Below are 55,107 nucleotides of genomic sequence, written 5' to 3'. Positions count from 1 at the left end.
ATCAGGTGCGACCGCGTGTGCGGCGCGGTGTCGAGGGGTGCGCTCACTCGATCCATTCTTGCGCGCTCCCGGCCGGCGCGACGACGAGCGGGCGGTGCCATGCTTGAGCGGTGACGATTCTCGACGATGCCCTGCTCGCCCGCATCCACGACCGGGCGGCCGGCTACGACCGCGACAACCGGTTCTTCTCCGAAGACCTCGACGAGCTCAGGGCCGCCGGCTACCTCGCCGCCCTCGTGCCGGTGGAGCTCGGCGGCGCGGGCCTCACGCTCGTCGAACTCGCCCACGAGCAGGCGAGGCTCGCGAAGGCCGCGCCCGCGACGGCGCTCGCCGTGAACATGCACCTGGTCTGGACGGGCATCGCGACGATGCTGCGCGATCGGGGGGACGACTCGCTCGAGTTCGTGCTCACCGAGGCAGCGGCGGGCGAGCTGTTCGCGTTCGCGATCAGCGAGGCGGGCAACGACCTCGTGCTCTTCGGGAGCACGACGGATGCCCGGCCGCTTCCGGGCGGAGGCTACGCCTTCACCGGCACCAAGATCTTCACGAGCCTCTCGCCGGCCTGGACGAGGCTGGGGCTCTTCGGTCTCGACACCGTCTCGGCTGACGCGCCGAAGCTCGTGCATGCCTTCGTGACCCGCGATGCGGCGGGCATCACGATCCTCGACGACTGGGACACCATCGGCATGCGGGCGAGCCAGAGCAACAGCACCAGGCTCGACGGGGTCGTCGCGGCCGCCGACCGCATCGTGCGACGGCTTCCTCCCGGCCCGAATGCGGATCCGCTCATCTTCGCCATCTTCGCCAACTTCGAGATCCTCGTCTCCGCCGTGTACCTCGGCATCGGCGAGCGTGCCCTCGAACTCGCCGTCTCCGCCGCCCGGTCGCGCGTCTCCGCCCGCAGCGGAACGACGAAGGACCGTGACCCGGCCACCCGGTGGAAGATCGCGGATGCCGCGCTCGCGCAGGACGCGCTCTGGCCGCAACTGGAGTCCCTGGCGGAGGACATCGACGCGCTCGTCGACCGCGGCGACCAGTGGTTCCGTGCGCTCGTCGGGCTCAAGTGGCGGGCCACCCGCAACGCCCGCTACGTCGTGGACCAGGCCGTCTCCGTCGCCGGCGGCGCCGCATTCTCGACGTCGAGCGAGCTGGGGCGGCTGTACCGCGACGTGCTCGCCGGCGGCTTCCACCCCAGCAACGACGACTCCGTGCACTCAACCGTCGCGAATGCGATTCTCGGGCCGGAGATCGACTAGCCCCATGCGCCGCCGGGAGGGCTGGTAACCACAGCAGCCGCCCCGACGACGCCCCAGCCATGCGGGATTCGGCCTGCGTCGGCGGCTGTTCGCCACCCCCGGCGGCCGCCGACGCATCCCCGTGGCCACTGATGGTTCGGGGCCCCGGCCGAATCGGTTTGCCCGAGGGGCACGCGGATCGCCCGAAGGCTCCGCCTAGGCTGTAGTCATGTCGTCCAGTCTCGCCATCGACCCGTCCGCCGTCGTCTGGTCGGTCGCCGAGGCGGAACGAGCGGAGGCGCTTGCGTCCCGGCCGCTGCTGGTGCTCCTCCACGGCCGAGGGTCGCACGAGAACGACCTGTTCGCCCTCGCGCCGCTCCTTCCGCCTCGCGCGGTGATCGCCTCGGTTCGCGCTCCCCTCGCCCTCGGCGACGGGTTCACCTGGTTCCCGGTCGGTGAACCCGGCCTCCCGAGCCTGGTCGCGGCGGACGCTGCGGTCTCCGCGTTGCTCGAATGGCTCGACACCGTGCTCGCGACCGGCCCGGTCGGCGTGCTCGGCTTCTCGCAGGGCGGGGCCATGGCCTTGCACCTGGCGCGGCACGCCCCCGAGCGGTTCGCCGCCTCCGTGAACCTCGCCGGTTTCGTCGTCCAGGGCGAGGCCCCGGCCGACGAGCGGCTCCAGGCGCTGCGACCGCCCGTTTTCTGGGGGCGGGATGCCGCAGACCCGGTCATCCCTCAGTCGGCGGTCGAGCGCACCGCCGCCTGGCTTCCGGCCCACTCGACTCTCACGACCCGGGTCTATTCGGGCATCGGGCACTCCATCTCGCGCGAAGAGCTCGACGACGTGAACGAGTTCCTCGCCGCGAATCTCATGCTCTGAGACCCTCATGCTCTGAGTCGGCCCACAGGGCGCTCATAGGAAGCGCTTAGGCGCCGGCTCGACACTCTCCTTATCGCGAGAAACGTGATGGAGAAGGAGCGGGAGTCATGAACGTACGAGAACTGGGCAAGCGTCGCACGCGGGCGCTCACCGCGGCGCTGACCGTCGCCGGCGTGATCGGCACGGCGGCGGTCGGCGGAGTCGTCTGGTCCGCGGGAACGGCGACGACCGCTTCGACCGCGGGCAGCACGACTTCGAGCGGCACGACGTCGAGCGGCTCGACCTCGAGTTCGGCGGTCGGCTCGAGCTCGGCAGGCAGCAGCCAGGCCCAGACGACCGGCTCCTGACGTGCCGGGCGATGCGGCCGACTGGCCGGTATGGAGCACGACGGCCCGCGTGGTCGTCACGGAGGTGCACCAGCTCGAGCGCGCGGTGGAGATCACGAGGCTGGTGCTCGACCAGGTCGACGCGGCGTGCAGCCGCTTTCGCCCCGACTCGGAGCTCGCCCGGCTTTCCCCGGAGTTGCCGAACGGCGTCGAGGTGAGCGGGATGCTCGCGGCGCTCGTGCGCGAGGCCCTTCGCGCCGCCGAGCTCACCGACGGCGACGTCGACCCGACGCTCGGCAACGAGCTCGCCTCGCTCGGCTACGACCGCGACATCGCCCTCGTCACCGACCGCGCGTTCGGCACCACCGTCACTCGAGTGGCGATAGTGCCTGGCTGGCGCAGGGTCGTGCTCGACGGACGCCGTCTGACGGTGCCGCCGGACCTCGCCCTCGACCTCGGCGCGACGGCGAAGGCGTTCGCCGCCGATCTCGCGGCCGCCCGCATCGCCGCAGAGCTGCCCACCGGGGTGCTCGTGAGCCTCGGCGGCGACATCGCGACCGCCGGACCGTCCCCGGACGGCGGCTGGGTCGTGCTCGTGCAGGACCTGCCGGCTGACCCCCGCGCCACCGTCACGCTCGCTGCGGGATTCGCCCTGGCGACGTCGAGCACGCAGAAGCGCCAGTGGACCCGCTCAGGCGAACGGATGCACCACATCCTCGATCCGCGGCTCGGACGACCTGCAGAGCCGGTCTGGCGGAGCGCCACCGTCTCGGCGCGCAGCTGCGTCGAGGCCAACACGGTGAGCACGGCGTGCATCGTCCGCGGACACCGCGCGCTCGATCTGGTGCGGGACCGCGGCCTGCCCGCCCGTCTCGTGGACCGCGAGGCGCGCGTCGTCACGCTCGGCGGGTGGCCGGCCGAGGAGCCGGGCACCGAGGGGGTCGCGCCGTGAACGAGGCACTCTGGGCGCTCGGTCGCGGGACCGGCGTCGTCGCGCTGCTGCTCTTGACGGTGTCGGTCGTGCTCGGAATCGTGACCCGCTCCGGGCACCCGCTCCTCGGGTTGCCGCGATTCTCGGTGACCCTCGTGCACCGCAACGCCTCGCTGCTGGCGAGCGTCTTTCTCCTGATCCACATCGTCTCCCTCTTCTTCGACTCGTACGCCCAGCTCAGAGTGGTGGATTTCTTCGTACCGTTTCTGGGCGCCGCCAAGCCGTTCTGGCTCGGTCTCGGCACCGTTGCGCTGGACCTGCTGCTCGCCATCATCGTCACGAGCCTGCTGAGGCGCTGGATCGGCCGACGCGTCTTCCGCGTTGTGCACTGGTTCACCTACGCGCTGTGGCCCGTTGCCCTCGCGCACTCGATCGGCAACGGCACGGACGGAACGTCCGTCTGGTTTCTCGCCCTCGCGCTCGCGAGCGTCGTGCTCGTGGCGGTCGCGGTCGCCTGGCGGGTCTCGGCGAACTTCATCGAATTCGGGAACACGCGGAAGGGAGAGGCACGATGACCGGAACAGTGGGCGAAGTACGACCGCCACAGGGGGCAGGGAGGCTCTTTGCCGCGCCGGCTCCCGACCTGGCGAGCCACCTCGCCACCTTCGGTCCCGTGCCGAACGGGCGACCGGCGTCGCACCTCATCGACGAACTCCAGACGTCTGGGCTCCAGGGCCGGGGAGGCGCGGCGTTCCCGGCCTGGCGCAAGTTCGCTGCGGCCGGAAGCGGCCAGGACCCGCGGTCGCGTGCCGGTGCGGCGGTGGTCGTCGCGAACGGGGCGGAGGGCGAGCCGAGGAGCGCCAAGGATGCCACCCTTCTTCGAGCCGCCCCACACCTGGTGATCGACGGCCTTCTTCTCGCCGGTCGCACCATCGGGGCGCGGGAGCTCTACCTTGTGACGACGGCGGCCAGCCTGCCGTACGTCGCGCGGGCCATCGCGGAGCGGACCGATGCCGCGGCCATCCGGCTCCGCGAGGTGCCTGAGGCGTTCCTCTCCGGTGAGGCGTCGGCCGTGATCCGCTCCCTGGAGGGTGGACCGGCGCTGCCCCGGGACAAGACGCACCGTTTGAGCAGCTCGGGACTCGGCGGCCGGCCCACCCTGCTCAACAACGTGGAGACTCTCGCGCAGGTGGCGCTCATCGCGCGTTTCGGGGCGGAATGGTTCCGACGGCTCGGCACAGAAGACGAACCGGGCACGAGGCTCGTCACGGTGAGCGGAAGCGCCCTCGCGCCGACCGTGCGCGAGGTTGCGGGCGGCATGACGATCGCGGGCCTCGTGCGGGCGGCCGGCGGAAGCACAGACAATCTCGCCGCGGTGCTCGTCGGCGGCTACCACGGCGCGTGGCTGCCGGCCGAGCGCCTGGACACGCCGCTCGCCCGGCACGACCTCGCCCCGTTCGGCGCGACGCCCGGAGCGGGAATCCTCGTTCTGCTCGACTCGGGATCCTGCGGCCTCAGGGTATCGGCGGCCATCGCCGGCTATCTCGCCGCGCAGTCGGCTCGGCAGTGTGGCCCGTGCGCGAACGGGTTGCCGAGGATGGCCGAGGTGCTCGAGAAGCTCGCCGGCGGAAGCCGCGATACCGGGCTCCCCGCCGAGATCCGTCGGCTGGCCGCGCTCGTGAGCGGCCGGGGGAGCTGCCACCATCCGGACGGCACCACCCGAATCGTGCTGAGCGCCCTCACGGTCTTCTCTGGGGAGGTCAAGGCGCACCTGGCCGGCGGATGCCTCGCCGACAGGCGGGCGCGCGCCGGGGTGGCGGCATGAGCCGGGAGCGCGGCCCGGCGGCCACCCTGCACATCGACTGGACGCTGTGCGACGGTCGGGGGTTGTGCACCGAACTGCTGCCGGAGCGCCTGGCGCGGGACGAATGGGGCTACCCTCTCGCCCGCGACGGCTCGGGCGGCGACGTCCCACTCGCCGCGTCCCAGCTCGAGGCGGCCAAGGACGCCGTCGCGCTCTGCCCGAGGCTGGCCCTCACGCTCCGGAGGAACTGAGACCGGCGCTATCCCACTGCCCCACACAGACTCGGCCCCACACAGACGCTGCCCCCGCACAGACGCTGCCCCCACAGACTCATCGCCCGGTGCGGCACACTGTGCGGCTCTTCCGGGCGACGAGTTGATCTGGTTCCACCCTGCCCCTCGGGCGCCGGGATTGCAAGTGTTTTCCGCCCGCCCGCGCTATCCCGCGCGTGTCGCCACCCCGTTCTGGGGAGTTCGCGAACGCCGGGCTGTCGCTACCGTGGAGGAACACGCACAACCGTTGGGGGACGGAATCATCATCGTCGAGGACTCGCCCGTTGGCCCGCCGCAAGGCGCGGACACGGGTTCGGTCGACTCGGGAGTCCCGGTGTTCGCGGCGGTGCGTGAGGTGGTCCGGCGGCAGTCCGAGGCGACTCCGCGTTCCGCGTTCGCCCGGTTCTTCGGCGTCGACCCGGTGGCGAGGGCGTCGGCGCGCTGGTATCGGGCCGCCATCGCCGAACTGCGCATCGCGGAGGCGCTCGCCGGTCTCGGTGACGACTGGCTGGTGGTGAGTTCGGTGCCGATCTCGCGGGAGCGGCCGCGGCTCGAGTACCTCCTCGTTGGACCACCCGGCCTCATCGCGGTCAGCATGGCCTATCCGGTCGGCCAACGCGTGTGGGTGGGGGAGCGGACCTTCCTCGTCGAAGACCAGCTGCGCTCGACCATCCCGGACGCCGAGGCGGATGCCCGGCTCGTCGCCGAACTGGTCGGCGCGTCGGCCGGCACCCCGGCGCCGGTGACGCCGGCCATCGTCGTGGTCGAACCGGCCGACCTCGAGATTCGCGCCCACCCTCGGGCGGCGGAGGCCATCCACTCGAGCGACTTCTCGCGCTGGCTGCGCGACCTTCCGCGCCTGCTCGCGCCATCGTCGGTGCGACTCTTCGCCGCCGCGGCGGCCGACCCGGCCACCTGGCCGCTCGGCGTCGAGCCGCCGACGGCGTTGCCGTCGCTGCTCGGCGAGTTCGAGACGCTGCGTCGGGCGGTCGTCAGGGCACGGCGTCGACGGCTGTCCTGGGTCGTGGTCGGGATCGCGCTCAGCTACGGACTGCTGTTCGTGCGTTTCGGCGGCCTCTCCGCGTTCGGCGTGCATCTCGCGTTCCCGGCGGACTTCCCGCTCTGAGAGGCGGATCCGACCCTACAGCTCCCGCAGTTCCCCCTTGGCGGCGAGTCGCTTCGGCAGGAGGCGTGCGAGAGCCACGACCAGCTTGTACCGCAGGGTGGGGATCGACACGGCCCTCCCGCGACGAACATCGGCGAGGGCCAGCCGCACGACCTGTTCGGCGTCAAGCCAGAGGAACCGCGGCACGGACGCGCCGCTCACCCTCATTCGCTCGTGGAACTCGGTGTGCACCAGGCCGGGGGCGACCGCGGTCACCGAGACGCCGCGCGAACGGTAGGCGATGTTCGCCCAGCGGCTGAAGCTCAGCAGCCATGCCTTGGCGGCGCCGTAGCTGCCCCGCGGGGCGTAGCCGGCCACGCTCGCGATGTTGACGATGGTGCCGGCGCCGTGCGGCAGCATCTGGGCGAGCGCCGCGTGGCTCAGCCGCATCGGCGCCGTGACGAGCACGTCGAGCAGACGCTGCTCGTCGTCGACGTCGCTCTCGTCGAAAGGCCTGCGCAGGCCGAACCCGGCATTGTTGACCAGCAGCGTGATGGGCCCGGCCGAATCGTCGGCCGGTTCGGCGACCGCCGCCCGCGCCTCGACCCTCGCCAGGGCGTCCGCCTGCCCGAGGTCGGCGACCAGCACCTCCACGCGCACGCCGAACTCGAGCCTCAGCTCGGCGGCCCTCTGATCGAGCCGCGCCTCGTTCCGGGCGACGAGCACGAGGTCATGGCCGTCGGCGGCGAGCTGCCGCGCGAATTCGGCGCCGATACCGGCCGTGGCGCCGGTGATGAGTGCTATCGGACGGCGCGCGGTGGGCTTCCCGTTCATCGGCCCACCGTATCCCAGGCCAGGCGGGGTCGTGACAGACTCGGACGATGACCGAAACGATCTCGCTCGACGGCGGAGCGTTCGAGGCCTATCTCGCCCGCCCCACCCTCGCCCCGGGCGGAAGGCCGACGGGCGCGATTGTGCTGATCCACGAGATCTGGGGCCTCGTCGGCCACATCACCGGGATCGCGGACCGCCTCGCCGCGGAGGGCTACCTCGTGATCGCCCCCGACATCCTCAGCCGGGTCGGCGTCCGTCCGCAGATCGGGCTCGAGCTCAATTCCATCATGACGAGTCCGGATGAGCGGGTGCGCACCGAGGGCCAGCCGCGGCTTCGCGACGCCTTCGCCCCGCTGCGCGCACCGGAATATGCCGAGTGGGCGATCGCCGCCCTCATCGACTGCGTCGACTTTCTCGCCGAACAGCCGGGGATCAACGGTCGCATCGGAGTCATGGGCTTCTGTTTCGGCGGCAGCTACAGCTTCGCCCTCGCGGCCGCCGACGCCCGCATCCGCGTGGCGGTGCCGTTCTACGGTTCGCCGCCCGACCTCTCGGTTGTGCCGAGGATCACGGGCACGGTGCGGGCCTTCTACGGGGAGAACGACCCGTCCCTGATGGAGTCGCTGCCCGAGGTGACCTCGGCGATGCAGTCGGCGGGCGTCGACTTCTCCTCCACGGTCTACGAGGGGGCCGGGCACGCCTTCTTCAACGACACCAACCCGCTCGCGTACCGCGAAGAGGCCGCGGCCGACGCGTGGACCAGCGTGCTCGCGATCCTCGACGAGAACCTCGCCGCGGACTAGAGCACTGCGCTCGGCCCAGGCTGTCGGGCCGTACCTGGAGTTCCTTCGCACTCCCGACCTGAAGACCGTGCGGACCCGTGTCCATCTCGACCTGAGGCCATACCCCGGTGACGACCAGGCGGCAGAGGCAGCCCGGTTGCGGGCTCTGGGCGCCACCGACGCCGACATCGGCCAGGGCGATGTGTCATGGAGGGTCCTCACCGACACGGAAGGCAACGAGTTCTGCGTCCTCACCCCGGGCTGACGCAGAGGATGTAGGCCCCGCGGGCGTCATCGTCGCTCTGGCCGAACAGATCGGCTGATCCACCGGACAGGCCCAGTGGCCGAGGCCGGAGCCCTGTTCCTGGCCCGAACGCGGAACTCAGCCGCGAGTGCAGTGCCCGGATGAGACGGCCGAGACGAGCGACGGCGCCTTCGCCACGACGGGTGTCAGGTCGCCCGTGGTCATGGCGAATCCGAGGCGATCGGTCGTCGCCGATTTCGCGAAGATGACGCCGGCGACCCGTCCGCCCGCGTCGATCACCGGCCCGCCGGAGTTGCCCTCCTGCACGTTGGCAGAGAGGTAGTACACCTCGCGCGGCGCGGGGTTCGACCCGTAGATGTCCGGCACCTGCACGGTGTTGACGCCTCGCACGGCGGCGGGCGCCGAGCTGAACGGCCCGCCGAGTGGATAGCCGTCGAACACCGCGGTGTCGCCCTGGCCGAGGTTCGCACCGAGCGGCAGCACCTTGGTGGTGAGCCCGTCGACCGCTATCACCGCGATGTCGTGCACCCCGTCGAAGAAGACGACGCGACCGGTGTACGACCCGCCGGACGGCGTTTGCACCACCGGCTCGGTCACCCCCGCCACGACGTGGGCGTTGGTGATGATGCGTCCCTTGGCGGCGACGTAACCGCTGCCGGACTGGTTCTGGCCGCACTGGTAGGCGTTGCCGACGATCTTCACCACCGACGCCGCCGCGGCCTGCTGCGCGGCGGTCCCGGCACCGACGGCCGGCACCGGGAGGTTCGAGTTGGAGCCGATGGCCTCGAACAGCCGGGGCAAGCCATCCTGGGCGACGAGCCCGCGCACCTGGGCCTCGAGGGCCTTCACCGGGTCCGGGGTCACCCGGTCGATCGTCTGCACGACCGCCGAGGAGGAGATCGCACTCGACACGAACGGCACGCCGAGGGAGCCGATGCCGAAGGCGAGCATCGACGTGACGACCGCCGCCACGACGAGGGTGACGCCGGCCCCGAAGACCCGGTCCAGCATGCGCAGTGGCGTCCTGTCCACGCCCCGGCGCAGGACCCTGCCGATCACGGTCCCGGCGGCCTGACCGAGGCCGATAAGAACGACGACGGCGAGCAGGATGAGCGGCAGACGCCACTGGGAGGAGGTGACCCACGAGGCGATGAGCGGAATCGCGAAGAAGCCCACGACGGCCCCGGCGATGAAGCCGGCGATTCCCGTGATGCTCAGCACGAAGCCGGCGCGGAAGCCGTGCACGGTGTATGCGACGAGCAGCAGTCCGAGAATCACGTCGAGCACGAGGGAGCCGGTCATGCGTGTTCCTCCGGGATCGAGAGTGGTGCCGTCGTTCGCGGCCATCCACAGTTTCGCACGGCAGGATGACGACTCCCTGCCGGTGCACCGAGTGCTGTCCCGCTCGGCGCGGCCCTTCCCAGCGGATTCATACCCTTCGCACGACCGGCTCCGATCCGGGCCATAGGGCACGCCGAGCGCGCGGGAGGAGTGTCCTACCAGAAGGCACACCGAGAAGGGCGCGAATGATGGACATCTTCGACACAGGCCAGACGAATACGGGCCAGGCGGCCGGCATCCCACCGGCCGGCATCCCACCGATCGGCATCCCACCGGCCGTCATCCCACCGATCTACCCACCGCCGACCGAGGGCACGCCGCCGCGCCGCCACCGCGGGCTGATCGTCGGGGCGGTGGCCGCGACGATTCTGCTCGCCGTGGGAGGAGGGGGAGTCGCCATCGTGGCCGCCGTCTCTTCCTCGACGGCGAAGTCAGCGAGCACCTCGGCCGGCCGGGCCGTCCTTCCCGACCAGCGCGTCGTTCCCGGCGACGGGCGTCAGGGATCGGATGTCGGCGGAACGACACAACGGGCGAGCGTTACGACCGGCGCTGTGACGGCCACCGCGGCCGAGAAGGTCGGCGTCGTGACGATCGTCGCCGTGCTCGACTTCGACCAGAACAGTCAGGCCGCCGGCACCGGCACCATCATGACCTCGAGTGGACTCATCCTCACCAACAACCACGTCATTGCGGGCGCCACGAGCATCGAGGTCACCGTCGAGTCGACCGGCGTCTCCTACCGGGCCGCGGTCGTCGGCACGGACGCGACCGACGACATCGCCGTGCTGAAGCTCGCCGGAGCGTCCGGGCTGCAGACGGCGACCTACGACGCCGGCCAGTCGGTCTCGGACGGAGACGCCATCTCCTCGGTCGGAAACGCCGAGGGCACGGGCAACCTCGTCACCGCCACCGGCACCGTGGCGGCGACCGGACAGTCGATCACCGTGCAGGACGAATCGGCCGACTCGTCGGAGAGCCTCACCAACCTGATCGAGGTGGACTCGGATGTCGTCTCCGGCGACTCGGGCGGCCCACTGCTCGACGCCCAGGGCGAGGTCATCGGTGTCGTTACCGCGGCATCCTCCGGCAGCCGGTCTGTCGTCGGCTACGCGATCCCCATCTCCTCGGCGCTCGGCATCGCACGCCAGATCGAGTCCGGCCGGGCCAGCGCGACCGTCACGATCGGCTACCCGGCGTTCCTCGGGGTGCAGCTCGCGCAGGGCTCGGTCACCGGGGCCACGGTCGGTGGCGTGCTCTCCGGAACGCCGGCTGCCACGCTCGGCCTCGTGGCGGGCGACACCATCACGGCCCTCGGTTCGACGCCGGTCGCCTCCGCATCGGATCTCAGTGCGGCGATCGCCGCCCATTCCCCGGGAGCCACCGTATCGATCGCCTGGACGGATGCCGCTGGGGCGAGCCACACCGCGAGCGTCACGCTCGCCGACGGCCCCGCCCTCTGACCACGCTGGCCCGCCCCTTGACTCACGCCGGCCCACGCCGGCGTCCGGGCGGCCTCCTGCCGAGGTCGCCCGAACGGCGTCCGGTCAGATGAGGCTCTTGATCGCCTGCTCCAGGGTCAGGCCGCGCGACGACGCCCTCGCCTCGAGCCGGCTGACCTCGTCGGGGCTCAGGCGAAGGATGAGAGTCGTGTCGTCGGCCTCGTCGGCCTCGGCGGGCTCGTCGAAGGCGAAGGCGAAGAGGGCCGGCGCGGGGAGGGCCGGTTCGGCGGTCGCCCGCCCGCCCGGGGTCCACGCCACGTCCTGGGCGCGGGCCGCGACGGCATCCCCGTCGCGCACCCACCCCGGTCCGCTCGGAATGGACCGGCCGCGCTGGAAGGCCTCGGACACCGCCCGCGCGCGGGAATCCGCCGCCTCGTTGAGCGGATGGTTGTCGTGCCCCTTCACCCATTCGAAGAGGTAGCGGCGGCCGACGAGCGCCTCGTCGATCTCCTTGAGCAGTTCGACGTTCATCACCGGCTTGCCGTCGGCCTTGCGCCAGCCCTTCTTCTTCCAGCCCGGCATCCACTTGGTGATGCAGTTGATCACGTACTGGCTGTCGCAGAGCACGAGAAGGTCGTCGTCGAGGTGCGCGGTCGCCCGGAACAGCTGGAGTGCGGCCATCAGCTCGGCCTGGTTGTTGGTGGCGTGCTTCCAGCCTCCTGCCGCCCAGCAGTCGTCGTCGACGTACCACGCCCAGCCGGCCGGCCCGGGGTTGCCTAGCGCCGAACCGTCTGCTGCTGCTCGAATCACGTGCTGCCTTTCGTTGCGGATACCGATTCAAGTGTGTACCAGCAATCCGCCTCCGCGCGACAGCAGTCGGCGGCCGCCTGGCGTTTCGGGCAGCCACGTTCTTCAGTGCCGAGCCGAGTGCCATGCTCGGCATCCTGGTCTTGCCGATGAGCCCCGTCTCCACCTACTTCGCGAGCGACCCCGGGCGCATCCGGGCGAGCCTCGCCGAAGCGGCGCCCTCCGGCTTCGACGTGCTGTTCGGCGACTACCTGCTGATGTACAGCGCCCTGCAGGGCCCGGCCGAGGCTGCGTCGGCCCTCGAGCAGAGCGCGAGCCTCAACGAGGACCGCATCGACGACGGAGACAGCCGCTCCTACCTGCTCGCCTGGATCATGTCGCGGCTGACGCGTTAGCGGCGCGCCCCTCGCGTGTCGCGGCCGTCGGGGGCAGGGTGGAGGCATGGACGCCGTCGACGCGATAGTGGTGGGCTCCGGGCCGAACGGGATGGCCGCGGCGGTGACGCTCGCGCGGGCCGGACTCTCGGTGCGGGTCTACGAGCGCGGCCCGACCATCGGAGGCGGTGCGCGGACGAGCGACTTGACGCTGCCCGGGTTCCACCATGACGTGTGCTCTGCCGTGCATCCGCTGGCCCTGGCCTCCGGATTCTTCCATCGGTTCGAACTGCGGGAACGGATCCGACTGGTCGTTCCGGAGATCTCCTACGCCCATCCGCTCGCCGACGGTCGAGCGGGCATCGCCTGGCGCGACCTCGACCGCACGGCGGATGGACTCGGGCGTGACGGCCCGGCGTGGAGGCGACTCTTCGGGCCCCTCGTGCGGCGCGCGAACGACGTGGCGCAGTTCAGCGGCTCGCCGGTGCTGCAGGTTCCCCGGCATCCGCTCACCGTCGCGCGGCTCGGACTCCGCGTGCTGGAGCAGGGCGGCCGCGGTTGGAATTCCCGCTTTCTGGATGACGTGGCGCCCGCCATGCTCACGGGCGTCTTCGCGCACGCCGTTCGGCCGATGCCGAGCCTCGCGACGGCGGCCGCCGGGCTCGTTCTCGGCACGACGGCCCACGCGCAGGGCTGGCCCATCCCGATCGGGGGCAGCCAGTCGATCATCGACGCGATGGCGGCCGACCTGGTCGCCCACGGCGGGCAGATCGTCACCGGCACCGAGATCGCACGCCTCGGGGATCTCCCGCCGGCACGGGTGGTGCTCTTCGACACGAGCGCGAGGGCTCTGGCGACCATCGCGGGGGAGCGGCTGCCCGAACGCTACCGGCGCGCGCTCGACCGCTATCGATATGGAAACGCGGTCGCCAAAGTCGACTTCGCCCTCTCCGGCCCCGTGCCGTGGCGCCATCCGGATCTCGCGGGCGCCGGCACTCTCCATCTCGGGGGGTCGAGGCAGGACATCGCCCGCTCGGAGGGCGAGGTCGCTGCCGGCCGCCACCCCGGCAATCCGTACGTGCTCGTCTCCCAGCCGACCCCGTTCGACGAGTCGCGGGCGCCGGCCGGCTCGCACGTGCTGTGGGCGTACACGCACGTGCCCCGTGGCTCCGCCGTGGACCGCACCGAGGCGATCACGGCCGCGATCGAGAGCCATGCCCCGGGGTTCCGGGATGTCGTGCTCGCGAGCGCGAGCAGCACCGCCGTGCAGGTGGAGGCCTACGACCCCAATTACGTGGGGGGAGACATTGCGAGCGGGGATGTGACCATCGCCCAGCTCGTGGCGCGTCCGGTGTTCTCGGCCACGCCGTGGCGCACCCCGGCGAGGGGAATCTATCTCTGTTCGTCATCCACCTCCCCGGGCCCCGGCGTGCACGGGCTCGCGGGCTACTACGCGGCGCTGACCGCCCTCCGGGACGAATTCGGCGCAACGTCGGCTCCCGCGCTGGCGAGGGACTGAGGCGGGAACCCGCGGCCCTAGGCGGTTGCCGACTCCCGCGCGCGCGGCAGGGTGAACAGGGTCGAGATGCTCACGATGATCAGCAGGATCGAGGCGATCGCCACGAACGCGCTGATCGCGAGGGCGGGCAGCACGAACATGATGATGCCGGCGATGATGGAGAGAATGCCGCTCAGCCAACCGAGCCACCGGGGATTGCCGGTGCCGCGCACCGCGCCGATGATGTCGACGGCGCCCTCCGCGATCCAGCCGACGCCGATCACGAAGGCGAGCACGATGAGGGAGCGGAAGGGATTGGCCAGGCAGATGACACCGGCGGCGACCACCAGGAGGCCCACGATGCCGGTGAACCAGCGCAGCCCGGTGCTCAACTGATCGGCCACGAAGGCCACCGTGATGCGGAAGATACCCGACGCGATCAGATAGATGCCGAAGAGGATGGCCACGGTGAACAGCGTCGCCTGGGGCCAGACCAGGCCGATTATTCCGAGGATGAGTCCGATCACGGCGACGGCCACAAGCTCGCCACGATGGATCTTGATCATGCCGACGGGGTAGCCGGCGAACGGGTCCGTCGGATTGTTCACCGAATTGGTCATTGCGTTCTCCTGTTCCGTGGTTACCCGGTTGTCATGCCGGTCGGTGCTGGTCAGTGCCGGTCGGTGCTGCCCGGTGCTGCCCGGTGCTGCCCGGTGCCGGTCGGGCCGAGGCGTCGGCCGGCGCGCTCGGCTGGGGCGTTACCACGATGTCGGTGCGGCTCGGGTCGCACAGGTGCACGACGAGCACGATGAGGCCGACGATCGGTAGCAGGATCCAGAATAGGTCTGCCCAGCCGTGGCCCGCATCCCTCAGCCTCCGCACCGTCACCGCGAGGCTCGGCAGGAAAGTGATGATTCCGAAGACTCCCGACATGCTCGCCCCGAGGTAGAGGGTGCCCTGGGGCGTGAACACGTTGAAGGCGTTCAGGGCGGCGTGGCCGATTGCGCTGAAGAGCACGAACCACCAGAACTCGGACCGCGAGGCTCGACCGGTGAACTCCGCGTACTTGCGAAAGACCGTTTGAACGGACTGGGTGAATGTCACGGTGTTCCTCCCTGGTGATGCGCGTTCGCTGTAGGCCCATCACACCGTTGACCCTCTGCGGGGTGAAGGGCCCAAGGTCCCGAATCCCCTCGGAGGCCGGCGGGCGGGCGTGCCGCGGCCCCTGGTGTGGGTTGGTTACACCAGGGGCCGCGTTTTGTGCCCGCCTGGCCGGATGTCGGTTGGGGCTACCACGATCTTCTCGGGTAGCAAAGGGTGGTGGCCCCAACCGCAGCCGAGCCTTATCCAGTCGGCGGGAACGACCAGGGGTCGAGGGGCAGGCTCGACGGCGCGCGCGTCGACGCGGACGACCGGGTGCTCTCCCCGCCGGGACGCTCGAGAGACGCTGAGCGAGACCCCGGTGTGAGGTAGTGGAGCGGCGTCATGACTACATCCTCTATTCAGGTTCGCAGTCAGGCGCCCCGTGCGATGATCTGGACACGTCGACTAACTGACACGGTAGTCCTCGGGCTCTCCGCGCAACAGTGCAAAAGTCCACTTTTCTGAGCCGATTCGATGGAACAAAGACACGCTGGTGCATCGGGAGCGCTCCCAGCAGCGGATGCCGTCAGCGCGGAGCGCCCCCGCCGCGTTTCCTGTCCCGTTCCGCGTCGGCCCGAGCGGCCTCCTGGGGGCTCGGGGCGGTGCCCCCGAGCGCCAGCGGCTGCCACCAGGCGCCGGCGCCGTCCACCGGGTACTCGGCCTGGAGGCGGTCGACGAGGCCCTGCATCGTCTGCCTCAGGCGCTCGGTCACCGCGCGCACGTCATCCGTTGCGTCGACCACGATCGGGCTACCCACGGCGCAGCTCACCGTAACGCCGAACCGGTCGCGCAGGCGGATCCGGCGATTCTTGGTGAGGAGCCGCTGCCCTCCCCAGACCGCGACCGGAATGACGGGCACGCCCGCCTCCGCCGCCAACCGCGCGGCTCCCGTCTTGAGCTCGCGGACCGTGAAGGAGGCACTCACACCGGCCTCGGGGAACACGCCGATGAGCTCCCCGTCGCGCAGGGCGGCCACGGCGCTCGCGTACGCGTCCGCGCCGGCCGACATGTCCACCGCGATGTGGTGCATCCCGCGCATCACGAATCCCAGGACTGGCCGCTCGAAGACGCTCTTCTTGGTGAGGAAGCGGATGCGGCGGCGGTTGTGCAGCCAGGTCACCCATTCGATGAGGGCGAATTCCAGGTAGCCGAAGTGCGTCATCGCAAGCACGGCACCTCCCGTTGCCGGAAGGTTGTCGAGGCCGGACTCGATTCGCCTCACGTGCAGCACCCTGAAGAGGGCGGTGCCGGCCACAATGGCTGTGCGATAGATGGGCTCGGCGCGTCGGGGGTTCACCCCGCCAACGGTATTCTCGGAGTCTGCACGCGCACCGAAGAGCCGAACAGCCCTCCTTTGGGGGCTTCCCCGGTGGGTGACGCTCGCTTAGGTTCGGGACAGGCCATTCTGGACAGGCCACTTGAGGGGGAGCGCATGACGAGTGTCACCTCGCGTGAAGGCGCAGAGTCGACAGTGGGCGCCTCACCGTCCGATCGTGGCTCACAACTCCTACGCGACGTGCTTCCCGCGTCGTGGGGACTCCTCCGCGGCACATCTGCTCGGCCCCGCGGCTGGCGCCGTCGTCCTCCCGTCGAGGTCGAGGTCGCTGCCCTTCTCGCCCAGCTCGGTGACGGCTGGACCATCCTGCGCGCATGGGACGCGCTCGCCGAGCTCGGCGCGGATTTCGTGGTCGTCGGCCCTCCCGGCGTCTTCACCATCACTGCAGCGCGCCCGACCGGCGGCAACGTGTGGGTGGACGAGAGGGTCCTGTGGATCAACGGGCGCCCGACCGATCACGTTCGAGTCGCGCGCCGGTGCGCGGACCGCGCGGAGACCATCATGTCCGACCTCGCCGGTGTCCCGGTCGCGGTGACGCCGGTCGTCGCCCTGCTCGACCCCGTCGACCTGAGATTCGGTGGCGACGCTGCACGACGAGTCCGGGTGTTGCCGGCCGACATCCTCGTTCGCTCGCTCGTCGAAAGCACGGTCGTGCATTCGACTCAGGCGGTCGACTACCTCTCGACGGTCGCCGAAGAGTGCTCAACCTGGAACGCCCTGCGCTGACTCACTGGGGCTGACTCACTGGGGTTGACGTGATCGCCCTCAATCGATCGCCCTCAATCGATCGCTGCGTGCTGGGGTCGTCCCCGGCACGCACTGCCCGGCACCGCCGCGAGCGTGCACGGTCGGCGGCCGGCCGCACCCGTTCTGGGGCTGCCGCCGTCTCGCGACGACGCCTATGGTCGATGTATCGGAGCTTGGGGGAGCGATGACAGACCTGGCAGAACGGGATCACGTGGAGTCCGTCGCGCCACCCGCCCCGGTTCGACCCGCGCCTGTTCAGTCAACGCCGGCCCGGCCGCTCCCGGACCAGCCGCCGCCGGTTGGGCCACCGCTGTCGCTCCGCTCGAGGGGACCGGCGTACTCCGTGATCCGCGAGTGCCTCGCTGTGCAGCAGAAGGCCGCGCCGCTCGGGACTCTCGCTCGTGTTCTCGGGCGAAGCCCACTCGATCCGGCCGCCAGGAGCTGGTACCACGGCGCCCTCGGCGAAATCGAGGTGGCGCGGGTGCTCTCGCAGCTCGGCGCCGGATGGACCGTGTTGCACGCCGTCCCGGTCGGCTCCGGTCGGGCGGACATCGACCACATCGTGCTCGGCCCGGCAGGCATCTTCACCGTGAGCACCAGGAACCACGCCGACCGCAGGGTCTTCGTCGCCGGCAGCACCTTCATAGTCGCCGGCCAGAAGCACGACCACCTGCGGGTGGCCCTGCACGAGGCCGAGCGGGCGTCCCAGCTCTTGAGCGGCGTGACGGGTCGGCCGGTGACCGTCACGCCGCTCGTCGTCGTCGTCAACCCGGCGTCGATCACGGTCGGACGCAAGCGCCCCACCGTCACGGTGCTGGCCTCCAGCCGACTGCGGCGCTGGCTCCTCGCTCGACCGAACATCCTGTCGGCGAGGGCCGTCGCGCATTTCTCGATGTTCGCCGAGGAGCCGACCACCTGGCACACGCAGCCCTTCGTGAACGACGAGAACGGACCGTACCTGCAGGGTTTCGAGGAACTGCGCCGGCAGGTGGATTCCGCGAAGACCCGATCGGTGATCTGGCTCCTGGGCGTCATCGCGACCTTCATCCTGACCTTCGACCTCCTGCTTCCTGGCATCCTCGACCTGCTCGCCGGACTGGTCCGTCTGATCTAGGTTCTCGCGTTGATCTGGGCCCGGCGAGTCCGTTCGGCCCCGAAGGGAGGGCCGAAGGTCCCTTCCCTCGGGCGGTCTGCCCCCGTAGCGTCGAACTGACGGCTCGAAGGGACATCATGAAGGCGCTCGTATACAAGGGGCCCGGCCAGAAATCGTGGGAAGACGTGCCGGATCCGGTGCTCAAGGAGCCCACCGACATCATCGTGAAGATGGTCACCACCACGATCTGCGGCACCGACCTGCACATCCTCAAGGGTGACGTGCCGGCGGTGACTCCCGGCCGGATCCTCGGCCACGAGGGCGTCGGCACGATCACCGAGGTCGGCTCGGCCGTGACCAGCCTCAAGGTCGGTGACCAGGTGATTCTCTCCTGCATCTCCGCGTGCGGGCACTGCGACTACTGCAAGCAGGGCGTCTTCTCGCACTGCCTTGGCGACGAGGGGCGCTCCGGCATCGGCTGGATCTTCGGCCACCTCATCGACGGCACCCAGGCTGAGTACGTGCGTGTGCCGTATGCGGAGACCTCGGTCTACCTCCTGCCTGCCGGCGTCACGCCGCAACAGGGCACCGTGCTCTCCGACATTCTGCCCACCGGCTACGAGATCGGCGTGAAGTACGGCCAGGTGAAGCCGGGCGACGTCGTCGCCGTCATCGGCGCCGGACCGGTCGGTCTCGCCGCGATCGCTACCGCGGGGCTCTACGGCCCGTCCCGGATCATCGCGATCGACGTCGACGCGAACCGCGTCGAACAGGCGAAGAAGTTCGGGGCGACGGATGGCGTGGTCTCGACCTCCGCCGACTGGAAGGAGCAGGTGCTCGCCCTCACCGACGGGCTCGGCGTCGACGTCGCGATCGAGGCCGTCGGAATCCCGCAGACGTTCACGATGTGTGTCGACATCGTGCGGCCGGCCGGCCACGTCGCCAATGTCGGGGTGCACGGCCATCCGGTGGAGCTCGCGCTGCAGGACCTCTGGATCTCCAACATCAACATCAGCATGGGCCTCGTGAACACCAACACGCTCGGCACCCTGCTCAAGCTCGTCGCGCAGAAGAAGATCGTGGCGGAGAACTTCGTGAGCCACACCTTCACGCTCGACAACATCCTCGAGGCGTATGACGTCTTCGGTCGCGCGGCTGAGACCAAGGCGCTCAAGGTGATCATCAACGCGTGACTGAGAGCGCGGCGGCCTGTCTCTTCGGGTGAGGCGGGTCGTCGCCCCTCCTTTTCCGGTAAGGGGATTGCCCAGTGGTGTGGCCTACAATCGCCGCTATGACCGAGCAGCAGGCGTATGAGGTGATCCGCCACTACGACGGCTTCGAGTTGCGCCACTATCCGGACTACGTTCTCGTGAGGTGAGTGCGCAGGGCGACTTCCTGCGCGCCGGCAACCTCGGTTTCCGCCCCCTGATCGGCTACATCAGCGGGCGAATCGCCTCCTCCGCGCGGATCCCCATGACGGCCCCAGTGCTCCAGGAGCCGATCGCCGAGAACGCACACACCGTGAGCTTCGTGCTGCCCGACGACACGGACATCGCGTCGGTGCCGGTGCCGACGGATGCCCAGGCGAGCACCAGGGGCGTGCCCGCTCACGATGTGGCCGCTCGCCGTTTCGGCGGGGGCTGGAGCGAGGCGAAGTTCGAGGAGAACGGGACGGCGCCGCTCGAGGCGGTGGAGCGCGCCGGACTGCACCCGGTGGGGGAGCCTGTACTTCGCCAGGTTCGACCCGCCCTGGAAGCCCGGATTCCTCAAGCACAACGAGGCGCTCGTCGCGATCGGGGGTTAGCCGTCTCGTTGACCGTGACTGGGCGCCGGGGAGCGGGGTGTCCCCGGGATGCTAAACTCGCAAGGTTGCCGTCGAACGGCCGCGGACAAAGAGAGCTCGCACATCCAGTGACGGGCACCGCGCAACGAGTGAGAGGGGCCATCTATGCCATTAGCACCAGATGCCAAGAAGACGATTATCGACGAGTACGCCACCCATCCAGGTGACACCGGTAGCCCCGAGGTGCAGGTCGCAATGCTGACCGCGCGCATCAAGGATCTCACCGAGCACTTGAAAGAGCACAAGCATGACCACCACTCGCGTCGTGGCCTGCTTCTGCTTGTTGGCCAGCGTCGTCGCCTGCTGGGCTACCTGCAGGACATCGACATCTCGCGTTACCGCACGCTCATCGAGCGTCTCGGCCTGCGCCGCTAGGTTTCGACCTGGTCGCACCGGATCGCGATCTGGCTCGAAGGCCCGCCCCTACCCGGGGCGGGCCTTTTCGCATCTCGCGCGAAGGAATCAAAAGCCCCCGTCAGACGTTGAATTGATCAGGTGATGACCGTGCGGAGATCGTGCGGTCGCACCTCGAACAGTGAAGGAGGTCCCAGTGGGAAGAGTGAATGAAGAAGTCGAAGACTCCACCGGGACGGTTGTGAAGTATCGGCGCCACGCCAACGGCAGCGGACTGGTTTCGCCCCGGGCGCGCGTGCAGCCGGGCGCATTCGTCTCGTCGACGGCCTATGTGGAGGCAGACGCGCGCGTCGGCGACGGTTCGTCGATCGGCGCCGGGAGTTGGATCGACCAGGGTGTAACGATAGGCGAGCGAGTGTTCGTCGGCCAGAACGTGCACGTAGGGCGCGACAGCCAGGTGGGCAGCGGCGCCAGACTGGGCAGCCACTCCCGGATCGGCAGCAACGTGCAGATCGCGAGCGGTGCCCGCATCGAGCCGGACGCCGTCGTCGCGGATGACGCGGTGATCGATGCCCCGGCCCGCACGGAGCACGCCCCCGGGCAGCTTCGTCGCCGCATGTACGGCGGCCGATCGAGCCGGTATTCGGCGGAAGAAGCCGCCTAGCCCGACGTGGTGGGCGGTGCGGCATCCGCCCGCCCCGCCCTTGCCGGACACCCGTCCCGTTCCGCCCACCCGTGGCCCATTCCGAAATCCATGCAATCCGTGTGGGCCTACGGCGTGTCGGGCGCGGCAAGCCGGCGTGTCGCGAGCGATGCATGGATTTCGGAACGGGCATCGGCCACAGGGTGGCCACGCGAGCGGGGCCAGTGGGCAGAGCGGCGGCCGGCAGTGGATAGCATCGTGACATGGCTTTCTGGAATCGCGACGAAGACACCTCCCTGCCCAAAGGTGATCGGGGGGCCGGATCGTTCAGCAGTTACAAGTACGACCTGATTCCCTCGAATGGCCGTGTCACCCTGCGCCTGGCGAACAGCAACCCGCACCAGGACGAGATCGCGAAGGTGCTGGAGAGCGGCGCAGAGGGCATCGAGACCGCCATCTCGCGGCGGAACCCAGAGGACGAGCGCACCGACGCGCCTCTCGTCATCCGGCTGTTCGCGGGCGGCCGGGTCACCGGCGTCGTCGGCACGGTTCCCCGCGGTCTCGAGTCGGTGGTGGATGAGGCCCTCAGTCGCCTGGAGAAGCGCGGCGTGAAGGCGCGGATTCCCGCGAAGGTCGTGAAGACCCGCGACGGCCTGCGGGTGGATCTTCTGATGGGCCAGACCCGGTGATGGAACAGACCCGCTAGGGCATTCCGGCTCCGCCACACGGGCCGGACGGTGGGAGAATTGCCAGATGGCACGGTCTCGCCGATGGGCCGCGACGCTGGCGCTTCTGGCCAGCGCTGTACTTCTCGCTGGGTGTGCCACCGCCTCCACCAGGGAGGTCGTCTCACCCAAGGACCGGCACCGGATCGGTGTCGAGATTCTCAACTCGAACTGGTCGACGGTGGCCGGCGAGTTCCCGGGCACCGAACAGCCCGTTGTCGTGATCACGCGAACGATCCCCGACGAGGCCTGGGCCGGCACGATGGTCGCCTGCCTCCGTGATCGGGGTTTCAACGCCATTGTGCTGCGCGACGGACTCACCTACACCGCCCCGCCTGACTTCTCGGCCACCCGGGTGGCGGTCTCCCGCTACGTGTGCGATTCGACCACCCCGACGGCGACCGAGGTGACGCGATACCTCAATCGCCCCCAGCTCGACGCCCTCTACCGCTACTACGTGGGGTCGGTGCGCCCGTGTCTGCTCGTGGCCGGGGCGCCGTCGAGCCCTCCGCCCGACTGGTTCGCGTTCGTCACGAGCGCCGTGAGCAAACCGATCTGGCACCCGTTCGACCTGGCCTGGCAGGCGCTGCCGGACCCGGTCGTCCATTACCTCGAGCAGCGCTGCCCTCCCGTGCCGCCGTGGCTCGACCTCGGGCGGTGACGGCGCCCCTGTTCGGCACGCCCGCCCCGAGACGATACTGAACCAATGCGAGACTGGAGCATGGTCTTTCGCGGCTGGTTCCCGCGCGGCGTGGCGCTCGCGGCATCCGTGCTGCTGCTCGCGGGGTGCGCAGGAGGGCCGGCGGGCTCGCCCATCAGCCAGGCGGAGCGGGAGAGCATTCGAACCGATATTCTGGATGCCCGCTGGCAGCCGGTGGCCGATCAGTACCCGGAGGCGCTGCGGCCGCGTGTCGTGATCGCCCCCACCGTGCCCGACCACGACTGGCCGGCGGCCGTGATCGGCTGCCTGCACCGGCTCGGGTTCGTCGCCGTCCAGTCGGTCGGCGGCGTCGAGTACCGCAACGGCCGCGGAAAGACGCCGCTGGAGTACGCGGTAGCGCTGTACAGCTGCGAGGGGAGCCATCCGGCGGAGTCCGCGGTCGCTGCGCGCCTGGGGCCGCGGCAGTCCGCGTCGCTTTACGGGTACTACCTCAACGTGGTGCGGCCGTGCCTCCTGCTCGCCGGTGCACCCTCGCCTGCCTCTCCCGATCGATCGGCGGTCGAGAGCCTCGCCGGGCTCGCGGGCTGGAATCCATACCAGGTGATCTGGACGAGCGGCATCCCGGCCAGCCGGCTCGACTACCTTGAGCAACGCTGCCCGCCGGTGCCCGTCTGGCTCAACCTGGGCAGCGGATGACCGGCCGGCGTCGTGCACCGCTCGGCGCGCTGTTGGTGGCTGCCGCGCTGGTGGCCGCCGCGCTCGCCGGCTGCGCCCCGGTGGCCGCGCGGTCGCCGGTGAGCGCGGGCGACCTGCATCGCGTGCGTCAGACCTATATCGACGCCGCCTGGGCGTCCGTGGCCCATGGCTACCCGGAGGCGCTGCGCCCCCGGGTGCGGGCGACGCGAGTCGTGAGCGACTGGAACTGGCTGCGATCCCGGGTGGGCTGCCTGCGCGCCGCCGGTTTCGAGGCCCGGTTGTCCGGTGACGGGTCCAGCTACAGCGTCAGCTCCACGTTCGGCCAGACCGCGCTCGAGGTGGCCATATCGAACTACACCTGCGCGGCGCAGTTCGCTCCGGTCAGCTCGTTCAGCTCGGGCCTGCCGCAGCACGACTACCGGGCGCTTCGCTCCTACTTCGTCGGCTTTGTGCGACCGTGCCTGCTCGCCTCCGGGCTGCCCTCTCCCGAGCCGCCCGGGCGCGCCGCTTTCATCTCCGGCGACAGCCAGGGTCGCTTCTGGAATCCGTACGAACAGGTGTGGCTCGGCGGCCTTCCGGATGCCACGATCGACTACTTCGAGCAACGCTGCCCGCCCGTGCCGTCGTGGCTGGCGACCACCCGCTGAGACTCAGCCAGCCCAGCGGTACTCGAGTTCCGGCCTGCCGGGGGTGCCGTATCGCGGGGAGCGGGTGACCTGGCCGGCCTCGGCGAGGTGCTCGAGATAGCGGCGAGCGGTCACCCTCGAGAGGTGGAGCGGCTCGGCCACCTCCGCGGCGGAGAGTGCCCGATCCGCACCCCGCACATGATCGAGCACCGCCTCGAGGGTTGCGCCGGCGAGCCCCTTGGGAATCGGGAGGTCGACCGGCGAGCGCAGGGACGCGATCATCCCGTCGACGTCAGACTGAGTGGCCGAGGAGGACGACGCCGCCTCGAGCCGCCGCCGATAGTCGAGGTAGGTTCCGAGCTTGGCGGCGAAGGTGGCGAAAGTGAACGGCTTGATCAGGTACTGCACGATGCCGACCGAGATGGCGGTGTGCACCACCTCGATGTCTCGCACCGCGGTGATCGCGATGATGTCCACGGCGACCCCCGCCGCGCGGAGCCGGCGGGCGAGGTCGATTCCGCGGCCGTCCGGCAGGTTCATGTCGAGCAGCACGAGATCGATCGGGCCGCCACCGGCGGTTCCCCTGATCGCCGCGAGTGCCTCGGTGAGGGAGGCGACGACGCCCGCCACCTCGAAGCCGTCGATGCGGCCGAGGTAGGCGGCATGGGCCTCGGCGGTGAGGGCGTCGTCCTCGACGACGAGGGTGCGGATCACGAGCCGACCGAATCGTCGTTCGGCCCTGGTGCGTTCGGCACAGCTGCGTTCGGCACCGCTGCGATCGGCCCGGGTGCGTTCGGCCGGGGTGCGTTCGGCCCGGGTGCGTTCGGCACCGCTGCGATCGGCCATCGGGCGCGGAACTCGGTGGTCGAGCCCGGCAGCAGCTCGATGCTGCCGCCGTGGATCTGCAGCACCTGCCGAACGACCGCGAGCCCGAAGCCCCGCCCGGTGGCACCGCCCGGTTTGGTGGAGAAACCGGGGGAGAAGATGCGCTCGCCGATGGCGTTCTCGACCCCGCGTCCGCTGTCGGTCACGGTGAGCTCCACGCAGCCGTGCTCGTGATTGGTGCCGAGGGCCACCCTCACCCACGGCGGCGCGGAGCCGGCGACCGCGGCATCCATCGCGTTGTCGACGAGGTTGCCGACCACCGAGACGAGATCCGCCGGGTCCATGGCCGAGGGGGCGAGGTCCTGCCCGATCTCGAGGCGCAGCTCGATGCCGCGTTCGCCGGCCTGGGCGGCCTTGCCGAGCAGCAGCGCGGCGAGGGCGGGCTCATTGACCGCGCCGACGACGTCATCCGCGAGCGACTGGCTGAGCTGCACCTGGTGGGCGATGAGGTCGATCGCGTCTCTCGTGCGGCCGAGCTCGAGCAGAGAGACGACCGTGTGCAGTCGATTGGCGTACTCGTGGGTCTGCGATCGGAGGGCGTCGCTCAGCGTGCGAACCGACTCGAGCTCGCCGGAGAGCCGCTGCACCTCGGTGCGGTCGCGCAGCGTCATCAGCGTGCCGACCGACGCGCGGGCCGAGCCGCCGGGCGGTGTCGCCGGCTCCTGGTTCACCACAAGCACCCGGTGGCCGGCGACGTGCGACTCCTCGACCGCCCGCCCGCCGCTCGCCACCAGGGCGGCGATCGTCGGAGGCAGGTCGAGCTCCGCCGCCGTCTGGGGCTGCAGGTCGTTCGTGGCCGGCGGGAGGTCGAGCAGCTCGGCGGCCTCGTCGTTGTAGAGCACCACCCGTCCGGTGGCATCGGCGAGGATGAGCCCCTCGCGCACCGAGTGAAGCACCGACTCGTAGTAGTCGACCATGCGCGACAGCTCGGAGGGCCGCATCGAGCCGGTCACGCGGCTCAGAAGCCGCCGGGCGACGAAGGCTCCGATGCTGCCGACGACCACGAGCAGCGCGGCCGCCCCGATCATGAACGGGATGCGCGGGGCGAGGGACGCCGCCACATTGGTGACGGTCTCGCCCGCCGACACGATCCCGATCACCGTGCCGTCGAGAAGCACGGGGACCACCGAGCGCACCGATGGGCCGAGGGTGCCCGTGTAGGTCTCGGTCAGCGGCTTGCCGTGCTGGGCGAGGGAGATCGTGCCGATGAACTTCTTGCCGATCTCGGCGGGGTTTGGATGCGTGAAGCGCGTGCCGGTGGGGTCCATGATCGTCACGAAGTCGACACCGGTCGATCGCATCACCCGCAGCGCGAAAGGCTGCAGTTCGGCGCTCGGATCGGCGGACCGCACGCCGGAAATCACCGTCGGGTCTGTCGCGAGGGTGGTCGCGACGGCGAGGGTCACCCGACCGGCGTTCTCGTCTGCCGAGTCGCGCAGGCTGAGCCACAGCACGAGGGTGAGGCAGCCGCTCAGCACGATCACGGCCGCGAGCTGCACGGCGAAGACGCGACTCGCAATGCTCCACCGATTCGCCAGTCGCACCATGCCCACCTCGCCGTGTTCGCCGGACCGTGTCGATCGATCCGTGCCGTGATCAGTATGACCACAAGTAGTACCGCGTCACCCGAGGGACAAGGCTAACGCCATCGCCACGAACCGTGGTCGGGCACAAAGACGTTCCGATTGAATAGGACAAGAACATGGCACAGAAGCTGGGCGCCCTTCGGCGCATGGACCGAAACCACTACCTCTACATCGCGGTGATCGTGGCCGTCGTTGCCGGCGCAATCGTCGGCCTCGCCGCCCCGGAGTTCGCCAAGACCCTCGACCCGGTCGGCAAGGGATTCGTCTTCCTCATCAAGATGATGATCGCCCCGGTGATCTTCTGCACGATCGTGATCGGCGTCGGGTCGATCGCCAAGGCGGCCACCGTCGGCAAGATCGGCGGGCTGGCGATCGGCTACTTCATGATCATGTCGACCTTCGCGCTCGGGATCGGGCTCGTCGTCGGCAACATCCTGCACCCCGGCGACGGTCTCAACATCGCCGCATCGAAATACACCGCGGTGGGGGAGCCGGTCACCACCACCGACTTCATCCTCGGCATCATCCCGACGACGCTCTTCTCGTCGTTCGTCTCCGGAAGCATCCTGCAGGTGCTGCTCGTCGCCCTGCTCGTCGGCTTCGCGCTCCAGGGTCTCGGCTCCCGCGGCACGCCGGTGCTCGCGGCGGTGAAGAGCATGCAGGCCGTGGTCTTCCGAGTTCTGGGCATGGTGCTCTGGCTGGCGCCGATCGGCGCATTCGGTGCCATCGCGGCGGTGGTCGGCAACACCGGCGCCGGCGCGCTCGTGAGCCTCGCGACCCTCATGGTCGGCTTCTACATCACCTGCACGATCTTCGTCGTGGTGATTCTCGGCGGCCTGCTGCGTCTCGTGACGGGCGTCAACATCTTCTCCCTCATGAAGTACCTCGGCAAGGAGTACCTGCTCATCGTCGGCACCTCGTCGTCCGAGGCGGCGTTGCCGAGGCTCATCGCCAAGATGGAGCACCTCGGCGTGTCGAAGTCGGTCGTGGGAATCACGGTTCCCACCGGCTACTCGTTCAACCTCGACGGCACCGCGATCTACCTCACGATGGCGTCGCTCTTCATCGCGAACGCGATGGGCACTCCGCTGGCCCTCGGCGAGCAGATCGGTCTGCTCGCGTTCATGATCATCGCCTCCAAGGGCGCTGCGGGAGTGACCGGGGCGGGACTCGCGACTCTCGCCGGCGGCCTGCAGACCTACCGACCGGACCTGGTCAACGGCGTCGGCGTGATCGTGGGCATCGACCGCTTCATGTCCGAGGCGCGCGCCGTGACCAACTTCACCGGGAACGCGGTGGCGACGGTGCTGATCGGCCGCTGGACCCGCCAGATCGACGCAGAGCAGGTTCGGCTCGTGCTCGCGGGCAAGCGACCGTTCGACGAGGCGTCGATGGTTGGCGGCGGACACGAGCCGGCGTCGACGACAGCGGAACTCGAGGCGATCGTTGACGCGAGCGCCGGCACGAAGGCCGTCGCCGACCGGACCGGTCGATGACCCTATCGCTCGGCGGCCCTGCGGGCACCACCGAAAGGGTGGTGCCCGCGCGGCTGGCGCGATCGTGGCAGCTCGTCTCGGCCCTGCGCCTGGACGAGGCGCGGGGAACGCTCGCGGATTCCGTTGTCATCGATCTCGAGGATGCGGTGCCGGCGGCGCAAAAGTCGGCGGCTCGGGAGGCCGCGGCTCGGTGGCTCGCCACCGGTTCGGCCTGGGTGCGCGTAAACGACGCCACCTCGGGCGAGTGGAGCGCGGACCTCGGCGCGGTCGGCGGGATCACCGGCCTCCGCGGGGTCATGCTCGCCAAGGTCGAGTCGGCGGAGCAGATCGAGGCGACTGCCGCCGGGCTGCCGACCGGCACGCGCATCGTCGCCCTGGTCGAGAGCGCGCGCGGCCTCGAGGCGGCGGCGGACATCGCTGCCTCGCCCGGCACCTTCCGGCTCGCGTTCGGTTCCGGCGACTTCCGCCGGGACACCGGCGTCGGGGACGACCCCCTCGCTCTCGCCTACGCGCGGTCGCGGCTCGTCGTGGCGAGCGCAGCCGCCGGCATCCCGGGTGCGATCGACGGTCCGACCATCACCGAATCGGCGGACGCCCTGACGACGGCCGCCCGGCACTCCCGCACCATGGGGCTCACCGGCAAGCTCACCCTGCGCGGCGACCACGCGGCGCTGATCAACGACGCGCTGAGCCCCTCGGCCGACGAGCGCGAGTGGGCTGCCGGGATGCTCGACCGCACGGCGAGCGGTGACGCGAGGGACGGCAGCTACCTGCCCATGCTCGCGCGGGCCAGATCGATCGTCGCCCTGGCCTCGGCATTCGGCCCGCTCGCGTCCTAAAATCGGCGTCTAGGTCGCGATTCGCGCCGCCGACGGGTGCCGGGAATAACCTTCCCCGGTACCCCGTTGAGTAGGCTATTCATGCAAATGCATGGAAAGCGGATGACCTCCGCGCGCGAGAACAGGACTGGACAGCAGCATGCAATTCGGAATCTTCACCGTCGGAGACCTCACGACGGATCCCACCAACGGTTCGACTCCCTCCGAGCACGAGCGCATCAAGAACATCCTGACCATCGCCCAGAAGATGGAAGAGGTCGGCCTGGACGTCTTCGCGCTCGGCGAGCACCACAACCCGCCGTTCGTGCCGTCGAGCCCGACCACCATGCTCGGCTACATCGCGGCCAAGACCGACCGCATCATCCTCTCCACCTCCACGACTCTCATCACGACCAACGACCCGGTGAAGATCGCCGAGGACTACGCGATGCTGCAGAACATCGCCGACGGCCGCGTCGACCTCATGATGGGTCGCGGCAACACCGGGCCGGTCTACCCGTGGTTCGGCAAGGACATCCGCGAGGGCATCCCGCTCGCGATCGAGAACTACGCCTTGCTGCATCGCCTGTGGCGGGAGGACTACGTCGACTGGCAGGGCAAGTTCCGCACGCCCCTCCAGGGCTTCCAGTCGACCCCGCGCCCGCTCGACGGCGTGCCGCCCTTCGTCTGGCACGGCTCCATCCGCAGCCCCGAGATCGCCGAGCAGGCCGCGTACTACGGCGACGGCTTCTTCGCCAACAACATCTTCTGGCCGAAGGAGCACTACATGCGCCTCATCGGCTACTACCGCGAGCGCTTCGAGCACTACGGGCACGGCACGGCGAGCGAGGCGATCGTCGGGCTCGGCGGGCAGGCGTTCATGCGCAAGAACTCGCAGGACGCCGTCAACGAGTTCCGGCCGTACTTCGACGAGGCGCCCGTCTATGGCCACGGCCCGTCGCTCGAGGAGTTCACCGAGCAGACGCCGCTCACCGTCGGGAGCCCACAGCAGGTGATTGACCGCTACGCCGGCATGCGCGAGCACTTCGGGGACTACCAGCGCCAGCTCTTCCTCATGGACCACGCCGGACTCCCGCTCAAGACAGTGCTCGAGCAGCTCGACATCCTCGGTGGAGAGGTCGTGCCGGCGCTCCGCAAGGAGTTCGCCACGAACCGCCCGGCGAACGTGCCTGACGGCCCGACGCACGAGGCGCTCGTCGCGGCCCGCGACGCTGCTGCTGCAACAGCCGCTTCTCCTGAGGCTTCCGCCCTTTCGACGAGTGAGGTGCGGTCATGACCGGGTTTGAGAGCAAGAGCTCCGGGGAAACGCGGGTCACGCGCCGCATCGCGGTGATCTCGGCGGGGCTGAGCCAGCCGTCGTCCACTCGACTGCTCGCCGACCGGATCGCGCAGGCGACCGTTCGGCGGCTCGCTGAGCAGGGCGTCGATGCGACGGTCGACGTCGTCGAGCTTCGCGACACGGCCCAGGATGTGACCAACAACATGCTCACGGGCTTCGCCAACCACAAGCTCGAGGCGGTCATCGAGTCGGTGACGACCGCCGACGGACTGATCGCCGTCACGCCCATCTTCACCACGAGCTATAGCGGGCTGTTCAAGTCGTTCATCGACGTGCTCGACCCGCAGTCGCTCGCCGACATGCCGGTGCTCATCGCGGCCACCGGGGGCAGCGAGCGTCATTCGCTCGCCCTCGATTACGCGATCCGGCCGCTGTTCAGTTACCTGCACGCGTCGACCGTTCCGACCGCTGTCTACGCGGCGTCGAGCGACTGGGGCACTGGGGCGGATGCCGCCACCAGTTCCCTTCCCGAGCGCATCGAGCGGGCGGCGGGCGAGCTCGCCGCCCAGGTTCGCGACTCCGACCGGTCGAGCCGGGTGCAGGATCCGTTCGCGCTGCCGGCCGGTTTCAGCCCGATCGGGGCGTACGGAGCGCAGTAGCGGATCGGGGGGTCAGCGCCAGCGGCTGTGGTCCACCTGGATGGCGACCACGTACAGGTGCTGGCCCAGCTCGATCTTCTCGACCTCGTAGACGCGGAGCGGAACGCGGACGCCCGCGTCGGCCGACCCGCCGATGCCGATGCCGAAGGTGAGCGTTCCCTCGAAGTCGCCCGCTGGGGCCCAGCGCGAGATGGCCTTGTGGCCGATGGCCGTCGGCGGTTTACTGACGACCGTCGACCGGCCGTTCTCGTCGTGAGCCTGAGCATCTCGGAAGACCACGCTCAGGATGGATCCCGCCCCGGGAAGGGGAACCGGGTCGCCGCTGCCGTCCATCGAGAGCTGGCTCACGTAGTCAATCGTGTAGCTGGGGAATCCGCCCGTGAAGCGAAAGCTCAGCTGGTCGTATGGCGGTGAGTCGTTCGGATGCGTGCCCTCGCCGATCGCGTACAGGTATGGAACGGGCGGCACGGGCGGTGAGGCGATGGGCGGCGTCACCGGGTGGCTCGCCGAGCACACGGCGGTCGGCGCTGGCACTCGCCAGTCGCAACCGATCGTCGACGCGATGACGTGGTCCCCGCTCCGGGGCTGGGCGGTCTCGTCGCTGTCCGGCGCCGATGAGCTCGACGGCGCAGGGCTCGGCCCCTGGGTCGCGCTGGCGCTCGGCGCGGGCGCCGGCTGCACGCAGCCGGCAAGCAGGAGCAGCAGCGGGGCGAGCAGCGCGACGGCGCCGGAGCGACCTCGACGATTCATCTCGTGCCCCTCTGCCTCGAGAGCGTGTGCCTCGGGAGCAAGTACCTCGAGAGCGCCTGTCTCGAGAGCGTATGGCGAGGCTAGGTCTCCGGCCGACTCGGCGGAGTGCCGAAGGTCCCCTCTCGTGACTGCCCGGCCACCTGGGCCTCGTCGCACCCCCGGTGGCAGAATTGACGCGTGGCCACGAAGGTGAGGTGCCTGCTCGCAATTGTCGTCACCGTTCTGCCTGCCGTGCTGTGCGGGTGCGCGAGCCCGGTGACGCCTCCCACTCCGCTGAGCTACCGGCAGCGGATGACCGAGATCCAGGGCCACTTCGACCTGAACTGGGCAATCGTCGCCCACCTGCATCCCGAGGCCGTGAGGCCGACAGCGAACATCGTGCACATCGCGAGCGGGGGCACCTGGGTGCGCCTGATGACGCGATGCCTGCAGTCTCGGGGACTGCTGGGCGTGAGAGCGTCGCCGGACGGTTCGATCGGAGTCGAGACGGACGGCCAGGACCGCGCGGCCATCGACGTGGCGGAGTACGCGTGCGACGTCGAGTACCCGCGTAAAGCGGTCTTCAACTCCCACCTCAGCCCCTCGCAACTCGGCGCGCTGTACGACTACTACGTGGGATTCCTGCAGCCGTGCCTGAGGGGGTTCGGCCTCGCCGTTCCCGAGACGCCGGCCCGCGCCGCCTTCATCTTCGGGTACTACCGCGGTAACCACTGGAGCCCGTACAACCGGGTCACCTATCGGGTGGGCCGCAGTGGGTCGAGCCCGGTGATCGAGCGGTGCCCGGCGCTGCCGCCCTGGATCGAGGAGTGAGGCGCTGTCGTTCAGGATCGCCGGGCATGATGGAGGGATGTTTCGCCGCCATCCGCTCCTGACCATGGTGACGCTCGCCTATCTCGCGTTCGTCGGCTGGGTGACGCTCGGCCCGCAGCCGATCGGGTCCAACAACGACGCGTGGCTGTGGCGGCTGCTGCGGTTTTTTTCCGGTCACGAGCTCACGAGCTGGCTCACCTACTCCCGGGTGGAGTTCCTCGCGAACGTCGCCATGTTCATCCCGATCGGGGTCTTCTTCCTGCTGCTATTCGGCCGACGGCTCTGGCCTCTCGGCGTGGGCGCCGGAGTCGTACTCACCCTCGCGATCGAGGGCGCGCAGCTCTTCATCCCGGGCCGGGTGTCAGACCTGCGCGACATCGCGGCCAACTCTCTCGGCACCCTCGTCGGCGTGCTTGCGGCGCTCGTGATCACCGTGCCTGCCGCGCGACGCGTCCGTCGGCAGCGTGCGTGACATCACCGAGCCCGATCAGCCCCGCTTGCGCACCATGTCGAGGGCGGCGCTCTCGAACCACGCTCCGGCCGCCGGTCCGCCGTTGCAGGTGCCATCGCTCGCGCCGGGGTGCTTGACCCAGAGCAGCGCGTCGAGCTTTCCGGTGCCGGAGACGACGCCCGGGCCCTGGCCGAGCGCCGCCCCAGGCGGGTTGCACCAGGTGCCGGTCCAGCCCGCGCCGTTGCGCGACGTGTCGATCACGAAGTGCTTCCAGCCGACCCGGGACGAGACGCGCCCGGCGTAGTCGCGTTCGGCCTGCTCCGGATTGAAGTTGGACACGTTCGTGTAGAACCCGTTCGCCCTCGCGATGCCGGCCTTGGTGAGCCAGCCCGCCTGCACAGCGGGGGAGAGCCAGCGCGAGTTTCCCCCGTCGAGATAGGCGGTGAGTCCCGCGCCGTTCAGAATGTCGACGGCCTGTCCGATGAGCGGCAGCCGCCTCGCGGCCTCCCCGTCGCACTTGGCGCTCGAGAGCATCGAGAGCGAATCGGGCTCGACGAGCACGACGGCCCTTGTCCCGGCGAGGGAGTCGGCGATCGTTCGATTCCAGTCGAGATACTGGCTCGCATCGAAGCCGCCTGCCGAATAGCCGCCGCAGTCCCGGTTGGGGATCGCGTAGGTGACGAACACGAGCGTCGTCCCCTGGTCCTTCGCGGCGGCGACATGACGGGCGATGACCCGCCTGAGCAGGTCGTCGCTGAACCAGTCGCCGAGCCAGACCGCGGTGGGTTGCGACGCGATGGCGTGCACGAGGTCGGCCGATTCCGTGTTGCCGGAGGCGCGGAGCCTGTCTTCCTCGATCGAGGCCTGGGTCTTCGCCTCGTGGTACAGGCCGCCCGGGAACACCGCCGGACCCGACGGGTCATCCGCCGACGCGGCGAGCGGGCTGCCGCAGACCGCCCCGATGAGTGCCGCGGCGATTGCCAGCGGCGCGATTCTGCTTCTGAAGTGCACGGTTCCCCCGATGAGTCGTCAATGACGTGTGATATCGGGTGTGCGGTCAGCTAAGCACGACGTGGCCGGCGCGTCTCGCCCCCGTTCGGGCGGCGTCTCGGGCGCCGAGCGACCGGATCAGCCGTTGCGAACAAGGTCGAGCGCGTACTGCTCCCACCACATGCCGGCGGCCGGCCCGCCGTTGCAGGTGCCATCGCTCACGCCAGGGTGCTTGACCCACAGCTCGGCGTCGAGGCGGCCGTCGTTGGGCGTGGCGTGCGGGTTCGGCCCGAGGCCGGCGCCCTTGGGGTTGCACCAGTCGCCCTTCCAGCCCTTGCCGCTGCGGGAGACGTCGACCACGTAGTGCTTGTCGCCGACGAGTCCGGAGAGCTTGCCCGCGTAGTCGCGCTCCTGCTGGACGGTGTTGAAGTTGGAGACGTTGGTGAAGAATCCGTGCGCGTGGTCGATCCCGGCCTCTTTGAGCACCTTCGCCTGGGTCTGGGAGGAGTGCCAGCGCGAATTCCCGCCGTCGAGGTAGGTGGTGAGTCCGGCGCCGGCGAGGATGTCGACGGCTTCGTTGATCAGCGGTATCCGCTTGATGGCCTCGGTTCCGCATTTCGCGCTCGAGAGCATGGATAGCGAGTCGGGCTCCACAAGCACGACGGACTTCGTGCCGGCGAGGGTGGTCGCGATCGTGCGATTCCAGTCCAGGTAGTTGTCGTAGCTGAGGCCGCCCCTCGAATACCCGCCGCAATCCCGATTGGGGATGGCGTAGGTAACGAACACGAGGGTGGTGCCCTCCGCCTTCGCCGCCGCAACGTGCTGTGCGAGCAGCTTGGTGAGGGCCGGCCCGGTGGTCCACTCGCCGAGCCAGATCGCGGTCGGCTGGGTCGAGATGCGGCTCACGAGCGCCGCCGCGCTCTTCTGCCCCTCCTGCACGAGCCGGTTGGCGGCGTCGTCGGCGTTCGTGCCGGCCTCGACGTAGAGCCCGCCGGGGAACACGTCGGAATCGGCGGACGGTGAGGGACTCGCCGTGGCGGGGGAGGCGCTCGTCGTGGGCGTCGGGCTCGGTGTGCGTGCCGCCGGAGTCTTCCCCGGCGAGGCGTGGGTGATCACCGCGAGCGCGATCCCCACGAGCACGAGGGCGCAGGCGATCCCCAGCAGCATCGATCTCGTACCGTATTGCTTCACTGTCCCCACCCTCACCTGTCAGCCATGCTTCCCAGACGGCTTTGTGTGACCAGCCCTTTCAGCCTAGGCAGAATGCGGTCGAATTGGCGAACCCTGGCGGCAATCGGGCGCAGACTCCCATGCTCGCCGGGCCCCATCCGCGCTCCACGCGCGCCTCTCGACATGCCTTTCTCCGGAGGTTTTTGCTCTGCAAGCCCGAATCGGGCGAAATTGACCACTTTCCGGTGGAATTTCGCGAAACCTCCGGAGAAACGCGTGTTGGGGACGGATGACGCGGGTGGGCCGGGTACGGACTCAGCGGGGAGGTGGCCCGTCACGCGCTCGAGGAAGAGGTGGGGGTCGAAGTCGTCGAAGATCGCGGACTGCAGGATGAAGCCCTGGCTCGCGGCCAGAAACAGTGGCGCCTGTTCGTGGGCGATCGCGTCGGCGGCCGCCGGGTCGAGTCCGTGTTCCCGTTGCTGCCGGAGGGAGCCGCCGGAGAGAGATGTAGACCCGGTAGGCCGAGACCAGCCGGTCGAAGACGCCGGCAGCGAGGGCGCGCAGTTGCGGATCCGTCACCGCCTCACCCCACAGTTGCACGAGAATCGCCGGGGAGCCCACCTCGCCCAGCATGCCCCTCATCAGCACACCGACCAGCTCGCCCGGCGGCGGCATGGGGGACGATTCGGCGAGCCTCGAGATGTCCTCGCCCACGCCGGGCGAGCGGCGACGCGCCCGCCCGGCCGGAAGCTAGGCCGCACGAAGGCGGCCTGATAGCATTGACGAGGTTGTCTGGTGTGTCGTTCGCTCTCAGGGACGGATGCCGGCAACCACGGAGCAGGCCGGCAAGAAGCTGGTCAGTAGTGGTGACGTTCTGAACTCGAGGTTCGAGTCTCGTCTGTTGAGGCCCGGGTTCAGCGCCTTTCTACTGTTGACCAGAGCTGTGTTCGCGAGTGAAGACTCCGGACACGCCGCCAAAGCGACAGCGGGCACCCATCGATCGATGATGTGGCCCGTGCGCCCCTTTCTGCTTATCTCCTGCTCCTTGACGAGTCGCCTCCCATACGGGGAGACGACGTAAAACAAAGGAGAAACCCCCCAATGGAGGGTCCAGAAATCAAATTCGCCGAAGCCGTTCTCGACAACGGTAAGTTCGGCACGCGCACCGTGCGCTTCGAAACCGGTCGTCTCGCCCAGCAGGCCCAGGGAGCAGTCGCTGCCTACCTCGACGAAGAGACCATGATCCTCAGCGCCACCAGCGCTGGCAAGCACCCGCGCGAGGGCTTCGACTTCTTCCCCCTCACGGTGGATGTCGAAGAGCGCAGCTACGCCGCCGGCAAGATCCCCGGCTCGTTCTTCCGTCGCGAGGGACGCCCGTCCACCGAGGCGATCCTCGTCTGCCGCCTGATCGACCGCCCGCTGCGCCCGACCTTCGTCGAAGGCCTGCGCAACGAGGTGCAGATCGTGATCACCGTCCTGGCCATCGCGCCGGACGAGTTCTATGACGCCCTCGCCATCAACGCGGCTTCGCTGAGCACGCAGATCTCCGGTCTGCCGTTCTACGGGCCCATCGGCGGCATCCGTCTCGCCCTCATCCCCGGATCCAACGGCGCAGATCAGTGGGTTGCATTCCCGAAGTACTCGCAGCTCGAAGAGGCCGTGTTCGACCTCACCGTCGCCGGCCGCCTCACCACCAACGACAACGGTGAAGAGGATGTCGCGATCATGATGGTCGAGGCCGAAGCCACCGAAGGCAGCTGGGACCTCATCAAGGCCGGCGCGACCAAGCCGGACGAGACCGTCGTCGCCCAGGGCCTCGAGGCGGCGAAGCCGTTCCTCAAGCAGCTCATCAAGGCCCAGCTCGAGGTCGCGGCCCAGGCCGCCAAGCCGATCCAGGACTTCCCGCTGTTCCCGCCGTACGCCCAGGCCACCTACGACTCCGTCGCCGGTCTCGCGTACGACGACCTCAAGGGCGTGTACCAGATCGCCGACAAGGTCGAGCGCCAGAACGCCGACGACGCCCTCAAGGATCGCGTCAAGGGACACATCGCCTCGGAGGTCGAGGCGGACCGCCTCCCGGCATCCGCTCTCTCCGAGGTCTCCGCGGCGTACAAGTCGGTCAGCAAGAAGGTCATGCGCACGCGCGTGCTCACCGAGGGCATCCGCATCGACGGCCGAGGACTCAGCGACATCCGCGCCCTCGACGCCGAGGTGCAGGTCATTCCTCGCGTTCACGGTTCGGCGATCTTCCAGCGCGGCGAGACCCAGATCCTGGGCGTCACCACGCTGAACATGCTCAAGATGGAGCAGCAGATCGACTCGCTCGCTCCGGTGAAGAAGAAGCGCTACCTGCACCACTACAACTTCCCGCCATACTCGACCGGTGAGACCGGCCGTGTCGGTTCGCCGAAGCGTCGCGAGATCGGGCACGGCTTCCTCGCCGAGCGCGCCCTCGTGCCGGTTCTGCCGCCGCGCGAGGAGTTCCCGTACGCGATCCGCCAGGTGTCGGAGGCTCTCGGCTCCAACGGCTCGACGTCGATGGGTTCCGTCTGCGCCTCCACCCTCTCGCTGCTCAACGCCGGTGTGCCGCTGCGCGCGCCGGTCGCGGGCATCGCGATGGGGCTCATCTCCGACGAGGTCGACGGAGTGACGCGCTACGCGGCGCTCACCGACATCCTCGGCGCGGAAGACGCCCTCGGCGACATGGACTTCAAGGTGGCCGGCACGTCGGAGTTCGTCACGGCGATCCAGCTCGACACGAAGCTCGCCGGCCTGCCGTCGTCGGTTCTCGATGGCGCGCTCAAGCAGGCGAAGGAGGCTCGCACCGCGATCCTCGCCGTGCTGAACGCCGCGATCGACTCCCCGGATGAGATGGCGCCGACCGCGCCTCGCGTGATCTCGGTGCAGATCCCGATCGACAAGATCGGCGAGCTGATCGGCCCGAAGGGCAAGACGATCAACCAGATCCAGGACGACACCGGAGCCGACATCTCGATCGAGGATGACGGAACCGTCTACATCGGCGCCGTCGATGGTCCGTCCGCCGAGGCGGCTCGCGCGGCGGTCAACGCCATCGCGAACCCGCTGAACCCCGAGGTCGGCGAGCGGTTCCTCGGAACCGTCGTCAAGATTGCGACTTTCGGCGCGTTCGTCTCGCTCACCCCCGGCAAGGACGGCCTGCTGCACATCAGCGAGGTCCGTAAGCTCGCCGGTGGCAAGCGCGTCGAGAACGTCGAAGACGTGCTCGCCGTCGGCCAGAAGATCCAGGTGGAGATCACCAAGATCGACGACCGCGGAAAGCTGTCGCTCTCGCCGGTCGAGGCCGACGACGCCGAGATCGTCTCCTCCACCGAGGACGAGCCGGTTCCCGCGATCTAGTCGCACCCCACGAAGAAGCCCGTCCCGCCCACCGGCGGGGCGGGCTTCTTCTTTGAGGTTGAGCCACGGGCCGTGGCGGTCATTGTGATTCCCAGCATTCAGCCGTAGCCTCGAATCACTCCCGGCAATGTCGCCGGAGCGCAGACGCCGGTCACAAGCCGATGCCTGTTGGAGAGGGATACACCAGTGGCTAACCCGCCGCGGTGCATCCAGATCGTGAGGCCCATTGTTGCGTCCATCCGCATCCAGTGACATCCGCAGTGAAATCCGCAGCACCGAGCTGCTCGTACAACTGTTGAACCCCGACGGCGACCGAGTCCCCGATCCGGAGTTCGACCAGTGGGTTGCCGACGTCTCCGGCGAGCAACTCCGCTCCCTCTACGAAGACATGGTCGTCGTGCGCCGAATCGACACCGAGGCGACGGCACTGCAGCGCCAGGGCGAGCTCGGCCTGTGGCCGCCGCTGCTCGGGCAGGAGGCCGCGCAGATCGGCTCGGCCCGGGCGCTCCGCGGCGACGACTTCGTCTTCTCCAGTTATCGCGAGAACGCCGTGGCCTACTGCCGCGGGGTGCCGGTGGGCAAGTTGCTCGCCGTGTGGCGCGGCACCGCGCTCAGCGGCTGGAACCCCTTCGACGTGGGGATGGCGACCCCGGCCGTGATCATCGGAGCGCAGACGCTGCACGCCACCGGCTACGCGCTGGGCTGCCTGCAGGACGGGGTCGACTCCGTCGCCGTTGCCTACTTCGGTGACGGGGCGACGAGCGAGGGCGACGTGAGCGAGGCGATGGTGTTCGCCGCCAGTTTCCAGGCACCGGTGGTGTTCTTCTGCCAGAACAACCAGTGGGCCATTTCGGAGCCGGTCGCGCTCCAGGCCCACCGGTCGATCGCGGACCGCGCACCCGGCTTCGGCATCCCGAGCCTGCGCGTGGACGGCAACGACGTGCTCGCGGTGATGGCCGCGACGAGGATCGCGCTCGACCGCGCCCGGAGCGGGGGCGGACCCACCTTCATCGAGGCCGTGACCTACCGCATGGGGCCGCACACGACATCCGACGACCCCACCCGGTATCGCGATCCGGCCGAGCTCGAGCGGTGGGCGGCGAAGGATCCGATCCACCGCTTGGGCGCCTACCTCGAGCACGAGGGCCTGCTCACCGAGGAGTTCGAGGCGTCGGTGAAGGCGAAGGCGGATGAGGTGGCCCACGAACTGCGCGCCGCCTGTCTCGCCCTCGACCCGCCGCATGCCCTCACCGTGTTCGACAACGTGTACAGCTCGGCCCATTCGGGGCTCGAGCGGCAGAAGAGCCAGTACGCGGCCTACCTCGCGATGTTCGAGGAGGCGGCGGAGTGAGCACCACCACGACCACCGAGCTCACCCTCGGCAAGGCGTTGAACGCCGGCCTGCGTCGCGCCGTCGCCGAAGACGATCGCGTGATGCTGCTCGGCGAGGACATCGGAAAGCTCGGGGGAGTATTCCGGGTCACGGACGGGATGCTCGACGACTTCGGTCCGCGCCGCATCGTCGACACGCCCCTCGCGGAGTCCGGCATCATCGGCACGGCGATCGGGCTGGCCTTCCGCGGGTTCCGACCGGTGTGCGAGATCCAGTTCGACGGGTTCATCTATCCCGGCTTCGACCAGATAGTGGCCCAGGTTGCCAAGCTGCACTACCGCACGGGGGGAGCGGTGAAGATGCCGATCACCATCCGCGTGCCGTTCGGCGGCGGCATCGGCGCCGTCGAGCACCACTCGGAGTCGCCGGAGGCGTACTTCGCCCACACGGCCGGGCTGCGGGTGGTGAGCTGCTCCACTCCCCAGGATGCATACGACCTGATCAGGCTCGCGATCGCGAGCGACGACCCGGTGCTGTTCTTCGAACCGAAACGGCGCTATTGGGCCAAGGGCCCGGTCGACCAGGAGCTCGCCCACCCGCTGCCGCTCGAGAGCGCGCGGGTCGTGCGAGAGGGCACGGATGTCACCCTCGTGGCCTACGGACCGCTCGTGATGACCGCGCTCGACGCGGCGATCGCGGCCTCGGACGACGGAGTCTCGATCGAGGTCATCGACCTGCGTTCGCTCTCCCCGATCGACCATGGGACGATCGAGGCGTCGGTGCGGAAGACGGGTCGGCTCGTCGTCACCCACGAGGCCGCGCAGTCCGGGGGCCTCGGGGCGGAGATCACCGCGAGCGTCACCGAACGCTGCTTCGACTTTCTCGAGGCGGCGCCTGCCCGAGTCACCGGATTCGACGTGCCGTACCCGGCCGCGTCGCTCGAAGACCACTTCCTTCCCGATCTCGATCGCATCCTCGACGCCGTCGACAGAGTGCTCGGCAGACGCAACTCCCTCACCGGTTGGAGCGCGGCCAAGTGAGCGAACTCAAGGACTTCCGCCTCCCCGACCTCGGGGAGGGTCTCACCGAATCCGAGGTCGTCGCCTGGCGCGTGGCCGTCGGCGACACCGTGGAACTCAACCAGATCATCGCCGAGGTGGAGACGGCGAAGGCGCTTGTGGAGCTGCCGTCGCCCTTCGCCGGGGTGATCGGCGCGCTGTACGCCCAGCCCGGGCAGGTGGTGCAGGTGGGCGCGCCGCTCGTGGGCTTCGAGGTGGTGGCGTCGGCGGAGGTGCTGGTGGTGGCGTCGGCGGAAGTGCCGGTGGAGGCGTCGGCGGAGGCGCCGGCTCAGGGTGCCGAGGCTCCCGTTCTGCGAGAGGTGGTACTCGTCGGCTACGGGCCAAAGGTCGAGGGAGGTCGTCCCCAGCGCCGGGCACGCTCGGCCGGCTGGCTCGAGCGGGCGGACACCGCCCACGACTCGCGTTCTCACCGCCCGTCCCCGCCCCTGCGCAAGCTCGCGAGCGACCTCGGGGTGGACCTCGACACGGTCACCGGGTCGGGAACGGGCGGGCTGATCACCCGGGATGACGTGCGCAAACGCGGCTCGGCCGTCCCACCCGCGACGGTGGCGCGCGAAACCCGCACGCCGATCCAGGGCGTGCGCAAGCTCACCGCCCAGGCCATGGTCGCCAGCGCCTTCACGGCCCCGCACGCGACCGAGTTCCTCACGATCGACGTGACGCCGTCGATGGAGCTCCTCGAGCGGCTCAAGGCGTCGAGCGCCTTTCGTGGAGAGCGGCTCACCATGCTCACGGTCGTGGCGAAGGCCGTCTGCCTGGCCGCGGCGCGCACCCCCGTCGTCAACTCGCACTGGGACGAGAAGGCCGACGAGATCGTCCAGTTCGGCTACATCAACCTCGGCATCGCTGCGGCGACTCCGCGCGGCCTCATGGTGCCGAACATCAAGGATGCGCACGGCCTCGACCTCGTGTCGCTCGCCCGTGCGCTCACCGCGCTCGTTGAGCGGGCCAGGGAGGGCAAGAGTACGCCGGCCGAGCTCGGCGGAGGCACGATCTCGATCACCAACATCGGCGTCTTCGGCGTCGACGCCGGAACGCCGATCCTCAACCAGGGGGAGGCGGCGATCCTCGCGATGGGGGCCGTGCGCCGCGCGCCGTGGGAGCACCACGATGTCGTTGCGCTGCGGCACGTGATGACCCTGAGCCTGTCGTTCGACCATCGACTCGTTGACGGGTCCGAGGCCTCGCGATTCCTCGCCGATGTGGGCACCATCCTCTCCGACCCGGGGATGCTGCTGACGATGGTGTGATCGCTACTCGCCCACCACGCCGTCGATCGACTCCCGCAGCAGGTCGGCGTGCCCGTTGTGGCGGGCGGTCTCCTCGATGAGGTGCACGAGGATCCAGCGGAGGCTGTAGCGCTCGCCGCTGCGGGACAGTTCGACGGACAGGTCGTCGAGTCCCGCGGCCGTGGCCACCGCCCGGGAGCGGGCGCAGGCGGCCTCGTAGAGGGTGCGCAGGTAGCCTGGATCGTCGTCGGGCGCGGAGTGGAACTCCCAGTCCCGGTCGTCCTGCCAGGGCGCACTCGCCCACGGCTCGGCCGGCGGGCGGCCCAGGAACGACTCCTGCATCCAGCTGTCCTCCACGTAGGCGAGGTGCTTGAGCAGGCCGGCCAGGGTCAGCCCGGAACTCGGCAGGCGCCGGTCGAGTTGCTCCCGGTCGAGGCCCTCCGCCTTGAGCAGCAGCGTCGCGCGCTGGTAGTCGAGAAACTGTTCGAGGGTCGCGCGTTCGTCGGCGATCGTGGACGGGTCGGTGCGAGTCACGGCTACAGCCTCGCAGATGCCGGGATTTCGCTCGTTTGGAGGCCCTTAAATGTCGGTGGTTGGGCGTTGAGTTGGTCCATGGATACCTCCCAGGGTGGCCCGGATCGCGCACCGATCGGCGGGATGGCGGCCGGCGGGATGGCGGCACTGAGGCCTCTCATGGCCGACACGATCGGCGACATTCTGGATCTCGCCGCGTTGCTGGAGCGGATGATCGCCCAACTTTCAGGGGCACGAGCGGAGACGATCGAGCGCGCCAGGCTCTGGAGCCTCACCACCGAGAACGCGACATCATTAGAGGGATCCGCTGCAGTTAGGGCGCGGATGGCGCGGCGGGTGCTCGTGAGCGAGCTGGCGTGCGCCCTGCGAATCTCTGAACGAGCGGCCGACACCCTGGTGGCCGAGAGCGCCGCCCTCGTGAACGACCTTCCCGCCACGATGACCGCGCTGTGTGCGGGGGACATCGGGTACCGACAGGCGCAGACCATGGTTGACAACGTCGCGACCCTCACCGACGAGGACCGAGCCGAGCTCGAGCAGCTGGCATTGCCCCGCGCGGCCGAATCGACGCCGGCCGCCTTCGATCGACGAGTGCGCGCACTGCGGGACAGCATCGATCCGGGCTCGGCCGCACCCAGGCACTCGCGGGCTGTCGCGGACAGGCGCGTGGATTGCACCGGCAGTCGGGACGGCGTGGCGTGGCTCTCGGCCTACCTCCCGGCAGTTCAAGCGGTCGCGATCTTCTCGAGGCTCACCGACGCGGCGCGGGCACTGCAGGCGACCGACGAACCGCGCACCCTTGACCAGCTGCGCGCCGACCTGGTTGGCGAGGCGCTCCTCGACGGAAGCGGGCACAGCCGCTCCGACGATCTTGGTGAGCTGGCCGCGCTGAAGCGGATCCGCCCCAGAGTGCTCGTCACCGTGCCCGTGCTGACTCTTCTCGGGCGGGGCGACGAGCTGGCGAATCTCGACGGCTACGGCCCCATCGACCCCGAAACGGCCAAACAACTCACCGCAGAGGCGCCAAGCCTCACCCGCCTGCTGACCCATCCCGAAACCGGGGCTGTGCTCTCGGTCGGACGACGTAAGTACCGCATCTCCGCCGACCTTCGGGCCTGGCTGCGGGTGAGGGACGGCACCTGCCGGTTCCCGGGCTGCGGGCGCAGCGCAGGCAGCTGCGATCTCGACCACACCGTGGACTGGCACTACGGCGGCGCGACCGCCTGGCACAACCTTGCCCACCTCTGCCCGAAACACCACAGGCTCAAACACGTGGGCGGCTGGAGCGTCACCCAGACGAACGCCGGCCCCGATGCCGGCGAGCTCACCTGGACCGCCCCCAGCGGGCGCAGCTACACGACCGCACCGGCCGTGCGGATGGCGCGGCCAGCGCAGTGAGGTTGGGCCTACTGTGACGGCACGAGGGGATGCGCGGCGCCCTCACTGCTGCGTCGCACGATTCGTGCGACGGTCGGCCCGATTGGCCGCACGGTCATCCGTGCTGTGCGCGCAGGAGAACGCCGACGCCGCCGGTGAAGGTAGTGGTGTGGAACCGTTCCCCGCGCGCGACCTCCTCAAAGTCCCACCGCTCGTGCAGGGCAATCGACGCTCGATTCTGGGCGTTGACGATGTACCAGGCGTGACTCGTGCGCTGCCAGATCCATTCGAGGCGCGCTTCGGTGAGCGCCGCACCAAGGCCACGTCGACGGAAGACCGGATCCACGGTGACGCCTCCCAGGTAGTGACCGGCGGGGGCATCGCCGTCAGACCGGCGCCAGAAATGCGTCTTCGCCCACCCCGCGACACAGCCGTCGATTTCGCCGACCACCACGAGCCTCGCCGGGTCGGATATAGCCGCCTCGATCGCTGCGGGCGGGGACACCGCTCTGCCGACTGCCCGCTGGAGGCGAACGATGGAGCCCAGGTCACCCGGGAGCGCGAGGCGGACGATGCCGACTCCTTCGGCGCTCGACCGAGAGACCGCAACCGGCGCATAGTCGGCGAATCGTTCGCCTCTCGTGCTGCGGCCAGCGTTGCCCCTCCCCGGGTTCGAGTGACGTTTCCGCGGATCCATGCCTTCAGGCTATCGACGTCGGGGACACCGCTCTGCCGACTGCCGGATCACGAGGCGGGCCATGGGTGCCGCGTCGGGAGCGCGCCCTCAACCGAGCAGCGCCCAGGCCATCTTCTCGAGCTCGTCGTGCATGGTGGCGCGGGGCAGCGACCGGCTGCTCGAGTGCGGCGTCGAGTTGAGCAGGCCGAACGTCGCGTGCGCCCGCATCCGCAGCACGGCCGTGTCTTCCCGCGGATTCCGGCGGGCGAGCACCCCCACCCACAGCTCGACGTAGCGGCGTTGCAGGGTGCGCACCGCGTGGCTGTCCTCGTCGGCCAGGCTCTCCAGGTCGCGATCCTGCACGCGGATCACCTCCGGATTCGAGAGCGCGAAGTCGGTGTGGAAGCGGATGAGCGCGCGAAGCGCGGCCGTGTCGTTCGCCGCGGCGTCGACGACCGCGAGCCCGCCGGCCAGCAGGTCTTCGCTCACGCCGACGAGCAGGGCGGCGAGCACGGCCTGCTTCCCGCTGAAGTGACGGTAGACAGCGGGACCGCTGATTCCCACGGCCGAGCCGAGGTCTTCGATCGAGACGCCGTTGAAGCCGCGGGCCGCGAAGAGCCTGGCCGCCGCGGTGAGCAGCGCGTCGCGTCGATCCGCCTTCGCCCGGCTGCGTTCGGTCGCCTGCTCTGCCGGAGCATCGGCCATGAGTGTCCCTCTTCCGCGTGTTCTGCACAACTATAGACAATTCCAGTTAATGAACGCTAACCTGATTTGAGTTAACGCGCACTAACCGAATTTGCGGGGGCGCACGAGGGACCTGTCGATGAAGACTCTGAGCGACCGGCAGGACACGGCGAGCGCGACCTTCCGCCGCAACGACGCCGCCCAGCGGGCGCTCGTGGCGGACCTCCGGGAACGGCTCGCCGTCGCCGCGGCCGGCGGCCCCCAGGCCTCCCGGGATCGTCACGTCGCGCGCGGAAAGCTCCTGCCGCGCGAGCGCATCGATCGACTGCTGGATGAGGGCAGCCCCTTCCTCGAGATCGCCCCGCTCGCCGCGAACGGCCTGTACAACGACGAGTGCCCCGCCGCCGGCGTGATCGCCGGCATCGGCCTCGTGCACGGGCGGCACGTGCTCGTGATCTGCAACGACGCCACGGTCAAGGGCGGCACCTACTACCCGATGACGGTCAAGAAGCACCTGAGGGCCCAGGAGATCGCGCTCGAGAACCGTCTCCCGTGCGTCTACCTCGTCGACTCGGGCGGCGCGTTCCTGCCGCGGCAGGACGAGGTCTTCGCCGACCGCGACCACTTCGGCCGCATCTTCTTCAACCAGGCCAGGATGTCGGCGGCCAGGATCCCGCAGATCGCCGCCGTGCTCGGCTCCTGCACTGCCGGCGGCGCCTACGTTCCGGCGATGAGCGACGAGGCGGTGATCGTGCGCGGACAGGGCACTATCTTCCTCGGCGGCCCGCCGCTCGTGAAGGCGGCGATCGGCGAGATCGTGACCGCCGAGGAACTCGGCGGGGGAGACGTGCACGCCAGGATCTCCGGGGTCACCGACCACCTTGCCGACAACGACGCGCAGGCCCTTCAGATCGTGCGGGACATCATCGAGACGCTCCCCGCGCCGTCCGCTACGGCGTGGGCCGTGCTGCCGAGCCGCGAGCCCGCCGCCGACGTGACCGAGCTCTACGGGGCGGTGCCCACGGATGTTCTCGAGCCATACGAGGTGCGTGCCGTGATCGCCCGGCTCGTGGACGCGAGCGAGTTCCACGAATTCAAGAAGGAGTACGGCCAGACCCTCGTCACCGGTTTCGCTCACCTGCACGGGCATCCGGTGGGCATCATCGCCAACGCCGGCGTGCTGTTCAGCGACTCCGCGCTCAAGGGCGCGCACTTCATCGAGCTGTGCGACCAGCGGGGCATCCCGATCGTCTTCCTGCAGAACATCTCCGGCTTCATGGTGGGTCGGGATGCCGAGGCGGGAGGCATCGCCAAGCACGGGGCGAAGATGGTCACCGCGGTGGCGACGACGCGCGTTCCGAAGCTCACGGTGGTGATCGGTGGGTCGTTCGGCGCCGGCAACTACTCGATGGCCGGCCGCGCGTACTCTCCCCGGTTCCTCTGGATGTGGCCGGCCAGCCGGATCTCGGTCATGGGCGGGCCGCAGGCCGCGTCGGTGCTCGCGACCGTGCGCCGGGAGCAGCTCGAGTCCAGAGGAGAGGAGTGGTCGGCCGACGACGAGGCGGCCTTCACCGTCCCGATCCGCGAGCAGTACGAGACGCAGGGCAGCCCCTATTACTCCACCGCCCGCCTCTGGGACGACGGCGTGATCGACCCGGCCGACACTCGCACCGTGCTCGGCCTCGCCCTCGGGGTGTGTGCACACGCGCCCCTCGGCGAGACCGCCTTCGGCCTGTTCAGGATGTGACGCCCGTGACCACAGCACTCGTCACCCCCGCCCCCTTCGATACCGTGCTCGTCGCCAATCGCGGCGAGATCGCCTGCCGCATCATCGGCACGCTCCGGAGGCTAGGCATCCGATCGGTCGCCGTCTACAGCGATGCGGACCGCGGGGCGAAGCACGTCGCGCTCGCCGACCTTGCCATGCGGATCGGGCCGGCATCCGTGCGGGAGAGCTACCTCAACGCCGACGCGATCCTCGCCGCAGCGACCGCCTCCGGGGCGCGGGCCATCCATCCCGGCTACGGCTTCCTCTCCGAGAACGCGGAGTTCGCCACGGCGTGCGCCGCCGCCGGCATCGTCTTCGTCGGGCCGGCGGTCGACGCGCTCGAGATCATGGGCGACAAGATCCGGGCGAGAAAGCACGTCGCCGAGCACGGCGTCGCGGTGATCCCCGGCATCGCGGAACCGGGCCTCAGCGACGAGCAACTCGCCGTCGCCGCCGAGTCGATCGGCTATCCGCTGCTCGTGAAACCGTCGGCCGGCGGTGGGGGCAAGGGCATGGAGATCGTGCGGGAACCGGGCGCCCTTCCCGCGGCGCTGGCTGCGGCGCGGAGGCTCGCCGTTGCCGCCTTCGGCGACGACACCCTGCTCCTCGAGCGACTCGTCTCCCCGGCCCGCCACATCGAGGTTCAGGTGCTCGCCGACGGGGCCGGGAACGTCATCCACCTGGGCGAGCGGGAATGCTCGCTCCAGCGCCGCCACCAGAAGGTGATCGAGGAGGCGCCGTCGCCGCTGCTGAGCCCGGATGCCCGCGCGCGAATCGGCGAGGCCGCCTGCGCGGTCGCCAGGAGCGTCGGCTACACGGGGGTGGGAACCGTCGAATTCCTCGTCGGCAACGACGACCAGGACGAGGCGTTCTTCATCGAGATGAACACCCGTCTGCAGGTCGAGCACGGCGTGACCGAGCTCGTCACCGGGGTGGACCTCGTCGAGTGGCAACTGCGCGTCGCGGCCGGGCAGGCGCTCACGCTGCGACAGGGTGATATCCGGCTCCACGGGCACGCGATCGAGGCCAGGATCTACGCGGAAGACCCAGAGCGCGGCTTCCTGCCGAGCACCGGGAGCGTGCTCGCCCTGCGCGAGGCGACCGGCGCCGGCGTGCGGGTGGACAGCTCGCTGCTGCCCGGCCTGGTCGTCTCCGCCGACTACGACCCGCTGCTCGCCAAGGTCATGGTGTGGGGAGAGGACCGCGCGATTGCCCTCGCCCTGCTCGACCGGGCGCTCGCCGACACCACCGTTCTCGGCGTCGGCACGAACATCGAGTACCTGCGGCTGCTGCTCGCCGACCCGGACGTACAGAGCGGTCGCCTCGACACCGGACTGATCGATCGCCGCCTGCCCGAGCTCGTGTTCCCGCAGCCGGACGACACGCTGTACGCCGCCGCCGCGCTGCTCGAGCACAAAGCTCGATGGGACGCGCCGCCGGTGGGCACCGCGTCGGAACCGTGGACGCACCATAGCGGCTGGCGGATGGGCGAGCCGCGACCGAGCCGGTACAGCTTCGCCGCCGAGGCGGGGACGGCCGTCGACGTGTCCGTCGTCGGGCAGCCGAGCGACGCCACCGTCACCCTCGGGCGGCCCCATCGCGCGCGGCTGCAGGTGTCGGGCGACGGCCTCACTCTCGAGCTGGACGGGGTTCTGCAGTCGTTCCGCTTCGCGCGGGACGGCCAGACGATCTGGCTCGGCCGGGCCGGCTTCTCCCGGGCGCTGCGCCTTCGCTCGCGCGAGGCGCAGCTCGTGGCCGCCGTCGCCGTCGACGGGCCGCGAAGCCCGGAGGTGCGCACCCCCATGCCGGGCACCGTCGTCGGGGTCTCGGTGGCCAGTGGCGACACCGTCGAGGAGGGGCAGACCATTCTCGTGGTCGAGGCCATGAAGATGGAGCACCGGGTCACCGCCACCATGAGCGGCACCGTCACCCTCGCCGTCACGCGGGGCGACGTGGTCAGATCGGACCAGGTCGTCGCCTCGGTACTGTCATAGGAACAGAGAGCAGTGGAGGAACCGTCATGACCGAGGAACGCCGCATCGTGGAGCAGCGCGGGCTCTACTTCGAGGAATTCGAGTTCGACGTGGTCTACCGCCACAGTCCGGGCCGCACGGTGACCGAGGCCGACAACGTTCTCTTCACGACCCTCACGATGAACACCCAGGCCCTTCACCTGGACGCGGCGTGGGCCGCGACGCAGCCGTTCGGCGAACGGCTCGTCAACTCGATGTTCACGCTCGCGACGATCGTGGGCGCCTCGGTCACCCAGCTGACCCAGGGCACGATCGTCGCGAACCTCGGCTTCGGTGAGGTCGCGTTCCCGCATCCGCTCGTTCATGGCGACACCCTCTACTCCGAGACCGTCGTTCAGGCCAAACGGCTGTCGGCATCCCGACCGGGGCAGGGGATCGTCACCCTCGCGCACACCGGCCGCAACCAGCACGGTGTGGTCGTCGCGACGGCGCTGCGCTCGGCGCTCGTCTGGTGCGAGGGAGCCTCGCGGTGACATTCACGATGGGGCCGTCGCTGCTGTTCTGCCCGGCGGATCGGCCAGACCGGTTCGCGAAGGCGCAGGTGCGGGCGGATGCCGTGATCATCGACCTCGAGGACGCGGTGGCCCCGCAGAACCGCGCGGCGGCTCGCGAGGCACTCATCGCCAACCCGCTCGACCCCGAGCGCACCATCGTGCGGCTCAACCCGGCGGCCACACCCGACTTCGTGCTCGACCTGGAGGCGCTCGAGCTCACCGCGTACCGAACGGTAATGCTCGCGAAGGCGCAGGGCGTGCGGGACCTCGACGACCTCGCCGGGCTCGAGGTGATCGCCCTGTGCGAGACCGCGGCAGGCGTTCTCGCCGCGCCGGCTCTCGCCGCCGCCCCGGGAGTCGTCGCGCTCATGTGGGGCGCCGAGGACCTCCTCGTGTCGCTGGCCGGCTCGTCGAGCCGGCGCGCCGATGGAGGGTACCGCGACGTCGCGCGCCATGCGCGCTCGACGGTGCTCCTCGCCGCGGCGGCGTCGGGCGTGGCGGCGATCGACGCGGTGTTCCTCGACCTGCCGAATCTCGCCGGTCTCGCCGACGAGGCCCGGGATGCCGCCGAGAGTGGATTCGCGGCGACCGCGTGCGTGCATCCGAGCCAGGTCGCGGTGATCCGCGAGGCGTACACCCCGGGCGAGGAGCAGTTGCGGCTGGCGAGGGAACTGTTGGCGGCCGCGGAGGGCGAGTCCGGGGTCTTCCGTTTCGACGGGCAGATGGTGGACGGGCCGATCCTCGGTCACGCCCGGCGCCTGGTTCAGCGCGCCGGTCACTGAACGACCGCTCCACCGTCGAATTGGCGAAGGGCCGCCCGGCACCCGAAGCCGGCGGCCCTCCTGTCGCCCGTTTAGAGTCGGCGCGAGACTGTGACGAAACCACAGCACGCTGTGGGCGGTGGTTCCTCAAATGCGTTTGGCGCATCCTCTACGCCTTCGAACCTAGGCAACGGGCCCTCTGTTTGCCAGTGAACTCGAGGAATCCCCGGCGGCTGCCAAGGATTCTCCCAGCCTTCGCCGAAACTGCCGCGCGAATGATAACGATTCGGGTACTTAACCCACAATTCACACGAGCTTCCACGGTTTGTCACACGGCTGACCTATGGTCGAAATCAGACAGCTGGTTACCTGATTTCGCCGGCGGTCGATAGATAACACCGGGGGGTGGAAATGACACGGGTATTGCCCGACACAGCGAAGGCCGCAGAGAGCGCATCGGCGTTGGGGGATACCCAGCCGATGGTCCTGACGCGCGCCCGCCGCCGACTCGGCCAGTCCGATCTCAGTGTCTTTCCGCTGGCGATCGGCGGCAACGTCTTCGGCTGGAAGGCCGACACCGACACCACGACAGACATTCTCGACGCCTATGCCGAGCACGGCGGCAACTTCGTCGACACGGCCGACTCCTATGCGGGTGGCCGTAGCGAGATCATGATCGGCAACTGGATGCGCGACCGCCGCAACCGGGCGGAGATGGTGGTCGCGACCAAGATCGGCAAGAGCGCGGACAACCCGGGCCTCTCGGCCGGCGCGATTCGCCGTGCAGTCGACGCCTCGCTCGAGCGGCTCGGCACCGACTTCATCGACCTGCTCTACCTGCACATCGACGACCACACGGTGGACTTCGAGGAGACGCTGCTCGCCGTGGACGACCTGGTCCGGGCCGGCAAGGTACGGTTCTCCGGAGCGTCCGACCATTCCGGCAACCGGCTCATCGAGGCCAGGGTCATCGCGGCGCAGCTCGGTGTGACGCCCATGGTCGCCCTGCAGAATCACTACAACCTCGTGCACCGCAAGGAATTCGAGGGTGACCTCGCGCGAGCGGCAAGCCAGCAGCGCCTCGGCGTGATGCCCCGCTTCGCGCTCGCGAGCGGCTTCCTCACCGGCAAGTACCGCACCAGGGCCGACCTCGCGCGCAACAGCCGGGGCAAGGAGTCCGCGCAGTACCTCAACAAGCGCGGCCTGCGCGTGCTCGCGACCCTGGACCAGGTGGCCTGGGAACAGCGGGTGAGCGTCGGGGCGATCGCCCTCGCCTGGCTGTTGTCGAAGCCGGACATCGTGGCACCCGTTGCGAGCGCGACAGGCGCAGACCAAGTGCGCGAGCTCGTTGCGGCGGCGCACGTGCAGTTGAGTCGCCACCAGCTGGCCGAACTCGACCGCGCCTCGGTCTGAGCCGACCGCGGCCGACCGGCGCAGTTAGCCGAGACCCGGGATGTGCAGCCAGCCGGCGGCGATGAGAACGACGACCGAGTTGAGCACGAGTGCGATGAACGTGGCCGTCGACGAACCACCGCGACGCTTGCCCGGCAGGATCACGAGCGCAATGAGCACGGCCTCGAGCACGAGCGAGAAGACGAACGTGGTGAACGGCACGGGCAGGGCGACGAACACGGAGACGAGCATTAGCCCCGCCAGCACGAGCTCTGCCACGGCGAGGAACGAGTTGCCACGCTTGCCCCGCAGTCTGACGATTCCGTCGTAGACGGCCAGGGCCGCGGCCAGAATCGTGATGATCAGCAGCCAGGTGAGCGTGACGGTCATGGGGTCCTCTCGACGAACGACGGCCGCCGGTGCGGTGACCGCTCCCTAGACTAGCGAAGGCCAGACTAACGAACGCCAGCGGTCGCCGACGGGGAGGGAAGCTCGAGAACGCTCAGCGTCGGCTGTCGGCGAGGATGCGCTCGGCAACTCGCTGCAGGGCGGCGACCGCGGCGATCGAATCGCCGACGTAGCCCCCGGTCAGCGCGCCGTCGCGGGCGAGCACGAACTCGTCGCCGGCGTCGCCGGGCAGAGGATGTCCGATCGCCTTGAAGAGGTCGGTGATGACGCCCGCGTACCAGTCGCGGTGTTCGAGCACCAGTTCTCGCACCGGGTGGCGAACGTCGGTGAACTCGATGGCCGCGTTGATGAACGCGCAGCCCCGGAACCCGGGCGCCTCGATGGTCGCGACAACGTCAGCGGTGTGCGCGCGAATGGCGTCTGCCGGATCGGGGGTGGCCTCGACGAGCGCGTTGAGAGCGGCGACGAAGCTCTGGTGGCGCGCCGTGACGTAGTCGAGGATGAGGCGGTCCTTCGACCCGTAATGCTTGTAGAAGGTGGCCTTGGTGACGCCGGACTCGCTGATCAGCCGGTCGATTCCGACGCTGCGGATGCCCTCGTCGTAGAAGAGCCGGTTGGCGGTCTCCAGGATGCGGATCTTCGCCGGTGCGGGCGGGTGCACCCGGTGCGGCCGGGATACCCGGGCGCGCTGGCCGATCGGATCAGTCTCAACAATCGGCACAGCGTGGCTCCCTCGGGCTTTTCGGCTAGGTGTCCTCCAAGCCGTTCGGCAGCAGGCCGGACCTCGGGGGTGGTCCGACGTTTTGCCCCGCAAGCATTGTGCTTGCGGTGTATTATGTGGTTCGCTCGCCTCGGGTGGCGAGCTGTCGGACGAACCTTCGGGTGGTTCGTCTGACGTTTAACACACTAACACAGCGATGAGGACAGACAAGTCGGTTTGTCCTCTTTTTTCGGGAAGGGTGCACCCCAGTTCGGGGGCCTCTTCGGGGGTCCCTCCGGGTGTCCCCGAATCCCTCCATCGGCGCTCGTGACGTAGGCTCTGTGCAATGACTGGTGCAGCCCCGCTTCCCCTCGACCAGGCCGAACTGACCTTCACCGCATCCGGCGACTCCCTCGTGCGACGCAGCGTTCTGCCAAGCGGCGTGCGTGTGCTGAGCGAACAGGTTCCCGGGGCGAGAAGCGCGACGATCGGCTACTGGGTGGCCGTCGGCTCACGCGACGAGGTGGTCGCCACGTACGGAAGCACCCACTTCCTCGAGCACCTCCTCTTCAAGGGCACCGCGAATCGCACCGCCCTCGACATCGCGGTGAGCTTCGATGCCGTCGGCGGCGAGCACAATGCGATGACCGCGAAGGAATACACCTGCTACTACGCGAAGGTGCAGGACAAGGACCTTCCGATGGCGGTGGAAGTGCTCTCCGACATGATCACGTCATCGGTCATCGACCCGATCGAGTTCGAGAACGAGCGCGGAGTGATCCTCGAAGAGCTCGCGATGGCGGACGACGACCCGTCAGACGTCACGAGCGAGCGATTCTTTGAGGCGGTGCTCGGCGAGCATCCGCTTGGCCGGCCGATCGGGGGAAGCCCGGAGGCCATCCAGGCCGCCACCCGCGAATCGGTCTGGGAGCACTACCGAGCCAACTACCGAGCCCGCGACCTCGTGATCACCGTCGCCGGCGCTGTCGACCACGACGAACTCGTCGCTTGGGTCACGCGAGCGCTCACCGCGGCGGGGTGGGACCTCTCCATCGAGGCGACCCCCGTCGAACGGCGCGACGCCACCCACGACGTGATCGAGCGCGGCAGCCCCCTCGTGGTGGTTCACCGCCCGATCGAACAGGCGAACATCCTGCTCGGCGTGCCGGGCATCCCGGCCGCCGACGAACGCCGGTCGACGCTCGCCGTGCTCAACTCCGTGCTCGGGGGCGGAATGTCCTCTCGTCTCTTCCAGGAGATCCGGGAGAAGCGCGGCCTCGCGTACTCGGTCTACTCGTTCTCGCCGAGCTACTCGGATGCCGGACTGTTCGGCCTCTACGCCGGATGCTCGCCGGCCAAGGCGACCCAGGTCACCGAACTGCTGCTCTCCGAATTCCGGCGCCTTGCCACCGGGGGAATCACCGACGACGAGATGCGCCGCGCCGTCGGACAGTTGAGCGGGGCATCCGCGCTTGCGCTCGAGGACTCCGATACTCGGATGTCGCGCCTCGGCCGCTCGGAGATCACCCTCGGCGAGTTCGCCGACCTCGACGAGTCGCTGCGCAGGCTGTCGCTCGTCACCGCCCATGATGTCCGTGAGCTCGCCGTCGAGCTCGCGGCACGACCGCTCTCGATCGCCGCCGTCGGCACGATCGACGCGGCGACGTTCGATGGACTCGCGCTCGAGCCCATCGCCGTGTGAACAGCACCCCAAGGAATTCAGGAACAACGATGTCCCACTTCATATATCTGGTCAGGCACGGCGAGCAGCAGGACGCTGAGCACGGACTGCCGGACGGACCGCTCTCCGCGCGCGGGGCGCGCCAGGCGAAACTCGTCGCCGATCGCCTGAGCGGCGTGCCGTTCACCGGGGCGTGGCATTCGCCGCTCCAGCGTGCGGAAGAGACGGCGAAGATCATGACGGCGAGCATGCCGAGCCTCGACGCCCAGCCGTCCGCGCTGCTCTTCGACTGCATCCCCTCCGGCCCGACCCCCGACATGCCGCACGCCTTCGAGCCATTCTTCGGCTCGGTCACGCGCCAGGAGATCGAGGCCGGCGAGGCGCAGATGGCAGATGCCGTGGCCGAGTGGCTGACGCCGGCGCGGGAGGACCGCCATGACCTGTTGATCACCCATAACTTCGTGATCGCCTGGTTTGTGCGCGAGGTCTTCAGCGCCCCCGCCTGGCGTTGGATGGGGCTCAACCAGGCCAACTGCGGCCTCACGATCATCCGGGTGCGGTCGGCCAAGCCGCCCGTGCTCATCACGCACAACGACCTCGGGCACCTGCCGGCCGAGCTGCGCACCGGGTTGCCAGACGGGCAGCCCTTCTAGCTCAGCCGTTTCGAATACCAGTTGGTGGCGTTCGGGTTGTCGTTGTATGCGGGGATCTCCACGAAGCCGCTTGAGCGGTAGAGGCCGCCCGCCGCGGTGAGGCTCGAATTGGTGTCGAGCAGCAGTTCGTCGGCGCCGAAACCGCGTGCATTCGCCTCGAGCTCGGTGAGGAGAGCCCGGCCGAGTCCCCGGCCCCGGGTGAACGGGCGAAGGTAGAGGTGCTTGACTTCGAATCGGCGGCGGGCCGCCCCC

At 69.4% G+C, this 55,107-nt stretch carries 60 protein-coding genes (1 of these 60 only partly in view); 41 read left to right on the top strand and 19 right to left on the bottom strand.

Going from position 1 to position 55,107, the window contains the following annotated elements; all coding sequences use genetic code 11:
* Positions 1–56: the start of an MFS transporter gene (locus tag VIM54_RS03140; protein ID WP_414673156.1), read on the bottom strand. 1,279 nt of this gene lie to the left of the window's left edge; only the first 56 of its 1,335 coding nucleotides appear in the window; it begins with the start codon at positions 54–56; the stop codon falls past the left edge of the window.
* 54 nt (positions 57–110) lie between these two features.
* On the opposite strand from VIM54_RS03140, the gene VIM54_RS03135 reads away from it, so the two are divergent.
* The 8 genes from VIM54_RS03135 to VIM54_RS03100 all read left to right on the top strand — a co-directional run bounded on the left by VIM54_RS03135 (position 111) and on the right by VIM54_RS03100 (position 6,574).
* Positions 111–1,256: an acyl-CoA dehydrogenase family protein gene (locus VIM54_RS03135; protein ID WP_331899094.1), complete on the top strand. Its 1,146-nt coding sequence runs from the start codon at positions 111–113 to the stop codon at positions 1,254–1,256.
* A gap of 208 nt (positions 1,257–1,464) precedes the next feature.
* The gene (locus VIM54_RS03130; RefSeq protein ID WP_331899092.1) at positions 1,465–2,115 is read left to right on the top strand and encodes an alpha/beta hydrolase; all 651 of its coding nucleotides are present in this window, start codon (positions 1,465–1,467) and stop codon (positions 2,113–2,115) included.
* Between the two features lie 107 nt (positions 2,116–2,222).
* Entirely contained in the window at positions 2,223–2,462 is a 240-nt protein-coding gene (locus VIM54_RS03125; RefSeq protein ID WP_331899091.1) for a hypothetical protein, read from the top strand.
* A 1-nt stretch (position 2,463) separates the two neighbouring features.
* A complete protein-coding gene (locus VIM54_RS03120; protein WP_331899089.1) occupies positions 2,464–3,393 on the top strand; it encodes an FAD:protein FMN transferase in 930 nt (309 codons plus the stop codon).
* Complete coding sequence (locus VIM54_RS03115; RefSeq protein WP_331899088.1) at positions 3,390–3,947, top strand: ferric reductase-like transmembrane domain-containing protein; 558 nt, start codon at positions 3,390–3,392, stop codon at positions 3,945–3,947. The genes VIM54_RS03120 and VIM54_RS03115 overlap by 4 nt, the downstream gene beginning before the upstream one ends.
* Positions 3,944–5,197 carry an NADH-ubiquinone oxidoreductase-F iron-sulfur binding region domain-containing protein gene (locus tag VIM54_RS03110; protein ID WP_331899086.1) on the top strand — a complete coding sequence of 418 codons (1,254 nt, stop codon included), beginning with the start codon at positions 3,944–3,946 and terminating at the stop codon, positions 5,195–5,197. The genes VIM54_RS03115 and VIM54_RS03110 overlap by 4 nt, the downstream gene beginning before the upstream one ends.
* On the top strand, positions 5,194–5,427 hold the full coding sequence (locus VIM54_RS03105) for a ferredoxin (RefSeq protein ID WP_331899085.1): 234 nt from the start codon (positions 5,194–5,196) through the stop codon (positions 5,425–5,427). The genes VIM54_RS03110 and VIM54_RS03105 overlap by 4 nt, the downstream gene beginning before the upstream one ends.
* A gap of 268 nt (positions 5,428–5,695) precedes the next feature.
* A complete protein-coding gene (locus VIM54_RS03100; protein WP_331899084.1) occupies positions 5,696–6,574 on the top strand; it encodes a hypothetical protein in 879 nt (292 codons plus the stop codon).
* A 15-nt stretch (positions 6,575–6,589) separates the two neighbouring features.
* On the opposite strand, the gene VIM54_RS03095 is transcribed toward VIM54_RS03100, so the two are convergent.
* Positions 6,590–7,387: an SDR family NAD(P)-dependent oxidoreductase gene (locus tag VIM54_RS03095; RefSeq protein WP_331899083.1), complete on the bottom strand. Its 798-nt coding sequence runs from the start codon at positions 7,385–7,387 to the stop codon at positions 6,590–6,592.
* 47 nt (positions 7,388–7,434) lie between these two features.
* Here VIM54_RS03095 and VIM54_RS03090 point away from each other — a divergent pair, with 47 nt between their 5' ends.
* A complete protein-coding gene (locus tag VIM54_RS03090) occupies positions 7,435–8,190 on the top strand; it encodes a dienelactone hydrolase family protein (protein ID WP_331899081.1) in 756 nt (251 codons plus the stop codon).
* 4 nt (positions 8,191–8,194) lie between these two features.
* Positions 8,195–8,434: a VOC family protein gene (locus VIM54_RS03085; protein ID WP_331899108.1), complete on the top strand. Its 240-nt coding sequence runs from the start codon at positions 8,195–8,197 to the stop codon at positions 8,432–8,434.
* A gap of 117 nt (positions 8,435–8,551) precedes the next feature.
* Here the strand turns inward: VIM54_RS03085 and VIM54_RS03080 are convergent, their stop codons facing one another.
* Positions 8,552–9,736: a MarP family serine protease gene (locus VIM54_RS03080; RefSeq protein ID WP_331899079.1), complete on the bottom strand. Its 1,185-nt coding sequence runs from the start codon at positions 9,734–9,736 to the stop codon at positions 8,552–8,554.
* A 224-nt stretch (positions 9,737–9,960) separates the two neighbouring features.
* Here VIM54_RS03080 and VIM54_RS03075 point away from each other — a divergent pair, with 224 nt between their 5' ends.
* Positions 9,961–11,235 carry a S1C family serine protease gene (locus tag VIM54_RS03075; RefSeq protein WP_331899077.1) on the top strand — a complete coding sequence of 425 codons (1,275 nt, stop codon included), beginning with the start codon at positions 9,961–9,963 and terminating at the stop codon, positions 11,233–11,235.
* A gap of 84 nt (positions 11,236–11,319) precedes the next feature.
* On the opposite strand, the gene VIM54_RS03070 is transcribed toward VIM54_RS03075, so the two are convergent.
* Positions 11,320–12,024 carry an RNase H family protein gene (locus VIM54_RS03070; protein WP_331899075.1) on the bottom strand — a complete coding sequence of 235 codons (705 nt, stop codon included), beginning with the start codon at positions 12,022–12,024 and terminating at the stop codon, positions 11,320–11,322.
* A 122-nt stretch (positions 12,025–12,146) separates the two neighbouring features.
* Between VIM54_RS03070 and VIM54_RS03065 the strand changes: the two genes are divergently transcribed.
* Complete coding sequence (locus tag VIM54_RS03065; RefSeq protein ID WP_331899074.1) at positions 12,147–12,416, top strand: hypothetical protein; 270 nt, start codon at positions 12,147–12,149, stop codon at positions 12,414–12,416.
* A 46-nt stretch (positions 12,417–12,462) separates the two neighbouring features.
* Entirely contained in the window at positions 12,463–13,914 is a 1,452-nt protein-coding gene (locus VIM54_RS03060; RefSeq protein ID WP_331899072.1) for an NAD(P)/FAD-dependent oxidoreductase, read from the top strand.
* A 17-nt stretch (positions 13,915–13,931) separates the two neighbouring features.
* Here the strand turns inward: VIM54_RS03060 and VIM54_RS03055 are convergent, their stop codons facing one another.
* The 4 genes from VIM54_RS03055 to VIM54_RS03040 form a co-directional block, all read right to left on the bottom strand.
* Complete coding sequence (locus VIM54_RS03055; protein ID WP_331899070.1) at positions 13,932–14,513, bottom strand: HdeD family acid-resistance protein; 582 nt, start codon at positions 14,511–14,513, stop codon at positions 13,932–13,934.
* A gap of 31 nt (positions 14,514–14,544) precedes the next feature.
* The gene (locus VIM54_RS03050; protein ID WP_331899069.1) at positions 14,545–14,997 is read right to left on the bottom strand and encodes a DUF805 domain-containing protein; all 453 of its coding nucleotides are present in this window, start codon (positions 14,995–14,997) and stop codon (positions 14,545–14,547) included.
* Between the two features lie 239 nt (positions 14,998–15,236).
* Positions 15,237–15,380, bottom strand: coding sequence for a hypothetical protein (locus tag VIM54_RS03045; RefSeq protein ID WP_331899067.1), 144 nt, complete (start codon positions 15,378–15,380; stop codon positions 15,237–15,239).
* A gap of 182 nt (positions 15,381–15,562) precedes the next feature.
* Positions 15,563–16,333 (bottom strand): lysophospholipid acyltransferase family protein, encoded by a 771-nt coding sequence (locus VIM54_RS03040; RefSeq protein WP_331899065.1) that lies wholly within the window; start codon positions 16,331–16,333, stop codon positions 15,563–15,565.
* Between the two features lie 135 nt (positions 16,334–16,468).
* Here VIM54_RS03040 and VIM54_RS03035 point away from each other — a divergent pair, with 135 nt between their 5' ends.
* From VIM54_RS03035 to VIM54_RS02990, 10 genes are all read left to right on the top strand, one after another.
* Positions 16,469–17,098 carry a hypothetical protein gene (locus VIM54_RS03035; RefSeq protein WP_331899063.1) on the top strand — a complete coding sequence of 210 codons (630 nt, stop codon included), beginning with the start codon at positions 16,469–16,471 and terminating at the stop codon, positions 17,096–17,098.
* Positions 17,099–17,462: 364 nt separating this feature from the next.
* Positions 17,463–18,233, top strand: a complete 771-nt coding sequence (locus VIM54_RS03030; RefSeq protein WP_331899061.1) for a nuclease-related domain-containing protein — start codon at positions 17,463–17,465, stop codon at positions 18,231–18,233.
* A gap of 116 nt (positions 18,234–18,349) precedes the next feature.
* On the top strand, positions 18,350–19,405 hold the full coding sequence (locus tag VIM54_RS03025; RefSeq protein ID WP_331899059.1) for a zinc-dependent alcohol dehydrogenase family protein: 1,056 nt from the start codon (positions 18,350–18,352) through the stop codon (positions 19,403–19,405).
* A 181-nt stretch (positions 19,406–19,586) separates the two neighbouring features.
* Positions 19,587–20,222, top strand: coding sequence for a heme-binding protein (locus VIM54_RS03020; RefSeq protein ID WP_331899057.1), 636 nt, complete (start codon positions 19,587–19,589; stop codon positions 20,220–20,222).
* A complete protein-coding gene (gene rpsO / locus VIM54_RS03015; protein ID WP_147783080.1) occupies positions 20,161–20,430 on the top strand; it encodes a 30S ribosomal protein S15 in 270 nt (89 codons plus the stop codon). Before VIM54_RS03020 ends, rpsO begins: the two co-directional genes overlap by 62 nt.
* A gap of 184 nt (positions 20,431–20,614) precedes the next feature.
* Entirely contained in the window at positions 20,615–21,073 is a 459-nt protein-coding gene (locus VIM54_RS03010) for a DapH/DapD/GlmU-related protein (protein ID WP_331899054.1), read from the top strand.
* A gap of 242 nt (positions 21,074–21,315) precedes the next feature.
* Positions 21,316–21,741, top strand: coding sequence for a hypothetical protein (locus tag VIM54_RS03005; protein WP_331899052.1), 426 nt, complete (start codon positions 21,316–21,318; stop codon positions 21,739–21,741).
* Between the two features lie 64 nt (positions 21,742–21,805).
* On the top strand, positions 21,806–22,438 hold the full coding sequence (locus tag VIM54_RS03000; protein WP_331899050.1) for a hypothetical protein: 633 nt from the start codon (positions 21,806–21,808) through the stop codon (positions 22,436–22,438).
* Between the two features lie 45 nt (positions 22,439–22,483).
* A complete protein-coding gene (locus VIM54_RS02995; protein ID WP_331899048.1) occupies positions 22,484–23,134 on the top strand; it encodes a hypothetical protein in 651 nt (216 codons plus the stop codon).
* A complete protein-coding gene (locus tag VIM54_RS02990; RefSeq protein ID WP_331899046.1) occupies positions 23,131–23,781 on the top strand; it encodes a hypothetical protein in 651 nt (216 codons plus the stop codon). The genes VIM54_RS02995 and VIM54_RS02990 overlap by 4 nt, the downstream gene beginning before the upstream one ends.
* A gap of 3 nt (positions 23,782–23,784) precedes the next feature.
* Here the strand turns inward: VIM54_RS02990 and VIM54_RS02985 are convergent, their stop codons facing one another.
* Both VIM54_RS02985 and VIM54_RS02980 read right to left on the bottom strand, forming a co-directional pair.
* Positions 23,785–24,474 carry a response regulator gene (locus VIM54_RS02985; protein WP_331899044.1) on the bottom strand — a complete coding sequence of 230 codons (690 nt, stop codon included), beginning with the start codon at positions 24,472–24,474 and terminating at the stop codon, positions 23,785–23,787.
* Positions 24,471–26,192 carry a sensor histidine kinase gene (locus tag VIM54_RS02980; RefSeq protein WP_331899043.1) on the bottom strand — a complete coding sequence of 574 codons (1,722 nt, stop codon included), beginning with the start codon at positions 26,190–26,192 and terminating at the stop codon, positions 24,471–24,473. The genes VIM54_RS02985 and VIM54_RS02980 overlap by 4 nt, the downstream gene beginning before the upstream one ends.
* 155 nt (positions 26,193–26,347) lie before the next feature.
* Between VIM54_RS02980 and VIM54_RS02975 the strand changes: the two genes are divergently transcribed.
* From VIM54_RS02975 to VIM54_RS02960, 4 genes are all read left to right on the top strand, one after another.
* Complete coding sequence (locus tag VIM54_RS02975; protein WP_331899042.1) at positions 26,348–27,727, top strand: cation:dicarboxylate symporter family transporter; 1,380 nt, start codon at positions 26,348–26,350, stop codon at positions 27,725–27,727.
* The gene (locus tag VIM54_RS02970; protein ID WP_331899040.1) at positions 27,724–28,566 is read left to right on the top strand and encodes an HpcH/HpaI aldolase/citrate lyase family protein; all 843 of its coding nucleotides are present in this window, start codon (positions 27,724–27,726) and stop codon (positions 28,564–28,566) included. The genes VIM54_RS02975 and VIM54_RS02970 overlap by 4 nt, the downstream gene beginning before the upstream one ends.
* Positions 28,567–28,705: 139 nt before the next feature.
* Entirely contained in the window at positions 28,706–29,842 is a 1,137-nt protein-coding gene (locus VIM54_RS02965) for an LLM class flavin-dependent oxidoreductase (RefSeq protein WP_331899038.1), read from the top strand.
* Positions 29,839–30,504: an FMN reductase gene (locus VIM54_RS02960; protein ID WP_331899037.1), complete on the top strand. Its 666-nt coding sequence runs from the start codon at positions 29,839–29,841 to the stop codon at positions 30,502–30,504. Before VIM54_RS02965 ends, VIM54_RS02960 begins: the two co-directional genes overlap by 4 nt.
* Positions 30,505–30,516: 12 nt before the next feature.
* On the opposite strand, the gene VIM54_RS02955 is transcribed toward VIM54_RS02960, so the two are convergent.
* On the bottom strand, positions 30,517–31,254 hold the full coding sequence (locus tag VIM54_RS02955; protein ID WP_331899036.1) for an AMIN-like domain-containing (lipo)protein: 738 nt from the start codon (positions 31,252–31,254) through the stop codon (positions 30,517–30,519).
* Between the two features lie 177 nt (positions 31,255–31,431).
* On the opposite strand from VIM54_RS02955, the gene VIM54_RS02950 reads away from it, so the two are divergent.
* Together VIM54_RS02950 and VIM54_RS02945 are read left to right on the top strand one after the other, a co-directional pair.
* Positions 31,432–32,064 carry a hypothetical protein gene (locus tag VIM54_RS02950; protein WP_331899035.1) on the top strand — a complete coding sequence of 211 codons (633 nt, stop codon included), beginning with the start codon at positions 31,432–31,434 and terminating at the stop codon, positions 32,062–32,064.
* Positions 32,065–32,101: 37 nt separating this feature from the next.
* Complete coding sequence (locus VIM54_RS02945; protein WP_331899033.1) at positions 32,102–32,536, top strand: VanZ family protein; 435 nt, start codon at positions 32,102–32,104, stop codon at positions 32,534–32,536.
* A 15-nt stretch (positions 32,537–32,551) separates the two neighbouring features.
* Here the strand turns inward: VIM54_RS02945 and VIM54_RS02940 are convergent, their stop codons facing one another.
* Complete coding sequence (locus tag VIM54_RS02940) at positions 32,552–33,526, bottom strand: glycoside hydrolase family 6 protein (RefSeq protein WP_331899031.1); 975 nt, start codon at positions 33,524–33,526, stop codon at positions 32,552–32,554.
* A gap of 117 nt (positions 33,527–33,643) precedes the next feature.
* Positions 33,644–34,696 carry a glycoside hydrolase family 6 protein gene (locus VIM54_RS02935; protein WP_331899030.1) on the bottom strand — a complete coding sequence of 351 codons (1,053 nt, stop codon included), beginning with the start codon at positions 34,694–34,696 and terminating at the stop codon, positions 33,644–33,646.
* 1,080 nt (positions 34,697–35,776) lie between these two features.
* Between VIM54_RS02935 and VIM54_RS02930 the strand changes: the two genes are divergently transcribed.
* The 4 genes from VIM54_RS02930 (at position 35,777) to VIM54_RS02915 (ending at position 41,715) form a co-directional block, all read left to right on the top strand.
* Positions 35,777–38,053 carry a polyribonucleotide nucleotidyltransferase gene (locus tag VIM54_RS02930; protein ID WP_331899029.1) on the top strand — a complete coding sequence of 759 codons (2,277 nt, stop codon included), beginning with the start codon at positions 35,777–35,779 and terminating at the stop codon, positions 38,051–38,053.
* Positions 38,054–38,279: 226 nt separating this feature from the next.
* Positions 38,280–39,404, top strand: coding sequence for a pyruvate dehydrogenase (acetyl-transferring) E1 component subunit alpha (pdhA, locus tag VIM54_RS02925; RefSeq protein ID WP_331899028.1), 1,125 nt, complete (start codon positions 38,280–38,282; stop codon positions 39,402–39,404).
* Positions 39,401–40,426: an alpha-ketoacid dehydrogenase subunit beta gene (locus VIM54_RS02920; protein WP_331899027.1), complete on the top strand. Its 1,026-nt coding sequence runs from the start codon at positions 39,401–39,403 to the stop codon at positions 40,424–40,426. The genes pdhA and VIM54_RS02920 overlap by 4 nt, the downstream gene beginning before the upstream one ends.
* The gene (locus VIM54_RS02915) at positions 40,423–41,715 is read left to right on the top strand and encodes a dihydrolipoamide acetyltransferase family protein (RefSeq protein ID WP_331899025.1); all 1,293 of its coding nucleotides are present in this window, start codon (positions 40,423–40,425) and stop codon (positions 41,713–41,715) included. Before VIM54_RS02920 ends, VIM54_RS02915 begins: the two co-directional genes overlap by 4 nt.
* 3 nt (positions 41,716–41,718) lie before the next feature.
* Here the strand turns inward: VIM54_RS02915 and VIM54_RS02910 are convergent, their stop codons facing one another.
* Positions 41,719–42,228, bottom strand: coding sequence for a DinB family protein (locus VIM54_RS02910; protein ID WP_331899024.1), 510 nt, complete (start codon positions 42,226–42,228; stop codon positions 41,719–41,721).
* Positions 42,229–42,306: 78 nt separating this feature from the next.
* Between VIM54_RS02910 and VIM54_RS02905 the strand changes: the two genes are divergently transcribed.
* Positions 42,307–43,626: an HNH endonuclease signature motif containing protein gene (locus tag VIM54_RS02905; RefSeq protein ID WP_331899022.1), complete on the top strand. Its 1,320-nt coding sequence runs from the start codon at positions 42,307–42,309 to the stop codon at positions 43,624–43,626.
* Between the two features lie 94 nt (positions 43,627–43,720).
* Here the strand turns inward: VIM54_RS02905 and VIM54_RS02900 are convergent, their stop codons facing one another.
* Together VIM54_RS02900 and VIM54_RS02895 are read right to left on the bottom strand one after the other, a co-directional pair.
* Positions 43,721–44,302: a GNAT family N-acetyltransferase gene (locus tag VIM54_RS02900; RefSeq protein ID WP_331899020.1), complete on the bottom strand. Its 582-nt coding sequence runs from the start codon at positions 44,300–44,302 to the stop codon at positions 43,721–43,723.
* 87 nt (positions 44,303–44,389) lie between these two features.
* On the bottom strand, positions 44,390–44,986 hold the full coding sequence (locus VIM54_RS02895; RefSeq protein WP_331899018.1) for a TetR/AcrR family transcriptional regulator: 597 nt from the start codon (positions 44,984–44,986) through the stop codon (positions 44,390–44,392).
* A 118-nt stretch (positions 44,987–45,104) separates the two neighbouring features.
* Here VIM54_RS02895 and VIM54_RS02890 point away from each other — a divergent pair, with 118 nt between their 5' ends.
* The 5 genes from VIM54_RS02890 to VIM54_RS02870 all read left to right on the top strand — a co-directional run bounded on the left by VIM54_RS02890 (position 45,105) and on the right by VIM54_RS02870 (position 51,434).
* Positions 45,105–46,712 (top strand): carboxyl transferase domain-containing protein, encoded by a 1,608-nt coding sequence (locus tag VIM54_RS02890; RefSeq protein WP_331899016.1) that lies wholly within the window; start codon positions 45,105–45,107, stop codon positions 46,710–46,712.
* Between the two features lie 5 nt (positions 46,713–46,717).
* The gene (locus tag VIM54_RS02885; protein ID WP_331899014.1) at positions 46,718–48,727 is read left to right on the top strand and encodes an acetyl/propionyl/methylcrotonyl-CoA carboxylase subunit alpha; all 2,010 of its coding nucleotides are present in this window, start codon (positions 46,718–46,720) and stop codon (positions 48,725–48,727) included.
* Between the two features lie 26 nt (positions 48,728–48,753).
* Entirely contained in the window at positions 48,754–49,239 is a 486-nt protein-coding gene (locus VIM54_RS02880) for a MaoC family dehydratase (RefSeq protein WP_331899012.1), read from the top strand.
* The gene (locus VIM54_RS02875; protein ID WP_331899010.1) at positions 49,236–50,042 is read left to right on the top strand and encodes a CoA ester lyase; all 807 of its coding nucleotides are present in this window, start codon (positions 49,236–49,238) and stop codon (positions 50,040–50,042) included. Before VIM54_RS02880 ends, VIM54_RS02875 begins: the two co-directional genes overlap by 4 nt.
* A 459-nt stretch (positions 50,043–50,501) precedes the next feature.
* A complete protein-coding gene (locus VIM54_RS02870) occupies positions 50,502–51,434 on the top strand; it encodes an aldo/keto reductase (protein ID WP_331899008.1) in 933 nt (310 codons plus the stop codon).
* Between the two features lie 24 nt (positions 51,435–51,458).
* On the opposite strand, the gene VIM54_RS02865 is transcribed toward VIM54_RS02870, so the two are convergent.
* Both VIM54_RS02865 and VIM54_RS02860 read right to left on the bottom strand, forming a co-directional pair.
* Positions 51,459–51,803 carry a hypothetical protein gene (locus VIM54_RS02865; RefSeq protein WP_331899006.1) on the bottom strand — a complete coding sequence of 115 codons (345 nt, stop codon included), beginning with the start codon at positions 51,801–51,803 and terminating at the stop codon, positions 51,459–51,461.
* Between the two features lie 112 nt (positions 51,804–51,915).
* The gene (locus VIM54_RS02860) at positions 51,916–52,542 is read right to left on the bottom strand and encodes a TetR/AcrR family transcriptional regulator (RefSeq protein ID WP_331899005.1); all 627 of its coding nucleotides are present in this window, start codon (positions 52,540–52,542) and stop codon (positions 51,916–51,918) included.
* A gap of 325 nt (positions 52,543–52,867) precedes the next feature.
* On the opposite strand from VIM54_RS02860, the gene VIM54_RS02855 reads away from it, so the two are divergent.
* Together VIM54_RS02855 and VIM54_RS02850 are read left to right on the top strand one after the other, a co-directional pair.
* On the top strand, positions 52,868–54,223 hold the full coding sequence (locus tag VIM54_RS02855) for a pitrilysin family protein (protein ID WP_331899004.1): 1,356 nt from the start codon (positions 52,868–52,870) through the stop codon (positions 54,221–54,223).
* 29 nt (positions 54,224–54,252) lie between these two features.
* On the top strand, positions 54,253–54,855 hold the full coding sequence (locus tag VIM54_RS02850; RefSeq protein WP_331899002.1) for a histidine phosphatase family protein: 603 nt from the start codon (positions 54,253–54,255) through the stop codon (positions 54,853–54,855).
* Here VIM54_RS02850 and VIM54_RS02845 read toward each other — a convergent pair.
* A partial coding sequence (locus tag VIM54_RS02845) for a GNAT family N-acetyltransferase (RefSeq protein WP_331899000.1) occupies positions 54,852–55,107 on the bottom strand: 256 nt, incomplete at its 5' end. The genes VIM54_RS02850 and VIM54_RS02845 overlap by 4 nt on opposite strands.

Source organism: Lacisediminihabitans sp. (assembly GCF_036569425.1).
Lineage (GTDB): Bacteria > Actinomycetota > Actinomycetes > Actinomycetales > Microbacteriaceae > Lacisediminihabitans.
The sequence above is the reverse complement of the archived record's forward strand: the minus strand, read 5'-3'. Positions and strand labels throughout refer to the sequence as shown.

Bases quoted from the DNA above. Each gene is read 5' to 3' on its own strand.
- VIM54_RS03130 (WP_331899092.1), top strand. From the start codon at position 1,465: ATGTCGTCCAGTCTCGCCATCGACCCGTCCGCCGTCGTCTGGTCGGTC.
- VIM54_RS03125 (WP_331899091.1), top strand. From the start codon at position 2,223: ATGAACGTACGAGAACTGGGCAAGCGTCGCACGCGGGCGCTCACCGCG.
- VIM54_RS03110 (WP_331899086.1), top strand. From the start codon at position 3,944: ATGACCGGAACAGTGGGCGAAGTACGACCGCCACAGGGGGCAGGGAGG.
- VIM54_RS03105 (WP_331899085.1), top strand. From the start codon at position 5,194: ATGAGCCGGGAGCGCGGCCCGGCGGCCACCCTGCACATCGACTGGACG.
- VIM54_RS03095 (WP_331899083.1), bottom strand. From the start codon at position 7,387: ATGAACGGGAAGCCCACCGCGCGCCGTCCGATAGCACTCATCACCGGC.
- VIM54_RS03090 (WP_331899081.1), top strand. From the start codon at position 7,435: ATGACCGAAACGATCTCGCTCGACGGCGGAGCGTTCGAGGCCTATCTC.
- VIM54_RS03080 (WP_331899079.1), bottom strand. From the start codon at position 9,736: ATGACCGGCTCCCTCGTGCTCGACGTGATTCTCGGACTGCTGCTCGTC.
- VIM54_RS03075 (WP_331899077.1), top strand. From the start codon at position 9,961: ATGATGGACATCTTCGACACAGGCCAGACGAATACGGGCCAGGCGGCC.
- VIM54_RS03065 (WP_331899074.1), top strand. From the start codon at position 12,147: ATGCTCGGCATCCTGGTCTTGCCGATGAGCCCCGTCTCCACCTACTTC.
- VIM54_RS03060 (WP_331899072.1), top strand. From the start codon at position 12,463: ATGGACGCCGTCGACGCGATAGTGGTGGGCTCCGGGCCGAACGGGATG.
- VIM54_RS03055 (WP_331899070.1), bottom strand. From the start codon at position 14,513: ATGACCAATTCGGTGAACAATCCGACGGACCCGTTCGCCGGCTACCCC.
- VIM54_RS03045 (WP_331899067.1), bottom strand. From the start codon at position 15,380: ATGACGCCGCTCCACTACCTCACACCGGGGTCTCGCTCAGCGTCTCTC.
- VIM54_RS03035 (WP_331899063.1), top strand. From the start codon at position 16,469: ATGACGAGTGTCACCTCGCGTGAAGGCGCAGAGTCGACAGTGGGCGCC.
- VIM54_RS03025 (WP_331899059.1), top strand. From the start codon at position 18,350: ATGAAGGCGCTCGTATACAAGGGGCCCGGCCAGAAATCGTGGGAAGAC.
- rpsO (WP_147783080.1), top strand. From the start codon at position 20,161: ATGCCATTAGCACCAGATGCCAAGAAGACGATTATCGACGAGTACGCC.
- VIM54_RS03005 (WP_331899052.1), top strand. From the start codon at position 21,316: ATGGCTTTCTGGAATCGCGACGAAGACACCTCCCTGCCCAAAGGTGAT.
- VIM54_RS03000 (WP_331899050.1), top strand. From the start codon at position 21,806: ATGGCACGGTCTCGCCGATGGGCCGCGACGCTGGCGCTTCTGGCCAGC.
- VIM54_RS02995 (WP_331899048.1), top strand. From the start codon at position 22,484: ATGCGAGACTGGAGCATGGTCTTTCGCGGCTGGTTCCCGCGCGGCGTG.
- VIM54_RS02990 (WP_331899046.1), top strand. From the start codon at position 23,131: ATGACCGGCCGGCGTCGTGCACCGCTCGGCGCGCTGTTGGTGGCTGCC.
- VIM54_RS02980 (WP_331899043.1), bottom strand. From the start codon at position 26,192: ATGGTGCGACTGGCGAATCGGTGGAGCATTGCGAGTCGCGTCTTCGCC.
- VIM54_RS02975 (WP_331899042.1), top strand. From the start codon at position 26,348: ATGGCACAGAAGCTGGGCGCCCTTCGGCGCATGGACCGAAACCACTAC.
- VIM54_RS02970 (WP_331899040.1), top strand. From the start codon at position 27,724: ATGACCCTATCGCTCGGCGGCCCTGCGGGCACCACCGAAAGGGTGGTG.
- VIM54_RS02965 (WP_331899038.1), top strand. From the start codon at position 28,706: ATGCAATTCGGAATCTTCACCGTCGGAGACCTCACGACGGATCCCACC.
- VIM54_RS02960 (WP_331899037.1), top strand. From the start codon at position 29,839: ATGACCGGGTTTGAGAGCAAGAGCTCCGGGGAAACGCGGGTCACGCGC.
- VIM54_RS02955 (WP_331899036.1), bottom strand. From the start codon at position 31,254: ATGAATCGTCGAGGTCGCTCCGGCGCCGTCGCGCTGCTCGCCCCGCTG.
- VIM54_RS02945 (WP_331899033.1), top strand. From the start codon at position 32,102: ATGTTTCGCCGCCATCCGCTCCTGACCATGGTGACGCTCGCCTATCTC.
- VIM54_RS02930 (WP_331899029.1), top strand. From the start codon at position 35,777: ATGGAGGGTCCAGAAATCAAATTCGCCGAAGCCGTTCTCGACAACGGT.
- VIM54_RS02905 (WP_331899022.1), top strand. From the start codon at position 42,307: ATGGATACCTCCCAGGGTGGCCCGGATCGCGCACCGATCGGCGGGATG.
- VIM54_RS02900 (WP_331899020.1), bottom strand. From the start codon at position 44,302: ATGGATCCGCGGAAACGTCACTCGAACCCGGGGAGGGGCAACGCTGGC.
- VIM54_RS02895 (WP_331899018.1), bottom strand. From the start codon at position 44,986: ATGGCCGATGCTCCGGCAGAGCAGGCGACCGAACGCAGCCGGGCGAAG.
- VIM54_RS02890 (WP_331899016.1), top strand. From the start codon at position 45,105: ATGAAGACTCTGAGCGACCGGCAGGACACGGCGAGCGCGACCTTCCGC.
- VIM54_RS02880 (WP_331899012.1), top strand. From the start codon at position 48,754: ATGACCGAGGAACGCCGCATCGTGGAGCAGCGCGGGCTCTACTTCGAG.
- VIM54_RS02870 (WP_331899008.1), top strand. From the start codon at position 50,502: ATGGTCCTGACGCGCGCCCGCCGCCGACTCGGCCAGTCCGATCTCAGT.
- VIM54_RS02865 (WP_331899006.1), bottom strand. From the start codon at position 51,803: ATGACCGTCACGCTCACCTGGCTGCTGATCATCACGATTCTGGCCGCG.
- VIM54_RS02855 (WP_331899004.1), top strand. From the start codon at position 52,868: ATGACTGGTGCAGCCCCGCTTCCCCTCGACCAGGCCGAACTGACCTTC.
- VIM54_RS02850 (WP_331899002.1), top strand. From the start codon at position 54,253: ATGTCCCACTTCATATATCTGGTCAGGCACGGCGAGCAGCAGGACGCT.